This is a genomic window from Bacillus sp. EB106-07-01-XG149 (assembly GCF_058791555.1).
On record NZ_JBYTDP010000002.1, the window covers coordinates 960,951 to 1,018,621 of the forward strand.

General features: G+C 38.2%; 61 protein-coding genes, 1 pseudogene and 1 other annotated feature (1 of these 63 only partly in view). Of the genes and pseudogenes, 17 read left to right on the top strand and 45 right to left on the bottom strand.

Annotation, left to right across the window (positions count from 1 at the left end):
- The 8 genes and pseudogenes from AC3WTA_RS11125 to AC3WTA_RS11160 all read right to left on the bottom strand — a co-directional run.
- Positions 1–2,232 (bottom strand): annotated as a pseudogene (locus AC3WTA_RS11125) (DNA translocase FtsK); the annotation flags it as partial.
- 155 nt (positions 2,233–2,387) lie between these two features.
- Positions 2,388–3,344, bottom strand: a complete 957-nt coding sequence (locus AC3WTA_RS11130; RefSeq protein ID WP_000874061.1) for an N-acetylmuramoyl-L-alanine amidase — start codon at positions 3,342–3,344, stop codon at positions 2,388–2,390.
- A gap of 40 nt (positions 3,345–3,384) precedes the next feature.
- Positions 3,385–3,729, bottom strand: coding sequence for a hypothetical protein (locus tag AC3WTA_RS11135; protein WP_000813286.1), 345 nt, complete (start codon positions 3,727–3,729; stop codon positions 3,385–3,387).
- Between the two features lie 194 nt (positions 3,730–3,923).
- On the bottom strand, positions 3,924–4,538 hold the full coding sequence (ytpR, locus tag AC3WTA_RS11140) for a YtpR family tRNA-binding protein (RefSeq protein WP_001006767.1): 615 nt from the start codon (positions 4,536–4,538) through the stop codon (positions 3,924–3,926).
- Positions 4,535–5,347 carry a DUF1444 domain-containing protein gene (locus tag AC3WTA_RS11145; RefSeq protein WP_000784602.1) on the bottom strand — a complete coding sequence of 271 codons (813 nt, stop codon included), beginning with the start codon at positions 5,345–5,347 and terminating at the stop codon, positions 4,535–4,537. Before AC3WTA_RS11145 ends, ytpR begins: the two co-directional genes overlap by 4 nt.
- Before the next feature lie 78 nt (positions 5,348–5,425).
- Positions 5,426–5,740 carry a thioredoxin family protein gene (locus tag AC3WTA_RS11150; protein WP_000838193.1) on the bottom strand — a complete coding sequence of 105 codons (315 nt, stop codon included), beginning with the start codon at positions 5,738–5,740 and terminating at the stop codon, positions 5,426–5,428.
- 83 nt (positions 5,741–5,823) lie between these two features.
- Positions 5,824–6,333 carry a DUF84 family protein gene (locus AC3WTA_RS11155; protein ID WP_000869956.1) on the bottom strand — a complete coding sequence of 170 codons (510 nt, stop codon included), beginning with the start codon at positions 6,331–6,333 and terminating at the stop codon, positions 5,824–5,826.
- Positions 6,334–6,465: 132 nt separating this feature from the next.
- On the bottom strand, positions 6,466–7,539 hold the full coding sequence (locus tag AC3WTA_RS11160) for a M42 family metallopeptidase (protein ID WP_002096267.1): 1,074 nt from the start codon (positions 7,537–7,539) through the stop codon (positions 6,466–6,468).
- A 148-nt stretch (positions 7,540–7,687) separates the two neighbouring features.
- Here AC3WTA_RS11160 and AC3WTA_RS11165 point away from each other — a divergent pair, with 148 nt between their 5' ends.
- Positions 7,688–7,999 carry a PepSY domain-containing protein gene (locus tag AC3WTA_RS11165; protein ID WP_000118541.1) on the top strand — a complete coding sequence of 104 codons (312 nt, stop codon included), beginning with the start codon at positions 7,688–7,690 and terminating at the stop codon, positions 7,997–7,999.
- A 142-nt stretch (positions 8,000–8,141) separates the two neighbouring features.
- On the opposite strand, the gene AC3WTA_RS11170 is transcribed toward AC3WTA_RS11165, so the two are convergent.
- Together AC3WTA_RS11170 and trmB are read right to left on the bottom strand one after the other, a co-directional pair.
- Entirely contained in the window at positions 8,142–8,996 is an 855-nt protein-coding gene (locus AC3WTA_RS11170) for a YtnP family quorum-quenching lactonase (RefSeq protein ID WP_000436842.1), read from the bottom strand.
- A 69-nt stretch (positions 8,997–9,065) separates the two neighbouring features.
- Complete coding sequence (trmB, locus tag AC3WTA_RS11175) at positions 9,066–9,719, bottom strand: tRNA (guanosine(46)-N7)-methyltransferase TrmB (protein ID WP_001239384.1); 654 nt, start codon at positions 9,717–9,719, stop codon at positions 9,066–9,068.
- Positions 9,720–9,947: 228 nt separating this feature from the next.
- On the opposite strand from trmB, the gene AC3WTA_RS11180 reads away from it, so the two are divergent.
- Positions 9,948–10,226 carry a YtzH-like family protein gene (locus AC3WTA_RS11180; RefSeq protein ID WP_001122237.1) on the top strand — a complete coding sequence of 93 codons (279 nt, stop codon included), beginning with the start codon at positions 9,948–9,950 and terminating at the stop codon, positions 10,224–10,226.
- 3 nt (positions 10,227–10,229) lie between these two features.
- Here the strand turns inward: AC3WTA_RS11180 and AC3WTA_RS11185 are convergent, their stop codons facing one another.
- The 4 genes from AC3WTA_RS11185 to pepV all read right to left on the bottom strand — a co-directional run bounded on the left by AC3WTA_RS11185 (position 10,230) and on the right by pepV (position 15,590).
- Positions 10,230–11,027: a phosphotransferase family protein gene (locus AC3WTA_RS11185; RefSeq protein ID WP_002096266.1), complete on the bottom strand. Its 798-nt coding sequence runs from the start codon at positions 11,025–11,027 to the stop codon at positions 10,230–10,232.
- Between the two features lie 227 nt (positions 11,028–11,254).
- Positions 11,255–13,396, bottom strand: a complete 2,142-nt coding sequence (gene pulA / locus AC3WTA_RS11190) for a type I pullulanase (RefSeq protein WP_000921765.1) — start codon at positions 13,394–13,396, stop codon at positions 11,255–11,257.
- 138 nt (positions 13,397–13,534) lie between these two features.
- Positions 13,535–14,080 carry an RNA 2',3'-cyclic phosphodiesterase gene (gene thpR, locus AC3WTA_RS11195; protein ID WP_000418979.1) on the bottom strand — a complete coding sequence of 182 codons (546 nt, stop codon included), beginning with the start codon at positions 14,078–14,080 and terminating at the stop codon, positions 13,535–13,537.
- A 103-nt stretch (positions 14,081–14,183) separates the two neighbouring features.
- Positions 14,184–15,590, bottom strand: a complete 1,407-nt coding sequence (gene pepV, locus AC3WTA_RS11200) for a dipeptidase PepV (RefSeq protein ID WP_001274256.1) — start codon at positions 15,588–15,590, stop codon at positions 14,184–14,186.
- 357 nt (positions 15,591–15,947) lie between these two features.
- Between pepV and AC3WTA_RS11205 the strand changes: the two genes are divergently transcribed.
- Positions 15,948–16,169: a DeoR family transcriptional regulator gene (locus AC3WTA_RS11205; RefSeq protein WP_000805512.1), complete on the top strand. Its 222-nt coding sequence runs from the start codon at positions 15,948–15,950 to the stop codon at positions 16,167–16,169.
- 81 nt (positions 16,170–16,250) lie between these two features.
- On the opposite strand, the gene AC3WTA_RS11210 is transcribed toward AC3WTA_RS11205, so the two are convergent.
- On the bottom strand, positions 16,251–16,979 hold the full coding sequence (locus AC3WTA_RS11210; protein WP_001234941.1) for a pseudouridine synthase: 729 nt from the start codon (positions 16,977–16,979) through the stop codon (positions 16,251–16,253).
- Between the two features lie 41 nt (positions 16,980–17,020).
- Positions 17,021–18,673, bottom strand: coding sequence for a putative polysaccharide biosynthesis protein (locus AC3WTA_RS11215; RefSeq protein ID WP_001284032.1), 1,653 nt, complete (start codon positions 18,671–18,673; stop codon positions 17,021–17,023).
- Positions 18,674–19,118: 445 nt separating this feature from the next.
- Between AC3WTA_RS11215 and AC3WTA_RS11220 the strand changes: the two genes are divergently transcribed.
- Together AC3WTA_RS11220 and AC3WTA_RS11225 are read left to right on the top strand one after the other, a co-directional pair.
- A complete protein-coding gene (locus tag AC3WTA_RS11220; protein WP_000558876.1) occupies positions 19,119–20,390 on the top strand; it encodes a BaiN/RdsA family NAD(P)/FAD-dependent oxidoreductase in 1,272 nt (423 codons plus the stop codon).
- 174 nt (positions 20,391–20,564) lie between these two features.
- On the top strand, positions 20,565–22,004 hold the full coding sequence (locus tag AC3WTA_RS11225) for an MDR family MFS transporter (RefSeq protein ID WP_001228002.1): 1,440 nt from the start codon (positions 20,565–20,567) through the stop codon (positions 22,002–22,004).
- A 32-nt stretch (positions 22,005–22,036) separates the two neighbouring features.
- On the opposite strand, the gene AC3WTA_RS11230 is transcribed toward AC3WTA_RS11225, so the two are convergent.
- Positions 22,037–22,360 (bottom strand): ArsR/SmtB family transcription factor, encoded by a 324-nt coding sequence (locus tag AC3WTA_RS11230; RefSeq protein ID WP_000098837.1) that lies wholly within the window; start codon positions 22,358–22,360, stop codon positions 22,037–22,039.
- Positions 22,361–22,792 (bottom strand): SRPBCC family protein, encoded by a 432-nt coding sequence (locus AC3WTA_RS11235; RefSeq protein WP_000437776.1) that lies wholly within the window; start codon positions 22,790–22,792, stop codon positions 22,361–22,363.
- Between the two features lie 424 nt (positions 22,793–23,216).
- Between AC3WTA_RS11235 and AC3WTA_RS11240 the strand changes: the two genes are divergently transcribed.
- The gene (locus tag AC3WTA_RS11240) at positions 23,217–23,444 is read left to right on the top strand and encodes a DUF3973 domain-containing protein (RefSeq protein ID WP_000498994.1); all 228 of its coding nucleotides are present in this window, start codon (positions 23,217–23,219) and stop codon (positions 23,442–23,444) included.
- A gap of 34 nt (positions 23,445–23,478) precedes the next feature.
- Here AC3WTA_RS11240 and AC3WTA_RS11245 read toward each other — a convergent pair whose 3' ends face one another.
- Positions 23,479–23,661 carry a sporulation protein Cse60 gene (locus tag AC3WTA_RS11245; protein ID WP_000621751.1) on the bottom strand — a complete coding sequence of 61 codons (183 nt, stop codon included), beginning with the start codon at positions 23,659–23,661 and terminating at the stop codon, positions 23,479–23,481.
- Between the two features lies 1 nt (position 23,662).
- Complete coding sequence (locus AC3WTA_RS11250) at positions 23,663–23,899, bottom strand: DUF2553 family protein (protein ID WP_000533808.1); 237 nt, start codon at positions 23,897–23,899, stop codon at positions 23,663–23,665.
- Positions 23,900–24,153: 254 nt separating this feature from the next.
- Here AC3WTA_RS11250 and AC3WTA_RS11255 point away from each other — a divergent pair, with 254 nt between their 5' ends.
- Entirely contained in the window at positions 24,154–24,648 is a 495-nt protein-coding gene (locus AC3WTA_RS11255; RefSeq protein WP_000451449.1) for a CarD family transcriptional regulator, read from the top strand.
- 73 nt (positions 24,649–24,721) lie between these two features.
- Here AC3WTA_RS11255 and AC3WTA_RS11260 read toward each other — a convergent pair whose 3' ends face one another.
- From AC3WTA_RS11260 to moeA, 7 genes are all read right to left on the bottom strand, one after another.
- Entirely contained in the window at positions 24,722–25,507 is a 786-nt protein-coding gene (locus tag AC3WTA_RS11260) for a glucose 1-dehydrogenase (RefSeq protein WP_492332880.1), read from the bottom strand.
- A gap of 13 nt (positions 25,508–25,520) precedes the next feature.
- Positions 25,521–26,378 carry a glucose uptake protein GlcU gene (gene glcU, locus AC3WTA_RS11265; RefSeq protein ID WP_000353539.1) on the bottom strand — a complete coding sequence of 286 codons (858 nt, stop codon included), beginning with the start codon at positions 26,376–26,378 and terminating at the stop codon, positions 25,521–25,523.
- A gap of 36 nt (positions 26,379–26,414) precedes the next feature.
- Entirely contained in the window at positions 26,415–26,834 is a 420-nt protein-coding gene (locus AC3WTA_RS11270; protein WP_000717673.1) for a DUF3888 domain-containing protein, read from the bottom strand.
- A 93-nt stretch (positions 26,835–26,927) separates the two neighbouring features.
- A complete protein-coding gene (gene moaD, locus AC3WTA_RS11275) occupies positions 26,928–27,161 on the bottom strand; it encodes a molybdopterin converting factor subunit 1 (protein ID WP_000621775.1) in 234 nt (77 codons plus the stop codon).
- Positions 27,162–27,163: 2 nt separating this feature from the next.
- Positions 27,164–27,628 carry a molybdopterin synthase catalytic subunit MoaE gene (gene moaE, locus AC3WTA_RS11280; protein ID WP_000185929.1) on the bottom strand — a complete coding sequence of 155 codons (465 nt, stop codon included), beginning with the start codon at positions 27,626–27,628 and terminating at the stop codon, positions 27,164–27,166.
- Positions 27,625–28,140: a molybdopterin-guanine dinucleotide biosynthesis protein B gene (gene mobB / locus AC3WTA_RS11285; RefSeq protein ID WP_000513641.1), complete on the bottom strand. Its 516-nt coding sequence runs from the start codon at positions 28,138–28,140 to the stop codon at positions 27,625–27,627. The genes moaE and mobB overlap by 4 nt, the downstream gene beginning before the upstream one ends.
- On the bottom strand, positions 28,110–29,399 hold the full coding sequence (gene moeA / locus AC3WTA_RS11290; protein WP_000229687.1) for a molybdopterin molybdotransferase MoeA: 1,290 nt from the start codon (positions 29,397–29,399) through the stop codon (positions 28,110–28,112). Before moeA ends, mobB begins: the two co-directional genes overlap by 31 nt.
- Positions 29,400–29,482: 83 nt before the next feature.
- Here moeA and moaC point away from each other — a divergent pair, with 83 nt between their 5' ends.
- A complete protein-coding gene (gene moaC, locus AC3WTA_RS11295) occupies positions 29,483–29,968 on the top strand; it encodes a cyclic pyranopterin monophosphate synthase MoaC (protein WP_000094144.1) in 486 nt (161 codons plus the stop codon).
- A gap of 37 nt (positions 29,969–30,005) precedes the next feature.
- Here the strand turns inward: moaC and AC3WTA_RS11300 are convergent, their stop codons facing one another.
- From AC3WTA_RS11300 to AC3WTA_RS11325, 6 genes are all read right to left on the bottom strand, one after another.
- On the bottom strand, positions 30,006–31,019 hold the full coding sequence (locus AC3WTA_RS11300) for a molybdopterin-synthase adenylyltransferase MoeB (RefSeq protein WP_001158093.1): 1,014 nt from the start codon (positions 31,017–31,019) through the stop codon (positions 30,006–30,008).
- 12 nt (positions 31,020–31,031) lie between these two features.
- Positions 31,032–32,045: a GTP 3',8-cyclase MoaA gene (moaA, locus tag AC3WTA_RS11305; protein WP_001157143.1), complete on the bottom strand. Its 1,014-nt coding sequence runs from the start codon at positions 32,043–32,045 to the stop codon at positions 31,032–31,034.
- A 327-nt stretch (positions 32,046–32,372) separates the two neighbouring features.
- On the bottom strand, positions 32,373–35,156 hold the full coding sequence (locus AC3WTA_RS11310; protein ID WP_492332881.1) for a BclA-related collagen-like exosporium protein: 2,784 nt from the start codon (positions 35,154–35,156) through the stop codon (positions 32,373–32,375).
- 118 nt (positions 35,157–35,274) lie between these two features.
- On the bottom strand, positions 35,275–35,598 hold the full coding sequence (locus tag AC3WTA_RS11315) for a hypothetical protein (RefSeq protein WP_001110861.1): 324 nt from the start codon (positions 35,596–35,598) through the stop codon (positions 35,275–35,277).
- 20 nt (positions 35,599–35,618) lie between these two features.
- Entirely contained in the window at positions 35,619–35,843 is a 225-nt protein-coding gene (locus tag AC3WTA_RS11320) for a spore germination protein (RefSeq protein WP_000512461.1), read from the bottom strand.
- Positions 35,844–35,920: 77 nt separating this feature from the next.
- Positions 35,921–36,226 carry a rhodanese-like domain-containing protein gene (locus AC3WTA_RS11325; RefSeq protein WP_000141210.1) on the bottom strand — a complete coding sequence of 102 codons (306 nt, stop codon included), beginning with the start codon at positions 36,224–36,226 and terminating at the stop codon, positions 35,921–35,923.
- Between the two features lie 199 nt (positions 36,227–36,425).
- Between AC3WTA_RS11325 and AC3WTA_RS11330 the strand changes: the two genes are divergently transcribed.
- Positions 36,426–36,608, top strand: coding sequence for a hypothetical protein (locus AC3WTA_RS11330; protein WP_000171896.1), 183 nt, complete (start codon positions 36,426–36,428; stop codon positions 36,606–36,608).
- Positions 36,609–36,657: 49 nt separating this feature from the next.
- Here AC3WTA_RS11330 and AC3WTA_RS11335 read toward each other — a convergent pair whose 3' ends face one another.
- Entirely contained in the window at positions 36,658–37,782 is a 1,125-nt protein-coding gene (locus AC3WTA_RS11335) for a homoserine O-acetyltransferase family protein (RefSeq protein ID WP_001160995.1), read from the bottom strand.
- 152 nt (positions 37,783–37,934) lie between these two features.
- Here AC3WTA_RS11335 and AC3WTA_RS11340 point away from each other — a divergent pair, with 152 nt between their 5' ends.
- The 5 genes from AC3WTA_RS11340 (at position 37,935) to AC3WTA_RS11360 (ending at position 43,076) form a co-directional block, all read left to right on the top strand.
- On the top strand, positions 37,935–40,022 hold the full coding sequence (locus AC3WTA_RS11340; RefSeq protein WP_081339433.1) for a spore germination protein: 2,088 nt from the start codon (positions 37,935–37,937) through the stop codon (positions 40,020–40,022).
- Positions 40,023–40,038: 16 nt separating this feature from the next.
- Positions 40,039–41,133, top strand: a complete 1,095-nt coding sequence (locus AC3WTA_RS11345; protein ID WP_000084571.1) for a spore germination protein — start codon at positions 40,039–40,041, stop codon at positions 41,131–41,133.
- Positions 41,109–42,188, top strand: a complete 1,080-nt coding sequence (locus AC3WTA_RS11350) for a Ger(x)C family spore germination protein (RefSeq protein ID WP_000416066.1) — start codon at positions 41,109–41,111, stop codon at positions 42,186–42,188. The genes AC3WTA_RS11345 and AC3WTA_RS11350 overlap by 25 nt, the downstream gene beginning before the upstream one ends.
- 90 nt (positions 42,189–42,278) lie before the next feature.
- Complete coding sequence (locus AC3WTA_RS11355) at positions 42,279–42,464, top strand: hypothetical protein (RefSeq protein WP_000038782.1); 186 nt, start codon at positions 42,279–42,281, stop codon at positions 42,462–42,464.
- A 189-nt stretch (positions 42,465–42,653) separates the two neighbouring features.
- Entirely contained in the window at positions 42,654–43,076 is a 423-nt protein-coding gene (locus tag AC3WTA_RS11360) for a pyrophosphohydrolase domain-containing protein (RefSeq protein ID WP_000180553.1), read from the top strand.
- Positions 43,077–43,120: 44 nt separating this feature from the next.
- Here AC3WTA_RS11360 and AC3WTA_RS11365 read toward each other — a convergent pair whose 3' ends face one another.
- Entirely contained in the window at positions 43,121–44,041 is a 921-nt protein-coding gene (locus tag AC3WTA_RS11365; protein WP_098098273.1) for a hypothetical protein, read from the bottom strand.
- 149 nt (positions 44,042–44,190) lie between these two features.
- Here AC3WTA_RS11365 and AC3WTA_RS11370 point away from each other — a divergent pair, with 149 nt between their 5' ends.
- Positions 44,191–44,619 carry a GNAT family N-acetyltransferase gene (locus AC3WTA_RS11370; RefSeq protein ID WP_000800321.1) on the top strand — a complete coding sequence of 143 codons (429 nt, stop codon included), beginning with the start codon at positions 44,191–44,193 and terminating at the stop codon, positions 44,617–44,619.
- Positions 44,620–44,646: 27 nt separating this feature from the next.
- On the opposite strand, the gene leuS is transcribed toward AC3WTA_RS11370, so the two are convergent.
- The 10 genes from leuS to AC3WTA_RS11420 all read right to left on the bottom strand — a co-directional run bounded on the left by leuS (position 44,647) and on the right by AC3WTA_RS11420 (position 56,118).
- Positions 44,647–47,055 (bottom strand): leucine--tRNA ligase, encoded by a 2,409-nt coding sequence (gene leuS, locus AC3WTA_RS11375; protein WP_000009481.1) that lies wholly within the window; start codon positions 47,053–47,055, stop codon positions 44,647–44,649.
- A 65-nt stretch (positions 47,056–47,120) separates the two neighbouring features.
- Positions 47,121–47,340: a binding site (T-box leader), on the bottom strand.
- Between the two features lie 188 nt (positions 47,341–47,528).
- Positions 47,529–48,722, bottom strand: a complete 1,194-nt coding sequence (locus tag AC3WTA_RS11380; protein ID WP_001137571.1) for an MDR family MFS transporter — start codon at positions 48,720–48,722, stop codon at positions 47,529–47,531.
- 258 nt (positions 48,723–48,980) lie between these two features.
- On the bottom strand, positions 48,981–50,204 hold the full coding sequence (locus tag AC3WTA_RS11385; RefSeq protein ID WP_000380164.1) for a cation:proton antiporter: 1,224 nt from the start codon (positions 50,202–50,204) through the stop codon (positions 48,981–48,983).
- 3 nt (positions 50,205–50,207) lie between these two features.
- On the bottom strand, positions 50,208–50,705 hold the full coding sequence (locus AC3WTA_RS11390; RefSeq protein ID WP_001026048.1) for a cation:proton antiporter regulatory subunit: 498 nt from the start codon (positions 50,703–50,705) through the stop codon (positions 50,208–50,210).
- Between the two features lie 34 nt (positions 50,706–50,739).
- Positions 50,740–51,306, bottom strand: a complete 567-nt coding sequence (locus tag AC3WTA_RS11395) for a tyrosine-type recombinase/integrase (protein ID WP_492332882.1) — start codon at positions 51,304–51,306, stop codon at positions 50,740–50,742.
- A gap of 345 nt (positions 51,307–51,651) precedes the next feature.
- Entirely contained in the window at positions 51,652–53,511 is a 1,860-nt protein-coding gene (locus AC3WTA_RS11400; RefSeq protein ID WP_000897807.1) for an FtsX-like permease family protein, read from the bottom strand.
- A 16-nt stretch (positions 53,512–53,527) separates the two neighbouring features.
- Positions 53,528–54,289: an ABC transporter ATP-binding protein gene (locus AC3WTA_RS11405; RefSeq protein WP_000165857.1), complete on the bottom strand. Its 762-nt coding sequence runs from the start codon at positions 54,287–54,289 to the stop codon at positions 53,528–53,530.
- A gap of 241 nt (positions 54,290–54,530) precedes the next feature.
- Positions 54,531–55,553: a DUF418 domain-containing protein gene (locus AC3WTA_RS11410; protein WP_000527740.1), complete on the bottom strand. Its 1,023-nt coding sequence runs from the start codon at positions 55,551–55,553 to the stop codon at positions 54,531–54,533.
- A 136-nt stretch (positions 55,554–55,689) separates the two neighbouring features.
- Positions 55,690–55,839: a hypothetical protein gene (locus AC3WTA_RS11415; protein ID WP_001129345.1), complete on the bottom strand. Its 150-nt coding sequence runs from the start codon at positions 55,837–55,839 to the stop codon at positions 55,690–55,692.
- A gap of 15 nt (positions 55,840–55,854) precedes the next feature.
- Positions 55,855–56,118: a YtzC family protein gene (locus tag AC3WTA_RS11420; protein ID WP_000840869.1), complete on the bottom strand. Its 264-nt coding sequence runs from the start codon at positions 56,116–56,118 to the stop codon at positions 55,855–55,857.
- Between the two features lie 111 nt (positions 56,119–56,229).
- On the opposite strand from AC3WTA_RS11420, the gene mnmL reads away from it, so the two are divergent.
- Positions 56,230–57,189 carry a tRNA modification radical SAM protein MnmL/YtqA gene (gene mnmL / locus AC3WTA_RS11425; RefSeq protein ID WP_000868026.1) on the top strand — a complete coding sequence of 320 codons (960 nt, stop codon included), beginning with the start codon at positions 56,230–56,232 and terminating at the stop codon, positions 57,187–57,189.
- Positions 57,186–57,671: the 5' portion of a tRNA 5-(aminomethyl)-2-thiouridylate-methyltransferase MnmM gene (mnmM, locus tag AC3WTA_RS11430; protein ID WP_000764504.1), read on the top strand. The gene runs 87 nt beyond the window's last position; 486 of the gene's 573 nt are visible here — the first part of the coding sequence; it begins with the start codon at positions 57,186–57,188; its stop codon lies beyond the right edge, outside the window. The genes mnmL and mnmM overlap by 4 nt, the downstream gene beginning before the upstream one ends.

A 57,671-nucleotide genomic window follows, 5' to 3' on the forward strand; every position in this document is an offset into this window, starting at 1 on the left:
TACTTGCTGCATTGGTTTCTCTTCTACTCGTGATTCCACCACTACTTGTTGCATTGGTTTCTCTTCCACTTGTGGTTCTACCACTACTTGCTGCATTGGTTTCTCTTCTACTCGTGATTCCACCACTACTTGCTGCATTGGTTTCTCTTCCACTTGTGGTTCCACTACCACTTGCTGCATTGGTTTCTCTTCCACTCGTGATTCCACCACTACTTGCTGCATTGGTTTCTCTTCCACTTGTGGGTCCACTGCCACTTGTTGCACTGGTGCTTCTTCTACTTGTTGTACAGGCTTATTCTCTACTCGTTCGCTCATAGAAGATTGCATTGCATTTACTCTAGCCGCATGTCTTTCCATTAATCGCGTTCTGTCTTGTTTCAACATAACAACATTAAATGGTACATGACGCTTTTTCTCACGTTTTGGTTCTTCTTTTTGTACAATTGGTTGTTCTTCCGCAATCGGTGCTTCTTCTACAACTGACTGCTCTTCCGCAATCGGTGCTTCTTCTACAACTCGTTGTTCTTCTGCAATCGGTGCTTCTTCTACAACTTGTTGTTCTTCTGCAATTAAAACATTAGCAAAGCTTTGAACATCTTTCTTCGCTTGTTCTTCAGCCTCTGCAACATGTATGAATTCATTCGTTTGTTCAATTGCTTCATTTAAAACCATTTCTTGCTGTGTTTCCTCAAGTGCTACAGGTTCTGCTTCTTCTGGCGCTTCCGTTTCCGTAATTACTTCCACTTCTTCTGACTCTTCCGCTTCTGCTTCCGCAATTACTTCCACTTCTTCTGACTCTTCTGTTTCCGCAATTACTTCCGTTTCTTCTGGCGCTTCTGTTTCCGCAATTACTTCCACTTCTTCTAGCTCTTCTGCTTCTACAATTACTTCCACTTCTTCTAGCTCTTCTGCTTCTGCAATTACTTCCACTTCTTTTAGCTCTTCTGCTTCTGCAATTACTTCTACTTCTTCTGACTCTTCCGCTTCTGCAATTACTTCCACTTCTTCTAGCTCTTCTGCTTCTGCAATTACTTCCACTTCTTCTGGCGCTTCTGTTTCTGCAATTACTTCCACTTCTTCTGACTCTTCCGCTTCTGCAATTACTTCTACTTCTTCTGGCGCTTCTGCTTCCGCAATTACTTCCACTTCTTCTGACTCTTCCGCTTCTGCAATTACTTCTACTTCTTCTGGTATTTCCACGATGATTGTTTCTTCAAGTTTTTCTTCTGCTTTGACAATCACTGATTCTTCCGGTGCTTGTTTTTCTACTTCAATAGTAGGTTGTTCTATTTCTGTATTACGTTTAGTTTCTTCTGATAATATTGTATCCTCGTGCTCTACTTTAGAATCTACTAATTCCGTTTGTAGAATGTTTTGGGCCACTACATCACTTTCTTGCTTAGCATCTTCCATACGCTCAGCAATTGTTTGATGAGGTACTTCACCCGCTGGAACTGCCTGCTGTGCACTAATTTCTTGAACCACTTCTTTTTCTTCTACTATAGGCTCTTGGCTTTCAATTTCATAACCGTTTTTCTCTAGCCATCGATCGACAACTGACTTTTCTTCCTTTTTATTTTGTTGATCTCGCTGATCAATGCCTTCATGACTGGAAGAATTCGTTGCTTGTCCTTCTGAGAAATCAGATAATGTATATCCTTTTTTCTCTAACCATGCATCAACGACTGATTTGCCCTCTACAGATATTTCAAGATCTTCTCTTTCCTTTTTTTCCTCCTGCTTTTCTACCTTTTTCTCTACAGAAGGACGATTATATCCGTAAATTGGCGAGATCATTTCTGTTGGACGAAATGGTCTACGGTTACTTTCTTGCGAAGGTGCAGATGCTTTCTTTACGACAGGCTCTCTCTCCGGTTCATATTGTACTTCCGGCTCTTCATATGTAGAAACTACCTTTTCCACATACTGTCGTCTACTTCTTTCCACTTTGACCCCTCTTTGAGTAGGCTGATTTTCATATGTTACAACTTGAACAGGTTGTTCTTCAAAATGCCCTGTTGCTATAACATCCTCTTCATCGAACCCATTATCCGGTACTAATGGAAAACGGCATTTACCTGCATTCCGACTTGCCATTTGTGCTTCTCTTGCTTCAGTGTAGTGGTTTACACGAGGGATCTTCGGCTGACTTTCGATTTGCTTTGGTACTTCTTTATTTATCGCTGTTTGTTCTTCCTCTTTGTTAAACAGCTTTTTCATCCAATCTAACATGCTTACCACTCTTTCTACTAAATAGTAACATCCTTTATTGTATCAGCATTCGGCGAAAAGTGCAGGTAAAATTAAGCATGTCATATTTATCCATAACATTCTAATTTACGAGTCTTTTCATATGGAAAAACGCAGCCTTCCATGTAAGACTGCGTTTAAGCTTTACTCTTCCGATACTCATCTACACTATCCGTTACACTTTGCAATAAAGAATTTACATACTGTGGGTCAGATAATTTTTTATCTTCTTCAGGATTTGACATAAACCCAAGTTCTAATAGTACACCAGGTACTTTGGCCCAATTAAATCCAGAAAGATCCTCCCTGAATTTAATTCCATTTACTTTCACTTGCTGATTCTCTCTCATTTTATTTACAATCGTTTGAGAGATTTGAAGACTTTCAGCATAAATCTCTTTCGTATATGGACTTCCTTCTGCCGGCGTTAATACAGCAAATCCACTTTGATTCGAATTTTCAGAACCATCTGCATGAAGACGCAAAAACAAATTCGCCTTATGGTCATTCGCAAATGTTGCGCGTTCTTTATTACTTATATCCACATTTTGTGACGTTCTCGTCATTAATACTTGTATTCCCTTTGCTTCTAACTTTTCTTTTAATACGAAAGCCATTTCTAATACAAGAACAGCCTCTCTTTTTTTCGTCACAACACCAGTTGTACCATCTGTCACTTTATATTTTTGCGTCGTTGCTCCTGGCCCAATCGGTTCTAAATTTAAATTCGCTTTTTGTTGATGCCCTGGATCAATAACAACAAGAAACTTTCCTTGTTTTTCATTACTCTCTACTTTTTGTTCATTATTTTGCAGCGGTTGCTCTGTTGGCTGCACTGGCGTAGCTTCCTCTTTCTTTTCCTCGGCTGGCACTTCCTCCTGCTTATGCTCCACTTGCTCATTTGTTTGAACTGCTTGTGGTTCTTCTTTCTTTTCTTGTTCTTCTTGCTGCTTTTCTACCGGTGCGTCTTCCTTGTTATCTTTGTTTGTTTCCTTCATAGAAGATGTTACTTCTTTTTTCGGCTCTTCTTGCGAACAGCCTCCCATATATATTCCAATGAATGCAATCATGCTCATTATTTTTATATACTTCATGTTTTTCTCCCGTCACTTTGCACCGGTCTCAAAGTTTTTCTTATAATTGTTTTATAATCTCATCCATATTCCCAATATGAACGGGTTGCCACGCTTCTGTACCACGCTCTGCAGTATAAACTAGATAAGCATCATCAGCCACATTTACGAAAACTGGATCCCCCATATCTGTTTCATATCCAATAACAATCCATTCTTCTTGCCATTTACCACTGTCTTCACTTATTAATGAGTTTTTATGTTTATCATATCGGTAACCGATTTGTCCTTTTTCTAATTCATTTTCGCTAAACACATATATTTCATAAGAACCTAGTTCGATATCTTGCTGTTTTGAAGTTTCAATTCGTTTCAGAAGTTCCGCGATTTTTAGTTGTTGTTTCATACGTATATCCCCTTCTATTTTTCTAAATTTTAACTAGTTTGTTTATAAAATACAATATAGTTTTTGAGAAAAAAGGTGACATCCTTATAATATGAACGATTTTTTGAATATATCTGTCACAACTCGCAATATATCAACGATTCAACAGAAAAGAGAGGCTGTCCAAAAGGACAACCTCTCTTTTCTTACATCAATTAAAATTTGAACTCTTGTCCAACTTCAAAGCTATCTTCTAATACTAGAATACCTTTTTCTTGTGGAGCATCTGGAAGCTCTAATTCACGTGCTGAGCAAATCATTCCAGAAGAAGGAACACCGCGAAGTTCAGCTGGTTTAATTAGCATACCGCTTGGCATTACAGCGCCAATTTTTGCAACGACAACTTTTTGTCCTGCATCAACGTTCGGTGCGCCACATACGATTTGTAATGTTTCTGTACCGATTTCTACTTTACAAATGTTTAACTTATCAGCATTTGGATGCTTCTCTTTTTCAGCTACATAGCCTACAACAAATTTTGGAGAAAGATCTGCTTCTACTGTTTCTTCAAAGCCGTTCTTCGCTAAAATTCCGTTGATTTTTTCTACAAATTCTTTCGTTAATGTTAGGTTACCTGTTTCTTTTACTTCTAAGTAAGAAGACGCATTAAAGATGTTGAATCCTGCTGTTACATTGCTTTCACGATCGTATACGCGCGCAACATCTCCTTTGCGATCAAAAGTACGGTTCTCTAAAGTAATATCTTGTAAGGCAACAATTAGAGTGTCACCAATTCCTTCAAGGTTGTAAAAAACGTTCACTTCGTTCATCCTTTCTCTTTTCCATCTGTCTTCTTCCGATTCTTCGCTAAAATAAAGATTGGTTCAAAGTCCCCATCTTCATAGACGAATGAAAGTGATGTAATCGGAACATGCCCTTCGGCAAAAAATTTCATTGTCATTTGTGCAATAATATCATAACCGATTTCGTTGACGATATCAGCAATAATTAATACATCTTGGTGAGGAACAGCAACAACCATGTCACCAGAAATCTTTTCACGCATCGATTGTAGTAACGATTCGTTTAAAATACGTGTCGCATCATACCCATCGTTTGTGTTTAAAAAGTAGAATGTATTCCCTGCTACTGTTTCTTGTTTAAATTCATAACCTAATGAGCGAGCGTTGAATAATGCCATTTCACGCACTTGTTGCTCTGTAAGTTCTAATTTTTGTAATAGACGCTCATCAATGAGTCGATACGTTTTATTCGAATCTAATGCGTAGTAAATACGTGTTTCCGCCGTATGATCCGTCATAATAAACGGATTTCCTTCTTCTGCTTGTTTCGGGAAAGAAGTAGAGCGAATAACAGGTAAAATTTTCGCTGCGCTATTTTCTTCTTTATGCATCGCAATTAACGCTTCTTGTACGTAATAAGCAACCTCTTCAATTGCTTTTTCTTTATTCACTTCCCATTTTGCCACAACTCCTGGAAGCGATACGTTAATACCCTTTTTCGAGTCTTTTTGTTCTATGCGTAGAACTTCTTTCTCGCTATCATACTGAAAGTCCCATTCTGGGCGAGATAATTTCTTCATTAACTCGTCTTTCATCTTTTTACTTGTCATCTTCATCTCTTTTTCCTCCCTTCCAAAAAAATAACCTCCCCCGCGAAGGTAGAGGTTGTTTTACAATTCAATTGGCAAATTGCCTTATTTTAAACCTTCAATAAACTCTTCGATTTGTTCTTGTGTTTTACGATCTTTGTTTACATAGCGACCTGTTTCTTCACCCTTATTGTACGCTACAAAGCTCGGAATGCCAAATACGTCTAATTTTACGCATAGATCAATAAACTCATCACGATCTACATAGTAAAATGAGAAATCACTATATTTCTCTTCTACTTCTGGCATAAACGGGTCTACAAAACGGCAGTCTGGGCACCATTCCGCTGAGAACATAAAGACTACATTCTCTTCATTTTTCAATTGTTGGAATTGCTCCATGCTTTCTAATGATTTCATCTATATTTCCTCCTCTAACGAGTGCTTTTTTTCATGTTATAATCTTTCTTTTATACTACCATACATCGCGCATGGTGCAAGGTTTATGCTTGCTTTTCATCATACTTATATTGCCCAACAAGTAACTTAACAACGTGTACAAATAATTCCGTGCGGTCGACGTAATCATCTGTAAAGATACCGATCGCACCTTCGTGACTACGAATATCTTTTCTCTGTACAAACTCTTCCATCACTTCACTTAACTCCTTGCCATCTTCAAGAGGTGCTAAAAAATCATCTGGTAACGTAATACGTGCACCGCCTGCAACGAATGTTTTACCGGCACTTGTTGCTAGCGCGCCCCAGTTACACATAAATAAACCGTGCTCCGTTTTCATTACGCCGCCTTCTAATCCAATACCAATTTGAGCTTCTCCTTCTTGTAGCGCTCGCTTCGCTCTATTAACCGCTCCTTGCATCGTCTCTTCATCTGAAAACGGCTGGTTTGCTACTCCTGAAGGAACAGAAAGAGATGTAATTGTAGCATCTTTCCAAACCTTCTCCACAGCACCAACTTTCGTTTTATTCTTCGATCCAACTACTACTTTCATTTCTTTCACCTCTATATACATTCATCATCTTACCTTAATCAAATTACTCTTTATACATGGGAGCACGGCCACCACTCATCGATAGGGTATCTCTCCCACCTAAAAAAAGAAAGGCTCTTCAGCCCTTCTTCTCTATGCGTTATTCTTAATTGTCTCTAACGTCGTTTTATCCGTTGCTCTTACAAGCTTCGTAATGAGTTCTTTTGCTGCCGCATAATCATCAACATGTAAAATAGAAGCATGTGTATGAATGTAACGTGCGCAAACACCAATTACTGCTGATGGGATACCTGAGTTACTTGTATGTACACGGCCCGCATCTGTACCACCTTGTGAAATAAAGTATTGGTACGGAATGTTGTGTGTTTCTGCTGTATCTAAAATGAATTCGCGCATTCCTCTATGCGTTACCATTGTACGATCATAAATACGAAGAAGAGCACCTTTTCCTAATTGACCGAACTGCGTTTTATCACCAGATGCATCGTTTGCTGGACTTGCATCAAGCGCATAGAAAATGTCTGGTTGAATCATATTTGCAGCAGTTTGTGCACCGCGAAGACCAACTTCTTCTTGTACAGTCGCACCAGAGTATAATGTGTTTGGTAATGTTTCGTCTTTTAATTCTTTTAATAATTCGATTGCAAGGCCACATCCGTAACGGTTGTCCCAAGCTTTCGCCATAATTTTCTTTTCGTTTGCCATCGGTGTAAACGGACAGATTGGCACGATTTGTTGTCCTGGTTTTACACCAATCTCAATCGCATCTTCGTAGCTATCTGCACCTATATCAATTAACATATTTTTTATATCCATCGGTTTTGCACGTTGCGCGTCACTTAATAAATGAGGAGGAATAGAACCAACAACCCCAATAACAGGACCATTCTTCGTCATAACTTGTACACGTTGCGCTAATAACACTTGACTCCACCAGCCGCCTAACGTTTGAAAACGAATCATACCGTTTTTCGTAATTTGCGTAACCATGAAACCTACTTCATCCATATGACCTGCTACAAGAACACGTGGGCCAGTTTCGTCCCCTTTTTTCAGACCAAATACGCTACCTAAACCGTCTTGCACAATTTCATCCGCATATTTGCTTAATTCTTGCTTCATAAAACGGCGTACATCATGTTCGAAACCTGATGCACCTTGTAATTCTGTTAACGTACGAAATAATTGTAATGTCTCTTTATTCACGAAGTCCCCTTCTTTCAAACCTTAGTAGAATACCTCTTTTATTGTAACGAAATTTTCGAAATGTTTCTAGTTTCTTCTTTTTTAACTGTATTTGCTTTATAATTATTATTGGTACACTATTTTTATTTTATAGAATTGAGGTGAATATATGAGCTGGAAAGGTTTAGTAGCAGGTCTTGGCGTTGGGTTCGCAGCTGGTTATCTTGTTGCAAACAAAGTACAAGAACAATCCCATATTTCTTCAGAAAAAGCATTGAAAATGGTGAAACAAGCATTAAGTCATAAAGGTGAAATTACTGGCTCTTGGGTACATATGGTTCCAGAGACATTTGAAAAATATGATGTCGCATACGAAGTTTATCGTGGCGGTCTTACAACAATGTTAGATGATATACAAGAACGATTTGAATTTTTAGTTGATGCTAAAACAGGTACTGTTTTAGAGGTTATAGCAGCATAAAAAGGAGGGTTCCCATTAGGTGAACCTCTTATTTTTTAATTGCGGATATTGATTAAATTTATATCAGCGATTTTTCGAATATATCGACTTACCAACAAAAGCCAACAACGGAAAAGGAGGCTGCTGGAACAACCTCCTCTTTTTATGCTTCTATACTCGTTTTCCGCTCTATCTTTTCTACAATATGTCCTTCCTCATTCCATTTTACTGCACGGTAATATGCGTCATGATAAAACGTAAACCAAGCATCGTTTTCAGCGCCGTACTTCATCCACTTTTGCTTATTTTCAATCGACGTCATCGGATAATCGTCGTAGGCCATCACCCATAGTACATTTTGATGTGCGTGCGTCGGCAATAGGTCTGCTAAATGAAGCATCGTTTCACCTTTGCTTTCTAAAGCAATAACTGCATGTCCATCACTATGACCACCTGTATGCGCCATTTTTATTTCATCCGTAATTTCTATTTCTTGCTGGAATGTAACAACTTGATCTACAATCGGCTCCCAATTTTCCTTCCAATATGTATTGCGCGACCTGATATTTGGGTTCCTCATTTCATTCCATTCTGTTTCGCTTACGTAAACTTTCGCATTCGGAAACGATGGTACAAGGTGATCACCTTCCCATTTCGTTAAACCAGATGCATGATCAAAATGCAGGTGTGTCATTAAGACGTACTGAATATCTTCAGGTTTTAAATCTAGTTTTTCTAATGATTTATAAACCGCTGACTCTTCTGTTACACCTTGATTTCGCTTCATCTTCTCATTCAATTTACCGTTTCCTATTCCGGAATCAATGAGCATATTACCGTCTTTCGTTTGCAAAAGTAACGGATCTGTTCGTAAATAAATATGATTTGTATCATTATGTTTATATTTACGTGACCAAAGTACTTTCGGTACAACACCAAACATTGCTCCTCCATCTAAATGTGTGTTCCCGCCTTTTAGCCACGTCACTTTTATATCTCCAATTTGTAACTGTTCCATTTTTCATCCCCCTTTCCTTTCAATATTAACATAAAATTCCGATTATTTTAGTTACAAAAAACCTATGCATTACTGCATAGGCTCTGTGCGATATTTTGCTTCAACTCGGTAAATACGATGACCTTTACTTGAGAATTTCTCTTCGTATTCTGTCATAATGTTTCCTTCATAATCACTATTATGAAGATCTAGGCTCAGGTAAGTTAATAACATACCATACTCAGCCATACTCATTAGAGAGTATTCAAATAAACCTTGATTATCTGTTTTGAAATGAATTTCTCCGCCTTCTACTAACACTTCTTCATAATTGCGTAAAAATGTTTTATATGTTAAACGACGCTTCGTATGACGATTCTTCGGCCATGGATCTGAGAAGTTTAAATAAACGCGGTCAATCTCACCTTTTGCAAAGAAAACTGTTAAATCTTCAGCATCTTTATTAATTAACTTTAAGTTCGGTACTTCTTCTTCAATTAATTTATCAAGTGCATCTACAACAACACTTGTGAATTTTTCAATTCCAATATAATTAATATGTGGGTTTGCTTTTGCCATATCATACATAAAGCGGCCACGACCTGTACCTACTTCAATATGAATTGGTTGTTCATTTCCAAATACTTCTTTCCAGTTACCAGCGCGCTCCTCTGGGTTTCCGATTACGATATGTGAATACTCATTAATTCGATCCATTGCATATGGTTTATGTCTTAAACGCATAGATGTTTCCCTCTCTTTACATAGCTATTTTAAAGGAATAATTCCTTCTCTCTGTTTTAATCAATCTCCCAAACAAAAAACCAAGTACGTACGAGCACTCGGTCCGTTTCTTTCAAGTATAAGATGTACCATTTTGATAAAAACTACATACAGCATTAAACATTCCATGACGAAACAGCTTTTTCTCGTACATTTGAAGAGAAAAACAATCGAAAGGATGATCCGTTCATGCCAATTAATCAACAACATCAATTAGAAGTGCTGAAAGATATTTTAGTCAATCATCAAAGTGATTGTTGCGGGACAGTTTCTGAATGCGAGCAATTAGAGCGTCTCATTCAATCGTTACTCGCAAACGATAGTATAAGTAGTGACGCTAAAACAATGCTAAACGATGTATATTCTTATAGTCAATCGGGTAAATCTTCCTCTAATTTGGACAACCACATTTCCAATAATCAAGAACAACTTACTCAGTGGATTGCTGGAATGGACAATTTTTCTTAAGTATTACTCTGAAGCAAGTAGTTGCTGTAAATATTGATGCCAATATTCAGCTTCTGCTTGCTGTTTTTTTGTTGTGTGCCATTGCATAGACAAAATCGTTTGTGCTATTACATACCATCTCATACGCCTAAGCAGCGATTCATCCATTTCAATATCATAATATTCGAGCCACTCGCTCCATTCATGGCGCGGAATGTACCAATATAATAACATACCGAGGTCTAGAGCTGGGTCAGCAATTACGGCTCCATCCCAATCAATTAAAAACAACTCATCTTCATCCGACAATAGCCAGTTGTTATGGTTCACATCACAATGGCATACAACGAATTCATTGTATTCAATATCTTTTAATGAATCCATTAAATATTGAAGGCCTTGCTGAATTGTTTCATCATCCCTTATATCTCCTCTTAAAACAAGTTGCAGTTGTTGTAATAACTCTTGTGCGTGAAGCGGCTGCTTCCCAAGTCTTTGAATCATCTGTACAAGTGCTTTAGAGGAGTGTATTTTCTTCAAAAGTTTCGCAACACGTTCTAGTTTCATATCCTCTGGCTCTAGCTTCTGTCCCGGAAGCCATTTTTGAGCAGAAATTACATCACCGTTCGTTACCCTTCTTGTCCAAAGTAATTTTGGAACAATTCCTTCTGCTGACAATACCGCTAAAAAGGGCGATGTATTCCGCTTTAAAAATAACTTCTGTTGTCCGTTTTGCGCAATATACGCATCGCCCGTTACTCCACCAGCCGGTACAAGACTCCACTCTTTTCCTAATAATTGTTCCAACCATTCCATATTCATTACCCGTTAACAAATCCTTATCTTTTATAGTTATGAAAAGAAAAACCGCAACATTTCTACACATGTTGTGGATTCATATATTTTACTGTAAATGAAAAGAAAACTTGGCATAAGCCAAAAACTCTCTATTTTATTTTACAAAACCAGTCATAGAATGACAACTTATCAAAATCGTCACCTTTGTCAATTCTACATTTATTACATTCTCATCGTCAAGTAGCGATTTGTCACATTATCGTCAATATATACGTGCTAATCGGAGCGAGCCTAAGTTCCTTTCCTCTAAATGAAGAAATTGGCTCTATTTTCGCTTGCTTTTCGTTTACTAACACATGCCACGTTTCTTCTTTCGGAAGTTGCACTGTTTTAGCTTCTAAACCACTATTAAATAAAACTATAATCTCTTTCCACGGTCCAAATGATTCTGCATGCTCTAGGTGATATGCAAGTACTTCTGGAGATGTTTGCAAAAAAGTCATGTGTTTTTTTATAAGGTCTGCGTTTTGTAATCGGAATGCCCTGTGCTCTTTGCGAATCGCAATTAAACCTTTTATATAGTTAACGGTCTCTATCTCTTCCTCTTTTTGATCCCAATCTAATTGATTAATTTCATCATTTGCATTATAACTATTTTCATTTCCTTGCTTCGTACGATAAAACTCTTGCCCAGCATGTAAAAAAGGAATGCCTTGCGAAAGAATCACCATTGCGCTCGCTAGAAGGTGACGTTTTTTCAAAATCTCTTCTGGCTCTTCATTACTCCGCATTAGTTTATCCCACATCGTCATATTGTCATGACATTCTACATAGTTAATGCTTTGCACAGGCTCTAGAAACAGACCTGTTTCTTTCATACTCAAAAGACTTCCCGATGCTATATACTGCAAATGATTACAGTCTACATGCCCACCAAATGCAAAACCACGCTTATTTATATGAAAGGTACTCCCTTTTATCCCATCACGAAATTGATCATTAAATTGCGCAATATGCGGCATTTTCTTTGCATTATTTAACGTTGCTTTTTCTTCGGCAGGAAGTGGTGTTTGTAGCTCCCACCCTTCTCCTAATAACAATGCATCTCGCTTTATGTTTCGCACTTCTTTTTCTATTATATTCATTGTATCAACATCTAAAATTCCCATTAAGTCGAATCGGAATCCATCAACATTGTATTCAGTAAGCCAATATAAAATAGACTCTACAATAAATTTCCTCATCATTTTCCGTTCAGATGCTATATCATTTCCGACTCCCGTCCCATTAGAAGGCATACCATCTTCACCATGACGAAAATAATATCCTGGGACAAGCTTTTCAAATGATGATAGCTCTCTTTCATACACATGATTATATACAACATCTATAATTACCCTAATGCCGTGCTCATGAAATGTTTCAATCAGTTGCTTACACTCTACTATCCTGTTATACGGGTCAGAAGGGTTTGTAGCATAATATCCCGTTGGCGCATTGTAATATAATGGATTGTAACCCCAATTATATGCAGAGGAAGGATTCGCCTCATCTACACCACCGAAACAATATAAAGGCAATAATTCAACATGTGTAACACCCAAATCTTTTATATAGGACAAGCCTGTTAACGTCCCATTTCTCCCTGTTGTTCCTTCTTCCATTAACCCCTTATATGTTCCTTTTTTACTCACTCCGCTGCCCTGATGAATAGTAGCATCACGAATATGCAGTTCATACAATATGACATCTGTCATTGCCTGTAATGGTGGTAATTGCTCTCGTTTCGTTACATTTGTCTTTTCCAAATCGATAACAACGCCGTACTTCCCATTTACAGTCACTGATTTTGCGTAAGGATCCACCGCTTCATTCCATATTAAATTAATACAAACAAGAAATGTATACTTTGCTCCGGCTAAATCGCCTTGTAATGTATGAGTCCAAACCCCATTTTCTCCTCTATGCATTTCATTATCGGTATATTCTTTATCACTTTTATAAATCCTTACTTTCGCAAGCCTCGCAGTTGGAGCCCATACTTTAAATGTCGTTGCTTCTTTTTGATACACGGCTCCTAAATCTGTACCTTCGTAATAATACTTTTCATCGAAAATCGCTGTTCTTATGACAGCACCTATTTGTAAATCTGTTTCTTCATTCCGTTCATCTCGTACTGTATAATACTTCCCCACATCTAGCGGCTCTTCTATAAAGCACTCATACTTCGTTGCATCCGGAAGCGCAATTGTATGAGAAATCGGTAAATCTTTCACGTTACTTCCTTCTTGCAAACGAAATGTCCGGCTTGTTCCATACGCATGTGGGAGCAAAATTGTAATTTTATTCATTTCATCTAAATAGGCATCAAATGGACGTTTTACTTTCAACATAAAAAAATCACCATCATTCTTAAAGTTAAAATGAAACGAGCTGCAAATGATAAGGCTTTTCTTATCAGCAAAGCTCTATACAGTAACACATTATTCTCTATAGTATATTCACCTGTATAAAAAACGTTTTCATACATTCTATTTTTGTAATTTTATTTCAGCAATCGCTTTATACTTTGGTGTCTCCTTCACGTGAGATTCGTATAAAGTAATTGTATCTGCTTGAAATGATATTTCAGGCACTTCCTTTATATGTTCTAAATCAAACTTCTCTTCTCCTACCCATTTACGAGCAACAGTAATATGCGGATGATACGGGCGCATTTCTAAAGAAAATCCATTTTCTTCACACATAGCGTGCACTTGCTTTTGTAACTGGAACAAATCGTGATTCTCACTTACCTTCGACCAAAAAATACGCGGCCTATCTTCCATACCGAACGTTGAAAATCCTTGTAATGTGAACGATAGTTCTTTCGTTTCTGTAAGTGTTTGTAATCCATTCTGTATTCCTTCTAATTGTTCCTTTGTCGCACTACCTAAAAATGAAAGGGTAATATGGTAGTCTTCTTTATGTACCCATGAACGAAATGGTAATTCCTCCTGCATTTCCTTTTTATAGTTAGACAGCACTTCTTTTATATGATTCGGTAACGTAATCGCGATAAAATAATGCAGCTCCATTTACATCTTCTCCTTCTTTCTATTGTTGCTTTTCTTTCTTATCTCATTCAGGTAAAAAGAAGCCGCTCTCCAAAATAGAGAGCGGTCATTATTTATATATCCATTACTTCGCTAATTCATGAATTGCTTGCGCGTAAATTGCTGTTGCTTTTAATAAGTCTTCAATTTCAATGTACTCGTCTTTTTGATGCGCAAGTTCTTCTTTTCCAGGGAACAACGGACCAAACGCAACGCCAGCTTTCAATGAACGAGCGTAAGTACCGCCGCCGATTGCTAATAGCTCTGCTTTTTCACCTGTTTGTTCTTCATATACGCGTTGCAACGTACGAATTAACACGTGGTCTTTATCAACGTGATGCGGGCGAGAGTTCGAATAGTCTGCTACCGCAAATCCATGAGTACCAACATACCCTTTTAACTTCGTGATCATTTCTTCAAAGTTAGTCGTAACTGGATAACGTACATTTAATCCTAAATTACCACCATTCTCTTTCGTATAAGAAAGGCGACCAACATTCACTGTTAACGGACCGCTAATATCGTCTTTATAAGAAATACCAGCTTTCTCTCCTAAAATATCTCCTGTAAATGTTTCTGTTACAAACGATGCAAACGAAGCCCCTTTTCCATCAAGAGCAACTGTAGTTAAGAAGTTTGCCAGTAATAAACCTGCATTCTCACCCTTCTCTGGAGTAGATCCGTGAGCTGAAATCCCTTTAATTTGCAACGTCACCGTATTACCTTCTACAATTGCTTCACCTATTTTTTTAGCAGTTTGTAAATACTCTTCATATGCTACTGTAAGTGCATTTACATCTTCTCCTGTAATAATCGCTTCTGCAAAATCAGGAACCATATTTAAACGGCGACCTGATTCAAATGAAACAAGTTCATATGTACCTTTCTTCTTTTCACTACCACTTTGCACAACTTGTATATCAGAAATTCCTTTTTCTGCATTAATAATTGGAAAATCTGCGTCTGGCGCAAAACCGATTGTTGGCATTTCTTCGTTTTTAAAGTAGTAATCTACACATTTCCAATTGCTTTCCTCATCTGTTCCTAAAATCATGCGAACGCGTTTTGAAAGAGGTAAACCTAATTCTTTCACAATTTTCATCGCATAATAAGCTGCCATCGTTGGGCCTTTATCGTCAATTGCACCACGTGCAAAAATCTTTCCATCGCGAATATCTGCACTATATGCCGGAGTCGTCCAGCCATCTCCTTCTGGTACAACATCAACGTGACAAAGAATACCTACTAACTCTTCTCCTTGTCCCATTTCAAGATGACCTGCATACCCTTCTAAATTTCTAGAAGCAAAACCTTCAGTTTCTCCTTTATGTAACATGAAAGATAAAGCTTTTTCTACACCTTCACCGAATGGTGCGCCCTCTTTCGCTGATTCTTCTTCCCATACACTTTTAATTTGTAAAAATTGTTGTGTATCACGAATTAAATCATCTTTTCGTTTCGCAACTTCTTCTGTCCAATTAATTGCTGACATCACGCATCCATCCTTCACTATATTGTTTCTTTCATCATAACAAACCGAAATCTCTTATGCCACATACGAAAACCAAATACCGAACAATTGTAATTTTTCAGATATTTCTTATTAATTTTTCTTTTATTTTTCTAAAAAAATTTGCAGGAATTTGGCGTTTTACGTAGAATTTTATGTGTTAGTTGACTGACCATATATAAAATGTCAACTACCAATATTTTTCTATATGAATATTTGTTAAACTTTTGTAAAATTTAAGTAGATTAAAGCATGAATTTTATCATGTAGAGTACAATGGTAGTAACGACCTTCTTTCCTGAATGGGGTCAAAAAAACTAGTAGAGGAGTGGTTTTCTCTTGAAACCTACAACTACTCGTATGCTAACACGCATTAAATCAATTTATATGTACATCAATGAAAACGGAACGGTAACGACGAAAGACCTTGTAGATGAGTTCGGGATCACACCGCGAACGATACAACGTGATCTAAATGTGTTGCAGTTTAATGAACTCGTGTATAGCCCTTGCCGCGGTAAGTGGACAACAACAGGAAAGAAAGTGAGAATGACCTCATAATGAAAAAATAATTGTATGTAAATAAATACATACCCCTTTCTAACTCATTAGAAAGGGGTCTTTTCTGCGCCAAAAACAGCACTATTTCTCAGTATCTACTTGATATGTTTTTAACATTTCTACTTCTTCATCTGATAGCTCTCGGTATTGTCCAAGTTCTAGCTCTTCATCTAATACTAATGGTCCCATCTCTGTTCTCTTTAGGTAGACTACTTTTTTCCCTACCGCTTCAAACATACGCTTCACTTGATGGAACTTTCCTTCTGTAATTACAAGCTCGATTTCAGAAATCGCATCACTTTTTAATATTGTAAGTGCACCTGGCTTTGTTTCATAGCCATCATCTAAAATAACACCTTTAGCAAACTCTTTTACATCCTCTTCTGTTACTACTCCTGCAACGTGTGCATAATATTTTTTCGGCACATGCTTTTTCGGAGATAACAACTGATGTGATAACTTCCCGTCATTTGTTATCAATAAGAAACCTTCCGTATCAATATCAAGTCGTCCAACTGGGAACGGATCAAAGATTGCATCTTCTAACTCTAATAAATCTATTACCGTTTCATGATTATCATCTTCTGTCGCTGAAATAACGCCTTGTGGTTTATGCAACATTAAATAAACAAACTCTTTATATTCCACAACTTCTCCGTGAATCATAACTTCTTGCTCTTCTACATTTACATGAACCTTCGCATCTTTCACTGGCGTTCCATCAATTTTCACAACGCCGTCTTTCAATAATTTCTTTACTTCTTTTCTACTTCCATATCCCATATTCGCTAATAATTTATCTAATCTCACGTTTTTCACCTTCTTTGTTTATCATAGAAAAGGGGACGTAATTACGCCCCTTTTGATTTCAACTTTATTTTGAATCTATTGCCAAGTTTACGTTGGATTTTCTCTAATGCTTCTCCGCCAAATACTCTTTCAAGTACTCCTGTGCGAATTGCTAACAATCCGTACACAAGACCACCAATACCTGCACAAACCACAACTGTAATAAGAGCACCCATTCGGCCATCAGGCGAAATCATGAAGGACAGAATCCATTGTGATAACTTTACAGCAATGACCATTATAAGTGTTAATATTGCAATTTGGAATGTTCTCTTATATACAACACCAAATGAATAGTGTACATGTTTTTTGATTTGTCTATTCGTATACCATACGGAAGCTAAGAAGCCGACTGCAGTAGCTAAAATCGCTCCAACTGTACCGAAATAACGGATAAAGATTACGTTACATACGAATTTCAAAATAACACCCATAATAAGCGCGACAATCGCATGTTTTTGTTGATTGATTCCTTGCAGAATTGCTGCTGTTACTGTAAATAAAGCGAATAACAATGCAACTGGTGCATACCACATTAATACTTGTCCACCTAATGGATCTGAGTCATAGAACGCAGTATAAATTGGATATGCAAGTGTTGAAATACCGACAACTGCTGGCAATGTTAAGAACATATTTGCCTGGAATGTTTGTGTAATTTGTAACTTTAAATAGCGGTATTGTTTTTCAGTAAATGATTTTGTAATCGCTGGTACAAGCGTTAAACTAAACGCTGTTGCAAGCGATACAGGAATCATAATTAATTTATGCGTCCACATTGTGAAAATACCAAGCGCTCGTTCTGCGATATCACCTTGGCCAATCGCCTGCATAATTGAGTTAAATGTCAATGTATCAATTTGTTGATATAAAGGAATTGTTAACCCAATTACAACGTAAGGAATCGCATATGCAAATAATTCTTTAAATAATTGAACGGTACTCACTGTCGATTCTGGTACAGTTTGTTCAATTAAATATTGATCCAAATGTTTTTTACGTTTTAACCAGTACCAAATGAGTACACCGAGTGCTCCAACTGCTGAAACGAACGCAGCAAATGTCGCTACCCCAACTGCTGTTGCAACTGTACCGCCAAGTACTTTAATAACGATAAAACTACCAGCTAATAAAAAGACGATACGAATAATTTGTTCAATAATTTGCGAAACAGTAGTCGGTCCCATCGATTGGTGACCTTGGAAATAACCACGAATTAAACTCGCTGCTGGTACAACAATAAGTGCAAAACTTACAAGACGAATAATCGTCGTAACTTCTTCTACATTACTGTGTATACTTTGTTTACCAAGCATTGCTTCTGCAAACAGTGGCGCTGTCATGTATAGAACTAGGAACGAAAGAACTCCTGTTACTATCATCATAACCATTCCCGAGCGGAACATTCTCCGGCTCGTTTTATAATCGCCAAGCGCATTATATTTGGAAACAAATTTGGAAACAGCAAGCGGCACCCCTGCCGTTGCAATACTTAAAAAGATCGTATATGGAATGTATCCATATGTATAGAGCGTTCCGCCTTCTGTACCTACTAATGCATGAAACGGAAAGACGTAAATCATGCCTAAGAACTTTACTAAAAATGTCCCTAACGTAACAATAAGCGTTCCGCGCAGAAATTTCGAATCGGACATACAAAAATCCTCCTACATCTACATAAAGTGAAACTTTAATCAGTGTGGGTGTTCTTCCCCACTGATTATTAGTTGAACCAATCGGGCCTTTACGGGCAGTTACTCTCCCACCTACGTCTTTGTCCTAAGCAAACTTTAAGGTGGGAGTCTTACTGCCCGTTAATGCGGGGTAAAGTGAAACTATAATTTGCAGGGAAGGTGTTCACTCCCTACTCTTTATTAGTTGAACTATTCGAGCATTTACGGGCTACCAAATTTCCTTTTTATTTCTCTTACATCTTAAGGTTTTAGTCTTCTTGCCCACAAATAGCAGGATAGTGCTGAACTCTAACTTTTGTATTGTACCACAATTCTATCCTTAAGCAGTACTTCACTCTATTTTTCTTTTAAGGGAAAACATGCTATTCTTTTAGGCAGGAAATGTAGAAAATGAGGTCGATATATTATGCATTATGATGTTATTGTCATCGGCGGCGGGCCTTCTGGGCTAATGGCTGCAATCGGTGCTGCAGAAGAAGGCGCAAGTGTCTTACTTCTTGATAAAGGAAATAAACTAGGGCGTAAACTTGCGATTTCTGGCGGTGGTCGTTGTAACGTAACGAACCGTCTACCACTTGATGAGATCGTTAAACATATACCAGGAAATGGCCGCTTCTTATACAGCGCTTTTTCTATTTTCAATAATGAAGATATTATTACATTCTTCGAAAAGCTTGGCGTACAACTAAAAGAAGAAGATCATGGTCGCATGTTCCCTGTATCAAATAAAGCACAATCAGTAGTAGACGCACTTTTAACACGATTAAAAGACTTAGGTGTAAAAATCCGTACAAATACACCTGTTGAAACGATTGAATATGAGAACGGTCAAACGAAAGCAGTCGTACTGCAAACTGGTGAAGTGTTAGAAACGAATCACGTCGTTATCGCTGTTGGTGGAAAATCTGTTCCTCAAACTGGTTCTACTGGAGATGGATATGCTTGGGCTGAAAAGGCTGGACATACTATTACAGAATTATTCCCAACAGAAGTACCAATCCTTTCAAACGAACCATTTATTCGTGACCGCTCCTTACAAGGTCTTGCTTTACGCGATGTAAACTTAAGCGTATTAAACCCGAAAGGAAAAGCTATCATTTCTCACAAAATGGACATGCTCTTCACTCATTTCGGCCTATCTGGTCCTGCCGCTCTTCGTTGTAGCCAATTCGTCGTGAAAGCACTGAAAAAGTTTAAAACGAATACGATTCAAATGAGTATCGATGCATTGCCAGAAGAAAATAGTGAACAACTATTCCAGCGCATGCTGAAACAAATGAAAGAAGATCCGAAAAAAGGAATTAAAAATGTATTAAAAGGTTATGTTCCTGAACGTTACTTCCTATTCTTATTAGAAAAGAATGAAATTGATGGCAGCGAACAAGCTGGACAAGTTTCTCACGAGAAGATTCGTGCACTTGTGAAAGACTTTAAAGAATTTACTGTAAATGTAAATGGTACGCAGTCAATTGAAAAAGCATTCGTTACTGGCGGCGGTGTATCCGTGAAAGAAATTAACCCGAAAGAAATGTCTTCTAAATTCACGAACGGCGTATATTTCTGCGGAGAAGTTCTTGATATTCACGGTTATACTGGCGGCTATAACATTACATCTGCTCTCGTTACTGGTCGAATTGCCGGGACAACAGCTGGAGAAAACGCGAAAATGCAATATTAAAAAAGAAACAGGGCTTCCTGTTTCTTTTTTTATATGTACATGAAATTATATCGGCGATTCCACGACAAATATCCCCTCCTCCTAACTTCCCATTGCTTTTTTGTTGCTTTATATACCTTAGTACCTTTATATTTTATATTGTTGAATATTTGAAAAAGGGTAAGGGGAAAAAATATGAGAAAAAAAGTCATGATGTCTTTAATGCTAATGACGTTTCTTTCTGCGGTAGAAGGAACGATTGTTAGTACAGCGATCCCTCGTATAACGAGTGATTTGTCAGGCGTCGAACTTGTTAGTTGGGTATATGCAATTTATATGCTTGCAACAGCTGTTTCGACTCCAATATACGGAAAGTTAGCTGATCTATTCGGCCGTAAAAAAGTTTTACTCATCGGAGCTACAATCTTCTTAATCGGTTCTGCGCTTTGCGGAGTCGTTACATCAATGGAACAATTAATCTTCTTCCGTGCTCTTCAAGGTATAGGTGCTGGTGCTGTTATGCCGATCACAATGACGATTATTGGAGACTTATATAGCGAAGCGAGAGACCGCGCGAAAGCACAAGGTTGGATGAGTGCCGTTTGGGGTGTATCGGGTGTTATCGGACCGTTAGTAGGTGGATTTTTAGTCGATTCCCTATCTTGGCGTTATATTTTCTTCTTAAACGTTCCATTCGGAATTATCGCTTGCTTAATGATTGCAATTTACTACAAAGAATCTATTAAGCCCGCTAAACACCATATCGACTATCTTGGTGCAACAGTCTTCTCATTAAGTACGATCGCTCTACTATATGCATTATTAACAGGTAGCAGTAAGCAAAACTGGGGAGACATAACAATTATCGGCCTATTAATCTTCGCCGTCGTTTCATTCATTATTTTCTTATTTATCGAGAAAAAATCTCCGGAACCATTAATTCCGCTAGCACTTTTCTCTAACCGTACATTATCTACGATAAACATATTAACGCTCATTGCTGGCGCAATGATCATTAGTATTACAATGTACCTTCCAATTTGGAGCCAAGGTGTATTAGGAAAAAATGCAACTGAAGCTGGACTTATTTTAATGCCAATCCCTGTTATGTGGACATTTGGCGCTATTTTCTCTGGTAACTTAGTAGGAAAATTAAAAACGAAACAAATCATTTTACTTGGAGCTAGCATTTTATCAGTGGCTACGTTCTTATTATTTACATTATCAACAAATTCACCATCGTTCCTTATTTATGTAGCAGTCGGATTATTCGGCTTAGGAATGGGGCTTGTGACACCAATTTATATGGTAACAATTCAAGCAGCCGTACCAGCTCATACACGCGGAACAGCCGTTGGTTTAAACACATTTATTAATACATTTAGCCAAACGTTAGGTGCTGCAATCTTTGGCACAATCTTTAATACGATGATTCATGCACGCGGTATTCAAAACCTTGATCTTGTATCTGGTGGCGGACACGAAGGAACTACAGCAAACGTAGTAACCGAATCGCAAGAGGCATTAGCATCAAGTGTACACGTCATTTATATGAGTACTTTCGTATTAGCAGTATTTACACTAATTATCGCTTGGATTTTATTGAAACCAGCTACACAAACAAGTGAGCAATAATAAAGAGGATGACCATCTCGGTCATCCTCTTTTTACTCTTCATTCTCCACAATATGTTTCAGCATAGATAATTTATTATCCCAAAAACGTTCATAATATGAGAGCCACTGTTGTAATTCCTCTAATGGTTCTGGATGCAAACGATATATCTTCTCTCTTCCGCTTTTTCTTCCGCTTACTAAATTCGCTTCCGAAAGAATATGAAGGTGCTTTACAACCGCAGTACGACTCATGGGAAAATGATCCGTTATTTTGGAAATCGGTAACTCTTTATCACTTAATAACCGTATTACTTCTCGGCGGGTTGGATCAGCAATTGCTTGAAATACATCATATTTCGCTGCCGATGAGGACACTTAGCCTTCAACAACCTTTTTCAGTTTTTCATTTACAATCGCTACCCATCCCCCGCTCATTCTATCGCGAATAATAGAACTCTTCGCATTCGCTTTCGGAAGAATTTCATCAGGATGTTTCCAGCCGCCGTGAATTAACGTAAATTCTGTTTTATTATCTCCTAGGTCTTTCAGATTAAATGAAACGACCCAGCCATCTGTATCCCATGAGAAAGATAGATGGTTTGGTTCATCAATTTCTAACACTTTACATGGTGATGGTCCAAATGGTGATTGCACATGAAATTCATGTCCTACCTCTAATACAAAATCATTTGGCATAAACCATGACGCAATCCCTTCTGCAGTTGATACTACATTCCATACTTTTTGAATAGACGCGTTAAAAACGATTGTTTGTTTAATATCAGTTAATGTATTTTGTTGTTCCATTTTCATTCTCCTTTATTCGGCATTAAAATATAACACCTTTTGGTTACATTCAGATGATATAACACCTTTTGGTTTCATGTCAACGCTAATTCTTTTTTACTGTTGAGAAATTCTCAACATTTTTTCAACAGGACAAACACCCTCTGAGCATTTCCTCATAATATACTCACAAAGGCAACAAAAAATAAAAACTTCTCTCAATATGAAACTCCATCATTCATCTTGAAAGAAATGCCTTACGTGTATCTTGCGTATTTCGTCTCTCCTCCTTCCCTCAGGGACACTACGCGAGATATGAAAAATCAGAAGGAATATGTCCACCATTTGAGTAGGTAGTTATTTCTCTTCTCCTCAACATTTCCTTAGGAGCGAAATGACTACCCCCTCACTTTTTTCAAACAAAAATAAAAAGGGGATGAAAGCTATGTTCTATTGCATTAATTGCTCTGACATTCACCATGAAAAACATCCGAATGATAAAGTATTCAAAAACGGTTTTTATATCGATCCATTTTTAGGTGATCGTTATCACCTTGGTATGTGTACAGATGCCCAAAACCATGAAACAGGGGCGCCTCTTTTAGCGACAAAGAAATTAGGCACAACTCAATCTATTATGAACGTATTACCGACACATGTTGTCCCAACATAAAACATAAAAAAGAGCTGGCTCACCCAGCTCTTTTTTATGCTTTATAAACAATCATTGCTGAAAAACAATAAATTTGGTTTTCGTCATCGTTAATAGAAACACCGACTTGGTACTTAATATCTACAAAGTTACTATCATCAATCTTTTTCAAGAAAACATTTACAGCGTCTTCTAAGTCTTTTTCGTGACTTTCATCAAACACTTTCACACGAATCATGTTAACACCATCCTAGATCGCAGCCCTCCGCCGCTTGATTATTGCCACGGTGCGTATCTATGATGCGATAAAATTTTCCGTCTTCATATATATATCCGTCTTCTAACACATATTGTTTACCTTCAGTATAGACATAAAACTTACCTATCATAAATTTACTTGTATATAATTCCAAATAATCCGGTCTAAATTTAGCTACAACTTTATTTGTAATATCAATTCTTATTGTGCGCCCCACCTTCTCTCCCTCCTCTACAAAGAACGGATTTAGGTATATTGTATTAGCGATTTTACATTTTATGCTTAAAAATAAGTGGATATGCCTTCTTTCTTCGCCTGTACTATTTTTCAAAAAGATCATTAATAAATAAGAGCAAAAAAATATATAAAAAAAAGAGTTTTTACTTATTGACTATAATATCAACATTATGGTATTATATAAAATTTGACATTTTTACTCATATGTGCTATCATTAAAAGTGGTTACCACATATGGAGGTGGATGATTTGTTTCAAATTGGCGATAAAATCGTTTATCCAATGAACGGCGCAGGAGTCATCGAAGCCATTGAAGAGAAAGAAATATTAGGAACAACACGTCAATATTGTGTGATACGTATTATTAGTAAAGACATGCAAATAATGCTTCCTATGGATCAATTACAAAAATCAGGTATTCGTTATATCGTAGATAAAGGTACGTTAGATGGTATACTTCTTGAATTTCAAAACGGGGAATCAGACACATCACTTTCCTGGAAACAAAGATATACAATGAATATGGAAAAAATGAAAAACGGCAATCTGCAAGATAGCGCAGAAGTTGTTCGCGATTTACTTCGCCGTAATAAAGAGAGAGCATTAAATGCGAGCGAAAAACAAATGCTAGATAATGCACGCAAAATGATGATTAGCGAAGTTGCACTTGTACAAAATGTTTCTGAACATCAAGCAACAGAATTTCTTCAAGATACAATTAATCATTAAATTTAAAATAGCCGACCGCTATTTTTTTTTGCAGAAAAAAGGACAAAGAGATAAAACTCTTTGTCCTTTTTTATTATCCTCGCCCTGCTTGAAACGACGGGTATAAAGTCATTCCACCATCTGCAAATAACGTAATTCCAGTTACGTAACTCGCTTCTGAGGAAGCAAGCCAAGTTGCGACTGCTGCAATTTCTTCCGGTTTTCCAATGTAGCCCATCGGTATCATACTTTCTACGTCAGCACGTTTTTTAGGATCAGCAAACTTTCCGGCATTAATTGGCGTATTTATTGCACCTGGACCAATATTATTTACTCGAATACCTTTTGGTGCATATTCTAACGCTAACGTTTCTGTCATTAGTTTAATACCGCCCTTACTCGCCGCATAGTGCACAAATAGTGGCCACGGAATTTTCTCATGAACACTCGACATATTAATGACAGAACCTTTAATATCATGTTCTACAAAATATTTAATCGCTTCACGGCTTCCTAAAAAAGCTCCTGTTAAATTTGTATTGATTACTTTATTCCAATCCTCTAACGGCATTTCATGCGACGGGACCGCGTTTTCTATCCCTGCATTATTAATCATAACGTCAAGCGTACCAAACTCTTTCACAGCAGATTGAATGAGGTTCACGACATCAGATTCAACTGTCACATCCCCTTTTACAGCAATCGCTTCTCCACCTACTTTTTTAATTTCTTCTAATACATCATGCGCTTCTGACTCTCGTGAGCGATAGTTAATCACTACTTTTGCTTTTTCCTTAGCAAACCGTACTCCCATCGCTCTTCCAAGACCAGTTGCTGATCCTGTAATAACGACAACTTTTCCTGCTAAATCACTATACATTTCAATACCCCCTTTAACTTTTTGCAACACCTAACATTATTCCGGCTGCGATAATAAAAACGATACCGACGACAATACCCGTTAATTGGCGTTTCGTTTTTCTTTCACCCAATATAAGAATCCCGCCAAGCGTTGAAATAATAATTCCCATTTGTGATAGTGAAAAACTTGTTGCCACTCCAACACGCGGCTGCGAAATGAATAAAAACATATTACCAGCTGCCCAAATTAATCCTGGAATAATATTTCGTATTGCATATTTATTAAATGGATGATGTTTAAACGTAAGCAAAATGCCCCCTAACACCATACCAACTGCTTGTGGCAATAAAGCTGACCAACCATCTACGTTAAATAGTCTAATCACTACTACGTAAACTAAATAACCGACTGTTGAAATCAATAAAATGATAATGCCCCTTTTAAAGTTCCCTGCCTGCTCTGCACTCTTTTCTTCTTCACTTTGAAGTGATGTTAAAATAACACCGATAATAATACAAACGAGAGCCAAAACGCCAAGGACGACTGATATAGTCGTGGACCACTCATGAAATACGATGACTCCAAATAAAGTCGTCGCAACTAATTGCAATCCTGTTGAAATGGGCATCGTTCTCGAAACACCCATTAAATCAATACTTTTTAATTGATTTGCCTGACCAAGTGCCCAAAATAAACCTGACACAATTCCAACTCCGATAATAGTAGGAGTCAATACGGGCTTCATAAAAATATAAACAACAATTGAGAAAATAAGTGCACCAAACGTTGTACCGAGCGTTTGACTATACGGTCCTCCGCCCAGTTTCACGTTAAATAGCACAATACTTCCCCAAAATAGAGCCGGTAAAATCGCTAAAAGTATGTCCATCGCTCATTACCTTTCTTTACTAAATTTCATAGGTGATCACTCTGAATCATTAGAGTGATCTTTTATCTTTTCTTTTTCCCGTTCACAAACTTTTTCTGTAATAGCACCAGAAACATTCTTTTCTCGCTCCACCTTCTTTATTTTTACGTGATCTAAATGATCTTCCAAAATAAGTGTAACTTTATCATTCGGCGGATTATGTGCACCTTGGAACGTAAGAAATTGTAGCGTAATTTCAAATCTAGGAACGAACTCACCGTTCTTGCCGAGACGCTTTATATTTATAACGGAAGCACATTCATATTGATCTTCTGTCACTTGTCTAATAACTGAATAGTACCTATTTGATAATGCACTCTCTAACAGCTGCTCCCTCGATTCTTTCGCCAAAGAATCACTTGGGGAAGAGAAGAAGACCGAACATATCATTGTAATAACTACACATATTTTTTTCATAATACCCTCCTTGTTCTATAAATTAGTGTTCGCAAAACTGCCATAAAAAAACGACTTCCCCTGTGTAGGAAAGTCGTTTTAATAAATCCAATATTAACCACCGCTCACTGGTGGGATTAGTGCAACAACATCACCATCTCGGATCGTGTCATCTTCATTTGCGTATTCTTCATTAATCGCAACCATAGTTGATGCTGTCACTGGTACATTATATTCTTTAGCAACAACATCTTTTAACTCTGCAACCGTAATATTTTCTTTCTCTATTTGTAATTCACTTGTTCCTGCTTCTTCTTGCAAGTGCGCAAATAACAATACTCGAATCATACTTATAGCTCCTTCCCAGGCTCTCCCGCCGGATATGGTGTTTTTTCTAATTGATCACCAATCCATGAGTCTCCATCTTCCCAAAACTCCTTTTTCCAAATCGGAACAATTTGTTTTATGCGTTCCATAATGTATTCATTCGCCTCATAGGCTGCTTTACGGTGCGGCGTTGAAACAGCAACAACAACCGCGATATCAGAAATTTGCAGTGTACCGATGCGATGTGTAATCGCAACGTGTGTACCTGGCCACTTCTCTTTCACTTCTGAGCCAATTTTCTCTAGCATCTTTTCTGCCATCGTTTTATAAGCGACATATTCTAAGTATAATGTACGACGCCCTTTCGTAAACTCCCTAACCGTTCCAATAAATGTTGTAACAGCACCGCATTCGCGGCGAATAACCTTCTTCGCTACCTCTTCAATCGAGATTTCTGTATCAATTACTTCATAATACGTATTTGTCATTTCGTACTCCTTACCGTTTGTATAAACCAGTCTATATACAACTCTTCTTCTGTTATATGAAATACTTTATATTCTTCTCGTAAGTTTGCGGGAGCATCATGCCACGTAATAACGGCTACTATATTTTCTACTTTATGTAAAAGTTCAACGTCTTCCGCAGAACGAAGTAACACTACTTTCGGATAGCTCTCTTTTTTATAGCCCTCTATTAAAATTGTATCCACTTCAAAAAACTCATATAAGCGAATAATTTCTTGCAAGGACCATTCCTCTCTTAATGACGACAGTGAAAGTAATCCAGCGCCTTCTACACTACTGACAACAGCACCAGCCTTTCGGTGCCTTTCACTATCTTTTTGCGCTACTTCTGGAAAACCTCCGTGCCCGTGATGCTTAATTGTAGCAACTTTCATTTTTCGTTCAGCTAATGCGTACACAATTTTCTCAACGAGCGTTGTTTTTCCGCTATTTTGATACCCTACTATTTGTAAGATTGAAGGGGCTTTGCCCATGGCCACTCACATCCCTCGGCGTGCTCTAACAACAATACAGATACTTTCATCCCTGCTTCAAATCCTCTCGTTCCTCCAGGCAACACAATAAAAGCATTCGCTTCGGCAAGTGAAGAGACCGCACTCGATTTATCTAAGCCGACCGGCATCGTTTGTAATGCTCCGTCCACGATTGTCACCTTTGCTCTTACAAAGCGAGTAAACGGATTTGGCTTCGGAAAATCCGCTTGCAAAATAGCATCTGCTCTATATACGTGGGGTTCTTTCGCATACAAATATGTTTTTATAACCGGATGCACAAATAGCTCAAAACCTACGTAGCAAGCTGACGGATTTCCTGATAAACCGAAAAGTAACTTTCCATCAACTTCAGCTACTGTCGTTACACTTCCTGGTCTCATCGCTATTTTATTAAAGAGTACATTCGCCTGTAGTCTTTCATAAATAGCTGGCAAGTAGTCATAATCTCCTACCGACACACCGCCTGTCGTAATTAAAATATCAACCTCATCCATCGCCGATTGAACAGCTGCAAAACATGCATCTAACTCGTCGGCAAGTTGGCCATAATAACGAACTTTCCCTCCGGCTTTCATAATTTGAGCTGCAATCATATACGAGTTACTATTTCTAATTTTCCCCGGCTGTAACGACTCGTGTACTTCTAACAATTCACTTCCTGTCGTCACAATACCAACAACAGGCTGTTTTACAACTTTCACAGTACTATATCCAAACGTCGCTAATAAGGCGGCAACACCTGGATTGATTGCAACGCCTTTCTTAACGAGAACTTGATTTCGTTTTATATCTTCGCCTTTAAATGACACATTGTCACCACTATTAAAAGGACGCTTTACCTTCATATATGTTTTTCCGTTCTTCTCAAAACCTTCCGTCAGCTCTAGCATTACGACTGCATTACACCCCTCTGGAATAGCTGCTCCCGTCATAATACGAACCGCTTTAAAAGGCCCTACTTCATCTAAAAAAACAAATCCCGCCCCGATTTCCCCTATTACTTCAAATTCAACTGAATTCTCTTGATTCGCTTCTTTCGTATCTTCTGCTCGAATTGCGAAACCATCGTAAGGAGAACGATCAAAATGAGGAACGTCATGATCAGAGACAACATCCTCCCCAAGAATTCTCCCGTAACTTTCCGTAATAGAAACCTCTTCTACTTCACCATTCTTCGCATATTCCATTACTCTCTCTACTGCCTCAGCAACTTGAATTGGAATTCGTTTTTCTACCATCGTTTCTCACCTCATATTTGCAATTTTTTTTATCTCGATTAAACTTTATATATTAAATAGAAATTACTTCAAGGAGGAATTCCATGTCTTCATTCACACACTTTAATGACCAAGGACGCGCGAAGATGGTTGATATAAGTGACAAAAAAGCAACCGTTCGAACAGCAATTGCGTGCTCTAGCATTGTCGTTACAAAAGAAATTTACGATAAAATCTCTCACAATGAAATTGGGAAAGGTGACGTACTAGCAGTTGCACAAATCGCAGGTATTATGGCTGCGAAACGCACTTCTGATATTATCCCAATGTGCCATCCTTTATTATTAAAAGGTGTTGACGTTTCTTTCGATTGGAAACAATCCGAAGAACAATATCGATTACTTATTGAAGTAAAAGTTAAAACAGAAGGTAGCACCGGTGTTGAAATGGAAGCTTTAACAGCTGCTTCCGCTACAGCTCTTACTGTGTACGATATGTGCAAAGCTGTTGATAAAGGTATGATTATTGGCGAAACGTACTTATTTGAAAAAACAGGTGGAAAAAGTGGAGATTATACGAGAAAGTCTTAATCTTCTCTCCGTTGAACCTAAAGGGCTTCCTTTAGGTTCAACCTATATATCTTGCATATAAACGTTTTGCTACATTTATATCATTCGTCCCATGAATAAAGGCCCTGCCATCTGTAAATAAAACAAAACGAAATTCCTCTATCGGAAATGATAATAAATACGGAGTAGCTTTTACATCCACACTTCTTTGTAAGCGCTTTTTAATTTCTTCTAAATTAAATTCATTCCGCACACCTGGACGGATTTGTACTGTATTTCGGCCACATAACACTTCTGTTTTCGTTTGTGCTTCAAATGTTAAACTCGGATATGTACGTAATCTTCCACAAGATAAACATGTGTCTTTTTTCTGCCTATTCACTTTAAATGCCATCTGTTGATTGTTCCAAAGATCAAACGATAACATCGTTTCGCGAAGCGCCCCATAGTCTTCTACTAATATTTTCAGCGCTTCCGTTATTTGATGTGCAACTACTAATTGCACGGCCGGCTGTATAATACCCGCCGTATCACATGTTGCCCCGCTCGCTGGATGTTCCATTAAACAGCGGAAACACGGTGTTTTTCCTGGTAAAATTGTATACGTTACTCCGTAGCTTCCGACACAACCACCATATATCCACGGAATATTATACTTTTGTGAAACATCATTAATAAGAAGACGCGTTTCAAAATTATCTGTCGCATCTAATATTAAATCTACATCATTCACTAGCTCTTCCATTTCTTGCACTGTTACATCAGTCACAACCTGATTTATTTTCACCTCAGAATTAATCGCTTGTAAATGCTCTGCCGCTGCTACCGCCTTTGGTTTGTATTGCTTTGCATCTTCTTCTGTATATAATTGTTGTCTTTGTAAATTACTCCATTCTACATAATCACGATCCGCAATTGTTATTTTGCCAACACCTGCTCTAACAATTGCTTCTGCATTCGCTGCACCGAGAGCACCAGCGCCGATAATAAGCACATGCTTCTCTCTAATTTTTCTCTGTCCTTCTTCTCCAACACCAGAAAATAATATTTGTCTTGAATATCGCTCCTGCATACGATAGCCCCCTTATCCTCCTATATAAGACATTTCAATTTTCGGACGATTCTTTGCACTTTCTTCTGTCCGTTCATCCGAATACCTGTCTTTTCTATTCATCCATACATTTTGTATAACGCTTACTAACTCATCATCTGAAAGATTTCCTCTAAGAAGTTCCCTTACATCCAATCCTTCTGTCGCAAATAAGCAAGTATAAAACTTTCCATCTGCCGAAATTCTTGCTCTCGTACAAGAGGAACAAAATGACTCTGAAACGGAAGTAATAAAACCGACTTCGACATTTGTTCCAACGTAACGATATCGCTTCGCAACTTCACCGAAATAATGCGCTTCAGCTGGCTCAAGTGGATACACGCTATGAATCATCTCAATTAACTCTCGCTTTGTAACGACTTGATCAAAGTTCCATCCATTTGTACTACCAACATCCATAAACTCAATAAACCTAAGTGTGATTCCTTGCTCTTTAAAATAAGTAGCCATCGGAAGTACTTGATGGTCATTCATCCCTTTTTTCACAACCATATTTACCTTTACATCAAGCCCGGCCTCTTTTGCAGCCATAATTCCCTTTATAACAGGTTTCGTATTGATATTCCGGCCATTAATGTCCTTAAATACATCGTCATCTATTGCATCCAAACTAACATTTACTCTATGTAATCCAGCTTCTTTTAATGCTTTTGCTTGTTTCGTTAAATGAATTGCATTCGTCGTTAACCCTATATCTACTAACCCTTCAATTTTCACGAGACGTGCAATAAGTTTTGTTAAATCTTTACGCAGCAGTGGCTCGCCACCAGTAAGTCTAATTTTTCGTACACCGATGCTAACAAATAGTTTTGCCAAACGTTCAATTTCATCAAACGTCAGTAAAAACTCATCTTTCAAAAAAGCATAATCTGGCCCAAAAACTTCCGCTGGCATACAATATGTACATCTAAAATTGCAACGATCTATGACAGATATACGCAAATCTTGAAGTGGGCGTCCAAAAAAATCTGTAACCATCTCCTGCATCGCCACCCTCCCTTTCTGCCAAATTTCTCTCTTTTCATTCTATTATAATATATTTTCGAACTGCGATGTTTTTGCTCAAGTGAATAAAGTGAAACTTTCCTAACCAATTAGACTACCTACAAATAACGAGATAAAGTGAAACTTTAATCAGTGGGGGTTTTGTTCATCCCCACTGATTATTAGCCTTCACCAATCGGGCTTTTACCGGCAGTTGATCCCCCACCTAACTTCTTTACTTCCGCTGAATTTTGAGGTGGTGGGCTTACTGCCCGGCAAATAGCGGGATAAAAAACCTTGAAGCATAAAAGCCCCAAGGTTTTCTTCTTATTAACTTAATCTAATAATAGTTAAAGTAGCTCCTGGTGTTGTCGTAGATAATGTAGCTATTGCAAGTAATCCAAATAACTGCAGACTAATAGCAGCTCCAGCAGGCAAATTAGCAATGATTGTCGCATTAAACGAACCTGTAGCTACTGCTGGTGAATTAACGGTTCCTGCAAGTTGAACCCCATTTACAGTTATACGTGAACTTACGAGTAAAGCTGCCGTTATATTAATTGTATAAGCTATATAATAATTCCCTGCATTCGCAACTGTGAATACAGTATTCGTACCATTAACAGTGATTCCTGGTCCAATATTTTGATTGTTCGGTAACGGTACATTCGTACCACCTAATAAAACGGAAATAGCGGTTCCTGATGTATTATTCGCAAATGCATACGTTGCAGTTGTACTAACTCCGGTCACACCCGTTGCCCCAGTGGCCCCGGTTGCTCCAGCTCCAGTTGGGCCTGTTGGACCTTGGATTCCTTGGGGGCCTTGAATTCCTTGGGGGCCTGTCGCTCCGGTTGCTCCTGTGGATCCCGTCAGGCCTTGTGAACCTTGAATTCCTTGGGGACCTTGTGCTCCGGTTGCCCCAGTGGCCCCTGTTGGGCCTTGTGGACCTTGCAATCCTTGCACACCTTGTGGACCGGTTGGACCTATGTCGCCTTGAACACCTTGAATTCCTGTTGGGCCTTGCGGACCGGTCGGACCCTGCACTCCCTGTATCCCTTGAATTCCCTGTGGACCTTGTGCTCCGGTTGCTCCTGTCACACCTTGGATTCCTTGGGGGCCTTGATCTCCTTGAATTCCTTGTGGACCGGTTGGACCTTGGATTCCTTGCAATCCTTGAATTCCTTGGGGACCTTGATCTCCGGTTGCTCCCGTTACTCCTTGTATCCCTTGGGGACCTTGAACACCTTGCGGACCGGTTGGACCTATTTCTCCTTGTACACCTTGAATTCCTTGGGGTCCCTGTAAGCCCGTCACACCAGTTGCTCCTGTTTCTCCTGTCGCTCCTGTCACTCCAGTTGAGCCTGTCGCCCCGGTATCTCCAGTTGCTCCAGTCACACCGGTTGCTCCTGTCGGTCCAGGTGGTCCACCGGATGGACCTGTCACTCCAGTCGGACCTGATGGCCCCGTTGGACCACTCGGTCCTGCTGGTCCTCCAGAAGGACCAGTTACACCTGTTGGACCAGTTACTCCAGTTGGGCCTGTAGTTCCTTCCCCTGTAGCACCAGTTACGCCCGTATCTCCTGTTGCTCCCGTCGGACCTTGAATTCCCTGTATTCCTTGTGGACCTTGCACTCCTTGAACACCCGTTGCCCCTTGAATTCCTTGTACTCCTTGAACTCCTTGTGGTCCCATCGGACCTGTTGGGCCAATCGCTCCTTGAGCACCTTGAACACCTTGCGGGCCCTCTGGACCTGTTGCACCTATATTCCCTTGTACACCTTGAATTCCAGTTGCTCCTTGCGCTCCTGTTGCTCCTGTTACACCTTGAATCCCTTGTATTCCCTGTATTCCTTGTGGGCCTTCTGGACCTGTCGCTCCTACTGGCCCTTGAATTCCTTGGATTCCTTGTGGGCCCTCTGGACCTGTTGCTCCAACTGGTCCTGGCACCCCTTGTATTCCTTGCGGACCCTGAAGTCCTTCTGGCCCTTCCGGACCTGTTGGTCCTATCTCACCCATAGGACCTTGTATCCCTTGAACTCCTTGTGGTCCCGTTGCTCCTGATGGACCCGGTACTCCTTGAATTCCTTGTGGACCTTGATCTCCGGTTGCTCCTGTTACACCTTGAGGCCCTATAGCCCCCTGTATACCTTGCGGACCTTGATCACCAGTTGCTCCTGTTATCCCTTGAATTCCCTGAACACCTTGGATTCCTTGTTCACCAGTTACTCCCGTCGGACCCGGAATACCTTGAATACCTTGCGGACCTTCTGGACCTGTTGGTCCAATTGGCCCTTGAACCCCTTGTATTCCTTGCAATCCCTGTGCTCCTGTTTCTCCTGTACTTCCGGTCGGTCCTGTATTTCCCGTTACTCCAGTTACACCTGTACTTCCTGTTACCCCTGTATTTCCCGTTGCTCCCGTCGCACCTGTACTTCCACTCGGTCCACCTCCTGGACCTGTCGCACCAGTTGCCCCCGTCGGACCTGGTGGACCTCCAGATGGACCCGTTATCCCTGTTGGACCTGTTATTCCAGTTGGGCCTGTAACCCCTTGACCAGTTGCTCCTGTTGTCCCCGCACTTCCACTCGGTCCTTGTGGGCCTTGTATCCCTTGAGGTCCTTGTATACCTTGTGAACCAGTTGCTCCTGGTACCCCTTGAACTCCTTGCATTCCTTGAGGTCCCTCAGGTCCAGTAGCCCCAATCGGACCTTGTAACCCTTGTATCCCCTGTATACCTTGTGCCCCAGTCGCTCCGGTTGGACCAATCGGACCTTGTAACCCTTGCACTCCTTCTGGTCCTGTCGCTCCTGTAGCGCCCTGTGGTCCCCTCAATCCTTGCGGCCCCTGCTGTCCTTCTGGTCCCGTTGCACCTATTGGTCCAACTGGTCCTTGTATCCCTTGCACACCTTGAGGTCCTGTGGGAACCATCTCTCCCATTGGACCTTGTAATCCTCTTGGTCCTTGTGGGCCTGTTGGACCTTGGGGACCTGTTGGGCCAGTAATCCCAATGCCAGTAAATCCCGTTGGAACGGGTGGAAAGGTAGGCCCAATAAGATTTGGTGAAATTCTGAAATTAGAGTTTAATGAATGTTTTTTATCGCGCTCTCTCACACTTTCACCACCTGCACACCATCTTTTTTATATTAAACAAACCTCTTCTTAATATGTATTTACAAAAACAAACTCAAAGACTATTTTTATTTGAAATAATAAAAACTCCCTTAAATCCTTAAGGGAGTCCAGCAGTTGAATCCAAATTATCTGTATTTGGGACGGCTTGTGCTATACCCGATACATTTGTACCTTGCCCCATATTTGTTCCTGTTACAGTACCAGCAGGAGTTCCTCGTGTATATGTTGTCGTCACAGAATCACCTGGCTGTAAGCAAAGCTTCGTCTCCGTCCCTATTACTGTAACAACATCAATCCAAGTACATCCCATTGAGCCACTATACGATTTCGTAGCAGTAAAGGACGTATCACTCAAATTATCACCAGTAAATATATTCCCAGTGTTATTCACAATAACAAATTCTTTTATATGAGCAGGCATAATTACACTCTACCTTTCCTCTATGAACCTAATGTACGTGTACTCGTTGCTAATGGCGGGAGAAATACTGATGTTCGAATCACCGCTTCTGGCTGCCTTTTCCCATTTAAAAAAATAGCCGCACTCGATCCTCCAGCACCTGCATATATTTTTGCTACAGCTAAAGGTGAGATATCATAACAGTCACCAACATTAACAGCCCCTGTATTATTAATAATTTTTACTTTCCGCAAGTTAATCCCCATTTACCTATCCCCCTTTTGTACACTGTATGCAAAAGAAAAAAACTTGAAACAAACACGTTTCAAGTTTTTTAAACTACTTATTTCGTTTCACCTTCATATTGAAGCATACCGCCAACCATGTTCATTGTTTTAAATCCTTGCTCATTTAAATAATGACATACATTTTCACTGCGCATTCCCGAACGACAAATAAAGATATATTCATTCTCTTTATCAAAGAAATCTACTTTATTTGGGATATCGCCCATTTTAATATGTACAGCTTCTGGAATTTTCCCTGCTGCTACTTCTTCATCTTCCCTTACATCTACTAAAAATAACGTTTCTCCATTTTCTAAACGCTCTTGCACTTCTTCTGTAGTAATTGTTTTAACTTCTGTCATATGTCGTTCCTCCTTATATACAATAAAACCTTTAGTCTCTTCCTTAAACAACCATGTCTAATCAATTTTAGCATGCGAAAGAAAGAACGCAAAGAATGGAAAATTTATTTCTCAATTTCCCGGCAAAACTTATTCTTTACAAACATAACTCGTGCATTGTATCCTCAATATACTTGTTTTATGAAAGGAGCCAATGAAAATGACACTTTTTCTTTTCATTACGGGCATCATTTTCTTAATCGCCGCAATTATTGCACTTAGTATGAAAAATAATAAAAAGATAAAATCACCACAAGAAATGTCATTCTTATTTCTATTACTTAGTATCGCGTTCTTCGGTATAGCAATTGCCACATATATTTTCCGTCTACAAATCATGTAAAAAAAGGTGCCTACTACATACATTGCACCTTTTTCACATCATTTATTTTCTACACAAAGCTAGATACTTTCCGGTTTAAAAATTCATAAACTTTCTTTTCAAATAAATGAATATCAAATGCTCCCGCCATATGCCCATTTATACTTTCTATCTCATACACTTCCGCATACTTCCCTTGTTTTTGCAAAATGTCTACCATTTTATAATTATAACGTGACGGCTGAAGCAAATCTTGTTTGCACGGAATCATAAGTACATTTGCTTCTATGTTAGACAGTGCCTCTTCTAAAGACGAAAATCCATGCGCAATATCATGTAATAAAACTGCTTTCGCAGTGTATATCCACGAATTTGCATCTACTAACTCTATACTTCTATATGTCACTTTATTTATTTCTTTCTCAAATGATGTTAATATCGAAAACTTTTCATAAGGTTCTACTTCTATACTATTACGAGGGAATGTTGTTTCATAAAAATGCTCATCAAATGCGTTCATAAACATCATTCTATTTGCTAAATGAAGTCCCTTCATTGGCTGCTCTTCTCCATATTTTCCGCCCTTCCAACTTGGATCCAGTTGAATAGCCTCAATTGCATTTTGTGCTACATTTACCGACGTAATAATTGGATTTTGCGGGTTCGTAATAACACCAATCATCCGCTCTACCATATGAGGATAATGAACAGCCCATTGCTGCGCAATCATCCCGCCAGCTGACGGTCCCATTACAGCGTGTAGCCTTGCGATTCCCATATCTTTTATTAACTCATATTGCATACGAGCTACATCGAGAAATGTAAAAACTGGAAAATCCATAGCATATTCTTCCCCAGTTTCTGCATTAATCGATTTCGGTCCTGTTGTAATCACATATGGATTTTTCACCTGCACATTACAAAGATTATCAGTGCATATAACAAAATATTTATTTGTATCAATTGCTTTTCCTGGCCCAATTAAACCATCCCACCAACCAGACTCCTCATCATGTGCTGTATATTTCCCTGCCGCGTGACTCGTTGCACTAAAATAATGGCATACCAAAATCGCATTTGACCTTTCTCTATTTAAAGTACCATACGTCTCATACCCCATTTGAACAGGAATTCCCCTACCATTTTCAAACATAAACTCTCTTAAAACAAACTTTTCCTTTTTTACAAATTGCACAGACTCGCCCTCTTCCCGTCATAGTATGAACTGCTTCCTAAAGGATTTTTTCTATACAAACCAATCTCCTCCTTCTTTTCATAAATAAATGAATAATATACAAAATTAGCCACAAAATAGCACTATATTACACAATCAAAGAGGGAATACATATGATTTGGAATTGGCTACGTAAGAAAAAAAAATCAAATACGACAGAGAAAAACGAAACAGATAATTCAGGGCAACAGCCTAACAACAATCAAGAGGATGATAACAAAGAACAGACTAGAAGTATGAAACATAATAAAGATAGCAATGACGAGCAAAAAAAAGAAAAAAACAAGGATTCGGCTCAAGATAAACAGCAATACTCTAAGCAAAACGACTCAGATGAGAATCAACAACAAAATTCTAAACAAGACAACTCGGATCAGAATCAACAACAACACTCTAAACAAAACGACTCGAATCAAAATCAACAACAACATTCTAAACAAAACGACTCGAATCAGAATCAACAACAACACTCTAAACAAAACGACTCGAATCAGAATCAACAACAACACTCTAAACAAAACAACTCGAATCAGAATCAACAACAACATTCTAAACAAAACGACTCGAATCAGAATCAACAACAACACTCTAAACAAAACGACTCGAATCAGAATCAGCAACAAAATTCTAAACAAGGTAACTCGAATCAGAATCAACAACAAAATTCTAAACAAGGTAACTCGGATCAAGATCAGCAGCAAAGCTCTGGAAATAATAGTATTTATGATTTTACGAAACCAGAAAAAGACCGTATTCATTCTCTACAAGATTTAATAGGGAAGCTCAAAAAGTCTAGTGATTTTGTTAATTATCACACATCTGATGATGAAACGATGCCTTATTGGATTTCTTACTATCGTCCTTCACTTGATGGAGAGAAATTACAGAAATATTTAATGCCTATTCTGTTAGAACGACCTTGTACTTCATTAGAAGAGCTAAAAGAACATATTCCGATGAGTGGTATTACAATTACGAATGACTTACAAAAAATTGAGGACATGGTTTTAAAGGGACATGCGATTATTCAATTGAATCAGCAAGATCAAAAGTGCATGCTTGCAAACATTGCAATTGATACTTACCGGGCACCAAGCCCTCCATTAAATGAATCAACAGTTATCGGTCCACAAGAAGGCTTTGTAGAAGCTATTGATACGAATATTAATTTAGTACGAAAACGCCTTCCTGTTTTAGATTTACAAACAAAAGAAATGATTGTCGGCGAATTTTCCAAAACGAAAGTTGTCATGATGTATTTAGACAACCTCGCTGAAAAAGATAATGTAGATTTTCTCGAGGAGTCATTACGTGCTCTTGAATATGATCAAATTAATGATAGTGCTTATATACAAGAATTAATGGGTGAAAAGTCGATTTTCCCTCTCTATATCAATACAGAACGTACTGATAGAGTTACAAAAGCACTAATTGATGGAAAAATCGCTATTTTTGTGGATGGTTCTCCAAGTGTTCTACTAACACCTGTATCCTATTTTGATTTTTTCATTTCACCAGAAGACTATAACGTCTCTTGGCTATACGCTACATTTTCACGCATTTTACGTCTTATCGCTGTTCTATTTTCGATCTGTGCTACACCGTTATACGTTGCAGTTTTAAATTATCATTATGAGCTCATTCCAAGTGATTTACTTGAAACTTTGATTTTATCAAGGGCACAAGTACCATTCCCACCTTTAATTGAGGCACTCTTTTTAGAACTTGCAATCGACTTACTGAGAGAAGCTGGCGCGAGGTTGCCGATGAAAGTTGGTCAAACGCTCGGTATTGTAGGCGGTATCGTAATCGGACAGGCATCTGTACAAGCTGGTTTAACGAGTAACATTTTATTAATTATCGTTGCATTATCAGCACTCGCTTCCTTTATTACACCTATTTATAAAATGGGTAATGCCGTTCGATTACTACGTTTCCCATTTCTAGCATTCGCAGAAATAGGAGGACTCTTCGGCATCTCTCTTGGATTTATCTTTTTATTTACCCATCTATTTAGACTTACTTCTTTACGTAAGCCGTACGCTTTGTTTTATCCGACAAGACAACAATCCGTTAAAGATTCTTGGATTCGTTTCCCATTAACAATGATCGATACAAGAGATGTACAAGCAAGACCACAACATGTAAAAAAAGCAGCGAAAGGAATTTCAACAAAACATAGATCGGATTTTGATGATTAAGGAATGAGGTGCATTGATGAGTCAAGTTCAAGAAAAATATCAAATATCTCCTGTCTTTGTTTTCTTCTTAATTCACAGTGCACAGTTTGGTGCTGGTGTTCTCGGGTTCGCTCGAATTATTGCAAAAGCTGCTGGATACGACGGCTGGATGGGGGTTCTCCTCACAGGGATCATTATTCATATTATCATCTGGATGATGTATTATTCATTAAAAACTGTAGAAGGAAACTTAATTGATTTACACAAACAACTTTTTGGAAAATGGATCGGAAATGGTATTAATATCATTTTTATGGCTTATTTTTTCATTGTAAGCATTTCTGTTGTTAGAACATATGTCGAAATTATTCAAGTATGGATGTTTCCTAGTGCATCCACCTGGATGCTCACATTCTTTTTATGTTTAATAAGTTATTACATTATTTCATCAGGCTTCCGTGTCATTGCAGGAATTTGTGTTATTTCTGTTGGTGGAACCTTAGGTTATCTTTTTCTAAGTCTTTTCATTTTGAAATTCTCACATTGGGATAATTTACTTCCAATATTTTCACATTCTTTTACAGATATTTTGAAAGCAGCTCAACTATCTATTTATAGTATGACAGGATTTGAAATTTTCCTTATGATTTATCCATTTGTTAAAGAGCCAGAGAAATCCCATAAATTTGCGCAATATGGGGCATTATTTTCCAATATTTTATATTTATTTAGTACCATTCTCGCTTTTACATTCTTTAGCGAAAAACAATTACTCAAAACTATTTGGTCTCAGCTGTCCATGACACAAGTTATTAAGCTTCCTTTTATAGAGCGACTTGAGTATATCGCTATTTCCGGTTATGCTCTCGTTATTATTACCAGCTTTATCCTACCTTTATGGGCTGCAACTAGAGGAACGCATGAAATCTTTCGTGTGAAGCAACGAGGTATTTTGATCGCATTTATGCTTATCACTTTAGTTGTTTCACAACTTTTAACGAACAGGCATGATATTAATGATTTTATTAGCAATGTATCTAAAGTTAGTTTTTGGCTTATATATGTATACATCCCAATTCTATTTATTATTGTGTGGGTGAAAAGAAAATGGAAAAAACCAAAAGAAAATTAATAATTCTTGCTTGCATCAGTATCTTCAGTCTAACTGGTTGCTTACAAAAAAATATTATTGATGACGTTCAGCTCATTCAAGGAACTGCCTTCGATACAGCAAAAGATAATAAAGTAAAAGTTACATTCGTTTGCCCCATACAAAAAAAGGGAAATAAAGTTCAAGTCTATGAAGGAACAGGAAACGCAGTAAAACAAGTAAAGGCAGATACCTCTTTAGAATCTTCGCAACCGTTCGCAAGCGGTCAAATGCGTGTTGCCTTATTCACAACAAAGATTGCTAAAAAAGGATTATCAACTTCCTTTGATACATTGATTCGTGATGTGAATATTGGTAACTCACTGTATGTTGGACTATTAGAAGGCAGTGGTACTGAACTATTTAAAGGAAAATATAGTACATCTTACAATGTTGCGATTTATATAAAAAAAATGTTAGAACATAATATGGACACTGGGCCTTTGCCAACTGACAATTTATATTTAGGCGCCTTCAGGTACTACCGTGAAGGACAAGATTCCTATATGCCTATCCTAAAAAAACATGGAGATAAAATAAAGATTACTGGTATCGGTCTCTTGAAAAAGGATAAGTTAGTCGGCACAATTAAGTACCACGATATGTTTGTTTTCAAAGGACTGCTAGAAAAGCACCGTCTAGATTCACATGAATTTAAAACCAATCCTGGCTATGCAATGATTAATAACATCCGTTCCGTTCCTACCTACGAAGTAACTATAAAAAATGGAAAACCTTCTTTCTATATTCATGTAAAAATGGAAGCTCGTATTCAAGAATTATCTCGAAAATTCAACTTAGAAAATAAAAAGAACACGCAAAAAATAGCGAAAGCGGTTGAGAAACAGTTAGATGCAAAAGCTACAAAACTAATTAAACAGTTTAAATCCTTAAATGTTGACCCTCTTGGACTTGGAGCAAAATATAGACAACATTATCGTCCATTTAAATTAGAAGAGTGGCGAAAAATGTACAAAGATGTGCCAATTAAAGTAAAATACACCGTTAATATTACAAATTCTGGTGTAATCGAATGAGAAATGATTGAACTCCTCTCTCCAGCATGATACAACGGATAGAGGAGTTTTTATTTTAGATAGAGAGAGAAGATATTTATGGGGGAGCTTATGTCTAAAAAATTAGTAAAGCCTATTTTAAATGGTATTTTATTTCTCGGCGTCTTTTTATTTGCTCATACATACTTAAAAAATGTTTCCTTCACACGTTATTTACTTGTCGTTATACCAATGTTGCTCGTTGGTATGTTTGGCATCGACCTTATTTTATCCATTTTAATAAAAGAAGAAAAATAACGAGCAGGGCCGTCCCAAAAGTATTGCGGGATGGCTTTCTTTTTTTAACAGGTTTTGTCATTAAGTCGATATAATCTTTCACTATCGCTATCTTAACTAAAAGATGAAACTTTTGAACAGTCCCTTTTCATTTCATAATCACCCTATGTTACAATGAGATTCGGACAAAGTGAGAAAGGATGAAACAACATGACAAACGAAAAAGGTTTAGATAAAGGATACGAACTTGTTGCGAAAATGCATGAAGTATTCGGGCATCCTGTGACAAATACACCAACAAAACTAGCAGAAGAGCGCACAAAAATTCGTGCTAGCTTTATGCAAGAAGAGCTAGAAGAATTTCTAGAAGCAACGACTGTTGAAGATCAATACGATGCACTTATTGACCTTATTTACTTTGCATTCGGAACGTTTGCAGAAATGGGCGTACGTCCAGATAAAGGATTCGAAATTGTAAATAACGCAAACATGGCAAAATTATTCCCTGATGGGAAACCTCGATTCCGCGAAGGCGATGGCAAAATTCTAAAACCAGAAGGCTGGCAAGCACCAGAGCCACAACTTCGTGCTGAAATCGAACGTCAGCGCCAAGAAGCTGAAAAAAACTGCTAGGATTTCCTAGCAGTTTTTTATTATGTCTTTTTTTATGCAATTCATTAATGACCCACGTGTCCCGCGTGTCCTGCTGCTCCACTAATGCTAGCTGCTCCTGCCGCTGCCCCTGCTGCCCCTGCTCCAATTCCACCTGCCCAAGGAGAAGATTGTTGCTGTTGTTGATATTGCTGATATTGTTGGTGTTGCTGGTGTTGTTGCCCCTGCTGACCATGGTGGCTCTGTTGACCTTGTTGGCCTTGATGGTGATGATGACCATGGTGGCCGTGTTGGCCTTGGTGGTGATGATGACCATGGTGACCGTGCTGGCCTTGATGCGTTTGATAAAGAACAGCTTGCGGATGAATGTGGTGTTGACCGTGGTGATGTACTTGTTGTTGGTGATGACCATGGTGGCCGTGTTGGCCTTGGTGGTGATGATGACCATGATGACCTTGTTGGCCTTGGTGATGATGACCATGGTGACCGTGCTGGCCTTGATGGTGGTGATGACCTTGATGACCTTGATGACCTTGGTGATGATGGTGTACATGATGGCCATGTTGTCCCTGGTGATGATGATGTACATGATGACCGTGAACACCTTGCGGATACCCACCTATTCCTCCAGCTACAACACCTACTCCCGGTACCGGAAATCCTGTCTGTACTCCTCCAATGAAAGAAGGAAATGTAGTTGGTGCTCCTACTGGAATTCCTGTCTGTACGCCAGCTACTGATGTTGGAAATCCTCCTGTTACTGTAGGCATTCCAGCCCCTGATGTCGAAAACCCTCCCATTAATGTAGGCATTCCAGTTTGCATGCCAGCTACCGATGTTGGAAATCCTCCTGCTGCTCCACCCATCCAGCTCGGAATTCCACCGTACCCTTGTTGGTCAGCTCCTCCCATTAACATCATTTGTTCATAACTACCCGATCCACCTCCGAAGAAGCCATGTGGTGCATTATTGTCCATCCCTTTCATTCCTTTCACCTCTTCTACTCAATTTAGCCTACCTTTTTTATCATATTTCCTATAGAAGAATAGGTGTTTGTCTTTATTGGAATTCCGCTCCTTTTTCTTCATTCATGATAAAATTAATTAACTGAATATTTTTCTAGGAGGTGTTTCTATTGAAAAACGTAACAAAGGCTTCTATCAATGATTTAGATGCAATCTTACATATTGATATTGATGTAATCGGAGACGATAGTAGACGAGATTATATTAAACACACTATTGATAAGGGCAGATGCATCATTGTAAAAGAAAACAATTCTATTTTGGGTTTTCTAACATATGATACAAATTTCTTTGGTTGTACTTTCCTCTCATTAATCATTGTTTCGCCAGCCAAAAGAAGGCGAGGCTATGCAAGCTCGCTAATCGCATATATGTTAAGTCATTCTCCTACTCAAAAAATCTTTTCTTCAACGAACAAATCGAATAAAAGTATGCAGAAAGTATTTAACGCGAACGGTTTTATACGCAGTGGAATGATTGAAAACTTAGATGAAGGTGATCCTGAGATTATTTTTCACACAAAAAAGCTCAGAGTATAAATACTCTGAGCTTTTATTTAGAATGAATTAGTTTGCAACAACGTTAACAAGTTTTCCAGGAACTACAATTACTTTACGAACTGTTTTTCCTTCGATTTGGTCTTGAATTGCTTCAAGTGCAAGTTGTTCCATTTCTTCTTTTGATGCGTCTTTACTCATTGTTAGTTTTGCGCGAACTTTGCCCATAACTTGAACAACGATTTCAACTTCATCTTCTACAAGTTTAGACTCATCAAATGTTGGCCAGCTTGCATATGTGATTGTTTCATTGTAACCAAGTTTGCTCCATAGTTCTTCCCCGATGTGAGGTGCAACTGGTGCAATCATTTTTACGAAACCTTCTACATATTCTTTCGAAAGTGTTTCAGCTTTGTATGCATCGTTGATGAATACCATCATTTGAGAAATCGCTGTGTTGAAACGAAGCTCTGCATAGTCTTCTGTTACTTTCTTCACTGTTTGGTGGTAAGCTTTTTCAAGCTCTTTATTTGGTGCATCAGTAATTTTCTCACTTAATTCACCGTTATCTTGAATGAATAGGCGCCATACACGGTCTAGGAAACGACGAGCTCCATCAAGACCATTTTCAGACCAAGCGATTGAAGCATCTAATGGTCCCATGAACATTTCATATAGACGAAGTGTATCTGCACCGTGGCTTGCTACGATATCATCAGGGTTTACAACGTTACCTTTTGATTTACTCATTTTCTCGTTGTTTTCACCTAGAATCATACCTTGGTTGAATAATTGTTGGAACGGCTCTTTCGTTGGAACTACACCGATATCATATAATACTTTATGCCAGAAACGAGCATATAGTAAGTGAAGTACAGCGTGCTCTGCTCCGCCGATATAAATATCAACTGGAAGCCATTGTTTTACTTTTTCAGGATCTACAAGTGCTTCGCTATTGTTTGGATCGATGTAACGTAGGTAATACCAGCAGCTACCAGCCCATTGTGGCATTGTATTCGTTTCACGACGACCTTTTTTACCAGTTTCAGGATCAACAACGTTTACCCACTCTTCAATGTTAGCAAGTGGTGATTCACCTGTACCTGAAGGACGGATGTTTTCTGTTTTCGGAAGAACTAATGGTAATTCTTCTTCTTTCACAGCTGTCATTGTGCCATCTTCCCAGTGGATTACTGGAATTGGCTCACCCCAGTAACGTTGACGGCTAAATAACCAGTCACGTAGACGGTACGTTACTTTTTGATTTCCTGCGCTTGTTACTTCAAGCCACTCGATCATTTTTGCGATTGCTTCTTCTTTATTTAAACCATCAAGGAATGCTGAGTTTACGTGTGCACCATCACCTGTGTACACTTCTTTCGTAATATCTCCGCCTTTTACAACTTCCTTCATTGGAAGATTGAATACTGATGCGAATTCATAGTCACGCTCATCGTGAGCTGGAACTGCCATTACAGCACCTGTTCCGTAAGTTGCAAGAACATAATCAGCAATCCAGATTGGTAATTTCTCACCATTTACTGGGTTAACTGCGTAAGCACCAGTGAATACACCAGTTTTCTCTTTCGCAAGTTCTGTACGCTCTAAATCGCTCTTCATTTTAACAGAGTTAATGTAAGCTTCTACAGCTTCTTTTTGATCTGCTGTTGTAATTTCTGCAACAAGTGCATGTTCCGGAGCAAGTACACAATATGTTGCACCAAATAGTGTATCAGGACGCGTTGTGAAAACTGTGAATTTCTCGTCTGTACCATCGATGTTGAAGTGTACTTCTGCACCTTCAGAACGACCAATCCAGTTACGTTGCATATCTTTTAAGCTTTCTGGCCAATCAAGCTCATCTAGATCTTCTAATAGACGATCTCCATAAGCTGTAATTTTTAACATCCACTGTCTCATCGGACGACGCTCAACTGGATGTCCACCGCGCTCACTCTTACCGTCAATGATTTCTTCATTTGCAAGTACTGTACCAAGTGCTGGGCACCAGTTTACAGGTACTTCATCAACGTAAGCTAAGCCTTTTTCAAATAGTTTTAGGAAGATCCATTGTGTCCACTTGTAGTAGTTTGGATCTGTTGTATTTACTTCACGATCCCAATCGTAAGAGAAGCCTAATGCTTTAATTTGATTACGGAACGTATTAATATTAAGCTCTGTAAATTCTGCCGGGCTGTTTCCAGTATCAAGTGCATATTGCTCTGCTGGAAGACCAAATGCATCCCATCCCATTGGATGAAGAACGTTATATCCTTGCATACGCTTCATACGAGATAAAATATCTGTCGCTGTATAACCTTCTGGATGTCCTACGTGTAGACCTGCACCTGATGGATATGGGAACATATCTAGTGCATAAAATTTTGGTTTTTCTGTCTCATCTGGCGTACGGAATGTTTTATTCTCTTCCCAGTACCCTTGCCACTTTTTCTCAATATTTTGATGATTAAAGCTCATGAGATACCCTCCTTGAAATTCTATTTATTTTCACCGCCCAAAATACAAAAAACCTCTCATCCCTAGAAAGGGACGAGAGGTTATAGATTCCCGCGGTACCACCCTAAATTAATGTACAAATATACATTCGCTTAGATCCGTAACGTGGATTAACGGCAATTGCTACTGTTAGTTTCACAACTGCAACTCAAAGGCGAGTTCATAACGAAACGTGGATTGACTTGCACCGACCGTCAACTCTCTAAACCAGCTTCTATTACTACTACTCCTTCTCACTGTTATTACAAATATAAGTTAATGTGAACTACCCACCACTTCGTATCTCTAAAGAGCTTACTTAAAGCTAAGGCTTCTCGGTTAATCGTTACTCTTACTAACTAACGAATTCGTCTTAGGACAGCCGAGCTATCTCCCTTGTTCAAAAGGTTGTTTTATTTAAATATATTCTAAAACATGTTACATGTTCCGTCAAACTAAACTGCAATTTTTTCTTCAACTGTTTCTTCTACTTTTACTCGTTTATCATACATGCTCGTTGCAATAATCGCTACTACAAGCATTACCATGATTGCTATAAACAATACTTCCATATTGTATAAATCAACAATTGCTCCGCCAACGACCGGTCCGAACATTTTCCCTACAGTCGCTGCGCTATTTACAACCCCTTGATAAAACCCTAACTTATCTTTTGGTGCAAGTATATTTGCAATGGTCGGAACTGCTGGCCATACGAATAACTCACCGATTGTTAACGTCACCATCGCAACGAGGAACATCGTAAATTGCTGCGCTTGACTTAACACAATAAATGACGCCGCAAAAATGACGATTCCTATCATAATTTGTTGTTTTAAAGAACGCTTCATCCAGCGAATTAACATACTAACAAGTGGCTGCGCACAAACAATCATCGCTCCGTTTATCGTCCATAATAAACTATAATGGCGGAGGCTAATATCTAATTCCCGCATATGAGTCGCAATCGCCCCTTGCCACTGTACATATGTAACCCAGCATAAAGCATATGCTACACATACGATAAGAAGTGCTTTGAATCCTGGTGTAAGTGTCCAGCCTTTTTTCGTTTCGACTTCTTTTTGCACTCCTGGCTCTTTCTTGTCTTCCATACCACGGAATCCAATAAAAGCAATTAAGAAGAAAACAAAGTACAAAACAAAATTGGCTAAGAAAATATAATCAAAACGGTAAGATGCAACTAAACCACCGCACGCTGTTCCGATCGCAATACCAACGTTTTGCCCAACATACATCGCATTAAATGCTCGTCTTCCGCCCTCTGGCCAAACCGTACCGACCATCGCATACATCGATGGGAAGACCATTCCAGAACCAAAGCCGATTAATGCTAACCACACAACATATAACGGCCAACCGTGGAAGAACACAAGACCTAAAATCGATACGAGTGTAATGACAATCCCTACTAAAGTTGATTTGTAACCGCCCCATTTATCAAACAAAACACCGCCGAGCAAGTTTCCGATTACACCAGTAAGCGAGTTGATCATTAATACCATTCCGGCCACAGATAAAGATTTTCCTAGGTGATCATGCAAATAAATTGTATTAAAAGGCCATAAAAAAGAAGCACCCGTGACATTAATAATCATCCCAGCTACTAATAGCCATACTTTCCTTGGCATAGTCTCCCCTCCTATTCTATTTTTTCGTTCATCTATAACAGTAAAATTGTAGTCGTTTTTAAATAGGAAGGCAACTGATTAATAGTTGATGAAATTCAGATAATGGTTTTTCGGTAAATGAAATTATATGGATTGCTACTTAAAAATATATCAGCGATTTTCTAATTATATCGACTTACCGACGAAAAACGACATCAACAACAATATATAAAAAAAAGGGAGACTGCATGAAATTCATGCAGTCTCCCTTTTTTTATACTATCCAACTTCTTTTTCTCGCTTCGCACGTTCTTTCGCACTCCATTTAAATATTTTATCTAGTAGAGAGTATATTCTCCCAGACTCCTTCGTTAATAACGGTCCTAACGATGCTAATATTAAAACGTACAGTGCAGAGAACGGTTTAATCGTTGCCATTAAACCACCCGCGATGCCAATATTGGCTACAATAATGGAGAACTCTCCGCGTGATACGAGGGTTAAACCGATATTCGTAGAAGCCTTATGCGATAACCCGGCTTTACGTCCCGCCATCATTCCAGCTGTAAAATTACCGATGAGCGTAATGAAAACTGCTCCTAATGCCAACCACACTGCTCCTCCAAGTGAAAACGGATCTATACTTAAACCGAAACTGAAAAAGAATATGGCTCCAAAGAAGTCACGAAATGGAACGACGAGATGCTCAATCCGATCACTATGCTCTGTTTCAGAAAAGACGAGTCCTAACAATAATGCTCCAATTGCCTCAGCAACATGAATCGTTTCTGAAAATCCTGCTACAAAGAATAAAATAGCGAATATTACGATAATAAAAATTTCGTTTGACGAAATATCTAATACTTTATTTAAAAACGGCGTAGCTTTTCTAGCGATTACAAAGAATAGTAGCATATACCCTACCGCGATTAACACCGATGTAAGAGCACCTACAAATGATGTTGCACCACCGAGTACTAACCCTGAAACGACTGATAAATATACAGCTAAAAAGATATCATCAAACATAATGATTCCTAATATTAATTCAGTCTCTTTATTACCAGATCTTCTTAAATCAACAATTACTTTTGCAACAATTGCACTCGATGAAATTGTAATGATTCCAGCAATAATTAATGTTTCTAATAAGGGGAATCCCATAACATATCCATAAAGTAAACCTAATATGAAATTAAGCGATATATGAACACTACCCCCAAAAGCAATCGACTTTCCTGATTTAATTAATTTTTTTATTGAGAATTCTAAACCTAAGTAGAATAAGAGGAATATGACGCCAACACGGCCGAGGAAGGAAATAACTTCTCCGCTTTCAATAAACCTTAAATCGATAAGTCCTAAATCTGGGGCATGAGGCCCCACTAACATACCGAGTATAATGAGAAACGGAATAATCGAGAACTTTAACTTCGCAGCGAGGATAGCTGCAAAAGCTACTAATACTAACGCAGTTCCAACTTCAAAGATTAAAGTATCCATCGATTAGGAATCACCTCCTGCTGAAAGCAATTCATTAATAATTCTTTTCACTTCATGTCTTTCACCCGATAATACGAGCATATCGCCAGCTTCAATAATAGAGTCTGGACCTGGATTAAAGAATTTCTTCATATTCTTTTTCAAAATAGCAATAATCGTTACGTTATATGTTTTTCTGACATGTAAGCTACCAATTGTTTGTTGTACTACTGGTGCATTATTCTCCACCTTAAACCATTCAATTGATAATCCTTCAAAAGCCATCTCAATTGTGTCTAGCGCTTGCGGCCTATATACCATTCCGCCTAATATAGCCGCAATTTGTCTCGCTTCAGAATCACGAAGAGAAATGCTTGAAATACTCTCATCGTGATCCGCATCAAAATGATACATTTCTCTTCGACCATCATCATGAATAACGATAACCATTTTTTCATTACCTTTTGTTATCACTTCGAATTTACATCCAATGCCCGGTAGTTCACTCTCTCTAATATTCATATTTTCCGCCTCCTAAAGTTTTTAGTTACGGCTTTTACAAATCTACATCAATCTCTGTTTTAAACTTCTCATCTTTTGCGATTCCTAAATACTTGAGCGTCTCTGATGGAGTTGCGTGATGAAAATGCTTTTGCAATAGCGCAATCGCTATTCCTCTTTTGTACGCATGAAATCCAAATGTTTTTCGCATTGAATTCGTTCCAATCTTTCCAACAATCCCAACCGCTTCAGCTGCGCTATGGATAACACGATACGCTTGTTGGCGCGAGATTGAATTTGTCGTTTTATTAGATTGAAATACGTAGTTTTCTCTTTGAGTATCAATAGATTGTACGTACTCTAAAAGCGCTTCTTTTACTTTTGTATTTAAATAAATATCTTGTTTAAATTTTTCATCTTTTACAGGAAGAGAATAAAACTCTTTAACAGTTCCATCTTCATTTAATACCTCTTCAAATTTCATACTAAGTAGCTCCGTAATCTTTAATCCAGTGTTGATCCCAATAACAAATAAAAGATAATCTCGCTGCGAGTGCTCTTTTAAATACTTTTTCATATCCTCAATTTGGCTTATATCTTTTAATGCCTCTACAACTTCCATACATGTATCTCCTCATCTTATGAACGGTAATTTTCTCATTATCCTGTCCATTTTACCTTATCATGCTATGAGATTTCCATGTATTATCCATTATTTTCACAATATACTCTTACGACAATTTTTCATTTAGAAATTTATGATTGTACAAATACGGTGTGGGTAGAAAAAATAGGGGGGTACAAATTCAGCTTCTTCCTATAGATCGGATTCCTCCTTTCACTTTTCGGTTGCTGATACTCACATACTATGTTACTTATTTATATTATATTATATATTTCAGTAACATTAAAGTGTTTTTTTCTGAAAATACAAAAAGCCGAGCACTTTCACTCGACTTTTTCCCTATTAATCTTCTTTTGGAAGAACAATTCCTTTATACAATTGAACTGTAATGAAGTAATAAATCGCATAAATAACTACAAAAATTACGATTGGTACCCAAATACGGAAGTACGGATCAACTAGAATAAATCCGAAAATATTCATACCAACTAATACGTGAGCGATACCTAGAATTGCTGGGAATAAGAATACTAAGAATAGCTCTTTATAAATCGATTTCGTTAATAACTCACGGCGCACACCGATTTTACGAAGCATTTGATAACGCGTAATATCTTTTGATGCACCAGAAAGAATTTTAAACATTAAACAACTTGCCATCATTGCTAAGAATGCAATACCAAGGAAGAACCCCATAAATACTGTTCCACTCGCAATCCCATAGAACATATCGTAAGTTTGATATTTACTGCTCATTCTTTCAGCTGTTACATTTTTATATTTATCTAGCTGCAACTCGTCAAGTTTTTTCCATTCTTTTGTATATGTTAAAAAGTCTTCTGTTTTTCCGATAAATGCTATACCTTCTTTACCATTTATCCCATCGTACATTTTTTGATCTACAATTTTAATTGCATGATCTTCGCTTATATAATAGGGATGAATTGTACTAAAAGCATCTACCCATTCTACTGAAAGCTCTTTAGTATTCGCATCTTTTTCATTCATTTCTCTAGAAACTGCACCTACTGGTAGTTCCGCTGAAACGTTCTTTGTATTCACTAAATCCTTCATCGACTTCATATTCGCCATATCTTTTATTAAAGGACGATTTTTCTCTAAATCTTCTTTTACGTAATAAACATATTTATCATCAACTTTGTAACGATATTCATTTTTCTCTTTAAATGTAATACCATCTAAAATTTTCTTTTCTTCAGCTGTTGGATTATGAACTACTGAATCATATATTACTAAACCATCAACCATTTTTATAACGTTATTTTTAAACGCCATACCACCTGAAATCGCACCAGCTCCAAGCGCTACTAACATCGCTACTGTCGCGAGTACTTTCGTTAAACTATTAATGCGGAAATTTAATTGAGCAAATGTAAAAGCGTTAAGCCCTTTTTCACTACGCTTTTTATTACTTTTTAACTTTTTAATAATAACTGGAAGAAGTGATCCAAATAGCATGTAAGTACCAGTTGTTGTTGTAATTAATGCAATAAGGATTCCCATTTCTCTTAGTTTTTCCATATAAATCATTGATGCATAGCCAATTCCTAATAAAATAACAGCAAGGATTGCAACGACACCTGTCATTTTTCCTTTTACTGCAACACGCTCTGTTTGTGCATCTGCATGTACAAGTTGCAGTACAGAAATACGTGATAACTTAATACTGTTCATAATTGCTGATAATACAAATAGTGCGAAGAAGAAAATGCAAGTAACAGTCATAGATGGTAGATAAAATGCTTTATATCCTTCACCAGCGAATTCCAATTGTTTCATTAATAATTGACCGATACCTTCTGCAAGTCCTACACCAACTGTAATACCAATTGCAAGAGACGCAGCACCTAATACAATCGTTTCAATAAACATAAGCAATGTAACTTTATGTTTTTTTGCTCCTAACATCATATACATACCAAACTCTTTTTGACGAAGAGATAATAAGAAAGAGTTCGCATATAAAATATAGAAGAACGTTATAATGGCTAGTAAAAATGAACCTGCTTGGAATACGAATCCAATTGATTGAATAACTGAGTTAGATTCGATAAACGTTTTATTCAGCGCTAACGTTTGGAACATATAAAAAATTGAGATAGACATGACAAGACCAACAAGTAAGACGATATAATCTTTCAGCTTACTTTTCAGCCCCGACATGGAAAGTTTAAATAACATACTGGAACCTCCTTTCTTACGCTTTTTGTGTACCTAAATCTGCAAGTACATCTAAAATTTCTTTGTAGAACTCTTCACGCGTACCACCGCGATGAATTTCTTTATACAGTTCACCGTCTTGAATGAACAAAATACGCTGACAGTAACTTGCACTATACGGATCATGCGTAACCATCATAATCGATACGCTTTGATCTTTATTTAAGTTTGTCATCGCATCAAGTAAGCTCGTTGCATTTTTAGAATCAAGAGCTCCTGTTGGCTCGTCCCCTAAAATAATTGCTGGCTCATGCACAAGCGCGCGCGCTGCTGCTGAACGCTGCTTTTGTCCACCAGATACTTCAGATGGATACTTTTGAAGAATTTCTGTAATCCCTAGCATATTCGCTACTTTCTCTACTTTCGGTCCAATATTACGTGATGAAACACCTTGAAGGGAAAGCGGAAGTGCGATGTTTTCATAAATAGATAAGTTCTCTAATAAGTTAAAGTCTTGGAAAATGAATCCTAACTTTTGTGAACGGAAATCAGAAAGCTCACCTTGTTTCATTTTCGTAATGTCCGTACCCGCAATTTCAACAACGCCGCCCGTTGCTTTATCAAGCGTTGAAATTACATTTAATAATGTCGTTTTACCAGAACCAGATGGTCCCATAATTCCAACAAATTCACCCTCTTGAATTGAGAATGAAACACCTTTTAATGCGTGTGATTGGTTCTCACCTTTTTTACCGTACACTTTTTGAACGTTTTTCACGTCTACAACTGGTTTCGTCATATATATCCTCCTACGCTTGTTTTTCCATTACCTATTTTGCGCCTTTTGGAAGCGAACTGCTATTTGTTAACATTACAATTACCTTACACTTTTGTAATATAAAAAAGGCGTGCGTGTAAGGTTCGTTTTCTTTTGGATCAACCTCATTGATAAATGAAATTTTATCGGCGATTCTCAAAGGAATATCGACTTATCGAAAAAAGATGACAATAAAAATAGACTGTTCCACAAAAGGAACAGTCTATTTCTTTAAAGGTGTTACCGTCCAGTACGTAATAACACGCCAAATCCATTCTAGAGGACCCATCTTAAAGATTTTCATCCAAATTACGCTAAACACAATTTGAATTGCATAAATTGCGATACACACATATAACGTCTGAATATACGTTAAGTTTTCTGCAAAGTTAAATACACTACCAGCAATTAAAATCATTGCAGTTTGTCCGATATAATTCGTTAAAGCCATACGACCGTAGTATTTCAATGGTGCTAACAATGTTTGAACTGGTTTTAACTGAAGTAATAAAATTAATGCTCCTACATAGAAAGCTGAAATAATTGGTCCAACTGTAACACCAATTTTTAAGAATTGACCTGCAGCTTCCATTGTTCCATCTTCATTCATAATTATCATATTTACAAATGGATTAGCAGGAACATGCCCATATTGATACCATATAGCTACTACACTTAAAACAAACATAATGCCTGTAAAAATAGCGACTTGTTTGATTTTCACTGAAAGATTTTCAAACACTTTATACTGCCCTGCAGCAAGACCTAATAAAATTAAACCTAATGGTAATAATTCCTTAGCTGCCATAATACTAAAAGCTATCGTAAGAATAAGACCAATTACTAAATTCACTTCTTTTTTCGCTTTATAAAACGGTAAAACGACTAATCCACAAATTGCGTATAAGGCTAGTGCTTCTCCAGGCTGAAACATTTGATGAATTAAACCAAAAATAAATAGTGCAACTACGCGGCGTAGAAATAGAACGTACCCATTCTTCCCTTTCGCAATCGCTCTTGTAATGAAGATGTAGAATCCTACTCCAAATAAGAATGAGAAAATCGAGAAGAAACGACCTTCCACAAATAAGTATAGAAACCTTTGATAACTAGCATCTACTGTATTAGGATCTGGCACTTTAATATTCAGTAGCGCTAGAATATTTACTAAAATAATCCCCAGTAATGCGAAGCCACGAATGTAATCTAACTCATCAATTCGTTTGTTTGTAATGTTGTTCCCCATAAAGCAACTCCTTGTCCAAAATTTAATCCTCCCTTACTCTACTGGAAAAGTAAGCTTACAACTATCAGCAAACCTTACAGAAATCTTACATTATTGTCATATAGCAAAATAAAACCAGGTCATATTGCGACCTGGTTTACTCTGATTGTTTTGATCTTTGAGGTTGTCCTTTTTTACTATTACGCTGCTTCACTTGCACAACCGGATCAAGCTCATTTGAAAACTCAGCGTTATGTCCATTTTGCGTTTTTTGCTCTGGGTTATTTTGATCTGAACGTTTCGCCATTACATTCACTCCTTATTAGTGCGGTGTAATAATCATTTGATGTTGCAGTTGGCGAATTGCCATGCGTGCTCTATTTAACTGCTCACGTTGCTCATCATTCGCATGTTGCTGCATCGTTTGTAAATCGTTATATGCTTGTTCTAATTGTAACTGTGCATCTGAATACTCCATCGTATTATAATGCTCTTGTCTCATACCTTGATCTAATTGTTCTTTCGCATATTCCACCGCTTGCTCTGCTTGTGTAATATACGATTCAAGTGATTGACGCTCTGCCATAATTGTCCCTCCTTGCTTCAATTCCCCTTTAGTGTGTCCCTTCCATCTGAACCTTATGAGTATGTTATAATGGATTTTGTTTCATTTTGACTCGTCTTAGGAGGGAAAGTAATGAAGGTTCAAAACCCTTTTCCATATACAAACGACAATAAACGTTATCATACATGGAATTACCATTTACGAAATGAATTTGGTGAAAAAATCTTTAAAGTTTCATTAGATGCTGGCTTCGATTGCCCGAACCGTGACGGTACAGTTGCTTATGGCGGTTGTACATTTTGCAGCGCTGCTGGATCTGGTGACTTCGCTGGCGATCGCCGCGATGATGTTATAACGCAATATCATGAAATGAAAGAGAAAATGCGCTCAAAGTGGAAAGATGGCAAATGTATCGCTTATTTCCAAGCATACACAAATACACACGCACCACTTGAAGTGTTAAAAGAAAAATTCGAACCGCTTCTAGCAGAAAAAGACGTTGTCGGTCTTTCTATTGCGACTCGTCCAGATTGTTTACCTGACGATGTCGTTGAATATTTAGCGGCCTTAAATAAACGCACGTATCTTTGGGTTGAACTTGGACTACAAACCGTTCATGAACGCACTGCAAACCTTATTAATCGCGCTCATGACTACCCATCTTACGTGGAAGGCGTAAATAAATTACGTAAGCACGGCATTAGAGTTTGCTCTCATATTATTAACGGTCTTCCCCTTGAAGATTACGACATGATGATGGAAACAGCTCGTGAAGTAGCGAAGCTTGATGTACAAGGAATTAAAATTCATTTACTTCATTTATTAAAAGGAACGCCAATGGTGAAGCAATATGAAAAAGGACAACTAGAATTCCTTTCTCTTGAGGATTACGTAAGTCTCGTTGTTGACCAACTTGAAATGATTCCAGAAGACGTAATTGTGCACCGCATCACAGGTGACGGCCCACCTGATTTAATGATTGGTCCCATGTGGAGCTTAAATAAATGGGAAGTATTAAATTCCATCGATGCAGAATTTGTACGCCGCGGAAGCTGGCAAGGAAAATATGCAAATGAGGAGAAACAAAAATGAAATTAGAACGTGTATTACCGTTTGCTCGCACACTCTTGCAAACGACTGTTAAAGAAGGCGATTACGCTGTAGATGCAACACTTGGAAATGGTCATGATACTTGCTTCCTAGCTGAAATTGTTGGAGATAACGGAAAAGTATTTGGATTTGATATTCAAAAAGAAGCAATTGAAAGTTCTACTATCCGTCTAAAAGAAAAAAAACTTTTCGAGCGTACTGTTTTAGTTCACGATAGTCACGATACACTTGCATCCATATTGCCAGAAGATGCGAAAGGAAAAGTAACAGGCGCAATCTTCAACTTAGGTTACCTTCCAGGTGGAGACAAACACATCGTTACAAAGCCGAACTCAACAATCTCGGCAATTGAACAATTACTAGAAGTAATGGCACCTGAAGGAATCATCGTCCTTGTCATTTACCACGGACACCCAGAAGGACAAGTAGAACGCGACGCTGTTCTCAAATTTGCAGAAGAACTA

What these genes read in the sequence shown, in the direction of transcription:
- AC3WTA_RS11130 (WP_000874061.1), bottom strand. Translation starts at nt 3,344, where the DNA reads ATGAAGTATATAAAAATAATGAGCATGATTGCATTCATTGGAATATAT.
- AC3WTA_RS11135 (WP_000813286.1), bottom strand. Translation starts at nt 3,729, where the DNA reads ATGAAACAACAACTAAAAATCGCGGAACTTCTGAAACGAATTGAAACT.
- ytpR (WP_001006767.1), bottom strand. Translation starts at nt 4,538, where the DNA reads ATGAACGAAGTGAACGTTTTTTACAACCTTGAAGGAATTGGTGACACT.
- AC3WTA_RS11145 (WP_000784602.1), bottom strand. Translation starts at nt 5,347, where the DNA reads ATGAAGATGACAAGTAAAAAGATGAAAGACGAGTTAATGAAGAAATTA.
- AC3WTA_RS11150 (WP_000838193.1), bottom strand. Translation starts at nt 5,740, where the DNA reads ATGAAATCATTAGAAAGCATGGAGCAATTCCAACAATTGAAAAATGAA.
- AC3WTA_RS11155 (WP_000869956.1), bottom strand. Translation starts at nt 6,333, where the DNA reads ATGAAAGTAGTAGTTGGATCGAAGAATAAAACGAAAGTTGGTGCTGTG.
- AC3WTA_RS11165 (WP_000118541.1), top strand. Translation starts at nt 7,688, where the DNA reads ATGAGCTGGAAAGGTTTAGTAGCAGGTCTTGGCGTTGGGTTCGCAGCT.
- AC3WTA_RS11170 (WP_000436842.1), bottom strand. Translation starts at nt 8,996, where the DNA reads ATGGAACAGTTACAAATTGGAGATATAAAAGTGACGTGGCTAAAAGGC.
- trmB (WP_001239384.1), bottom strand. Translation starts at nt 9,719, where the DNA reads ATGCGTTTAAGACATAAACCATATGCAATGGATCGAATTAATGAGTAT.
- AC3WTA_RS11180 (WP_001122237.1), top strand. Translation starts at nt 9,948, where the DNA reads ATGCCAATTAATCAACAACATCAATTAGAAGTGCTGAAAGATATTTTA.
- AC3WTA_RS11185 (WP_002096266.1), bottom strand. Translation starts at nt 11,027, where the DNA reads ATGAATATGGAATGGTTGGAACAATTATTAGGAAAAGAGTGGAGTCTT.
- pulA (WP_000921765.1), bottom strand. Translation starts at nt 13,396, where the DNA reads ATGTTGAAAGTAAAACGTCCATTTGATGCCTATTTAGATGAAATGAAT.
- thpR (WP_000418979.1), bottom strand. Translation starts at nt 14,080, where the DNA reads ATGGAGCTGCATTATTTTATCGCGATTACGTTACCGAATCATATAAAA.
- pepV (WP_001274256.1), bottom strand. Translation starts at nt 15,590, where the DNA reads ATGTCAGCAATTAATTGGACAGAAGAAGTTGCGAAACGAAAAGATGAT.
- AC3WTA_RS11215 (WP_001284032.1), bottom strand. Translation starts at nt 18,673, where the DNA reads ATGTCCGATTCGAAATTTCTGCGCGGAACGCTTATTGTTACGTTAGGG.
- AC3WTA_RS11220 (WP_000558876.1), top strand. Translation starts at nt 19,119, where the DNA reads ATGCATTATGATGTTATTGTCATCGGCGGCGGGCCTTCTGGGCTAATG.
- AC3WTA_RS11225 (WP_001228002.1), top strand. Translation starts at nt 20,565, where the DNA reads ATGAGAAAAAAAGTCATGATGTCTTTAATGCTAATGACGTTTCTTTCT.
- AC3WTA_RS11235 (WP_000437776.1), bottom strand. Translation starts at nt 22,792, where the DNA reads ATGGAACAACAAAATACATTAACTGATATTAAACAAACAATCGTTTTT.
- AC3WTA_RS11240 (WP_000498994.1), top strand. Translation starts at nt 23,217, where the DNA reads ATGTTCTATTGCATTAATTGCTCTGACATTCACCATGAAAAACATCCG.
- AC3WTA_RS11245 (WP_000621751.1), bottom strand. Translation starts at nt 23,661, where the DNA reads ATGATTCGTGTGAAAGTGTTTGATGAAAGTCACGAAAAAGACTTAGAA.
- AC3WTA_RS11255 (WP_000451449.1), top strand. Translation starts at nt 24,154, where the DNA reads ATGGAGGTGGATGATTTGTTTCAAATTGGCGATAAAATCGTTTATCCA.
- AC3WTA_RS11260 (WP_492332880.1), bottom strand. Translation starts at nt 25,507, where the DNA reads ATGTATAGTGATTTAGCAGGAAAAGTTGTCGTTATTACAGGATCAGCA.
- glcU (WP_000353539.1), bottom strand. Translation starts at nt 26,378, where the DNA reads ATGGACATACTTTTAGCGATTTTACCGGCTCTATTTTGGGGAAGTATT.
- AC3WTA_RS11270 (WP_000717673.1), bottom strand. Translation starts at nt 26,834, where the DNA reads ATGAAAAAAATATGTGTAGTTATTACAATGATATGTTCGGTCTTCTTC.
- moaD (WP_000621775.1), bottom strand. Translation starts at nt 27,161, where the DNA reads ATGATTCGAGTATTGTTATTTGCGCACTTGCAAGAAGAAGCAGGAACA.
- moaE (WP_000185929.1), bottom strand. Translation starts at nt 27,628, where the DNA reads ATGACAAATACGTATTATGAAGTAATTGATACAGAAATCTCGATTGAA.
- mobB (WP_000513641.1), bottom strand. Translation starts at nt 28,140, where the DNA reads ATGGGCAAAGCCCCTTCAATCTTACAAATAGTAGGGTATCAAAATAGC.
- moeA (WP_000229687.1), bottom strand. Translation starts at nt 29,399, where the DNA reads ATGGTAGAAAAACGAATTCCAATTCAAGTTGCTGAGGCAGTAGAGAGA.
- moaC (WP_000094144.1), top strand. Translation starts at nt 29,483, where the DNA reads ATGTCTTCATTCACACACTTTAATGACCAAGGACGCGCGAAGATGGTT.
- AC3WTA_RS11300 (WP_001158093.1), bottom strand. Translation starts at nt 31,019, where the DNA reads ATGCAGGAGCGATATTCAAGACAAATATTATTTTCTGGTGTTGGAGAA.
- moaA (WP_001157143.1), bottom strand. Translation starts at nt 32,045, where the DNA reads ATGCAGGAGATGGTTACAGATTTTTTTGGACGCCCACTTCAAGATTTG.
- AC3WTA_RS11315 (WP_001110861.1), bottom strand. Translation starts at nt 35,598, where the DNA reads ATGCCTGCTCATATAAAAGAATTTGTTATTGTGAATAACACTGGGAAT.
- AC3WTA_RS11320 (WP_000512461.1), bottom strand. Translation starts at nt 35,843, where the DNA reads ATGGGGATTAACTTGCGGAAAGTAAAAATTATTAATAATACAGGGGCT.
- AC3WTA_RS11325 (WP_000141210.1), bottom strand. Translation starts at nt 36,226, where the DNA reads ATGACAGAAGTTAAAACAATTACTACAGAAGAAGTGCAAGAGCGTTTA.
- AC3WTA_RS11330 (WP_000171896.1), top strand. Translation starts at nt 36,426, where the DNA reads ATGACACTTTTTCTTTTCATTACGGGCATCATTTTCTTAATCGCCGCA.
- AC3WTA_RS11340 (WP_081339433.1), top strand. Translation starts at nt 37,935, where the DNA reads ATGATTTGGAATTGGCTACGTAAGAAAAAAAAATCAAATACGACAGAG.
- AC3WTA_RS11345 (WP_000084571.1), top strand. Translation starts at nt 40,039, where the DNA reads ATGAGTCAAGTTCAAGAAAAATATCAAATATCTCCTGTCTTTGTTTTC.
- AC3WTA_RS11350 (WP_000416066.1), top strand. Translation starts at nt 41,109, where the DNA reads ATGGAAAAAACCAAAAGAAAATTAATAATTCTTGCTTGCATCAGTATC.
- AC3WTA_RS11355 (WP_000038782.1), top strand. Translation starts at nt 42,279, where the DNA reads ATGTCTAAAAAATTAGTAAAGCCTATTTTAAATGGTATTTTATTTCTC.
- AC3WTA_RS11360 (WP_000180553.1), top strand. Translation starts at nt 42,654, where the DNA reads ATGACAAACGAAAAAGGTTTAGATAAAGGATACGAACTTGTTGCGAAA.
- AC3WTA_RS11365 (WP_098098273.1), bottom strand. Translation starts at nt 44,041, where the DNA reads ATGAAAGGGATGGACAATAATGCACCACATGGCTTCTTCGGAGGTGGA.
- leuS (WP_000009481.1), bottom strand. Translation starts at nt 47,055, where the DNA reads ATGAGCTTTAATCATCAAAATATTGAGAAAAAGTGGCAAGGGTACTGG.
- AC3WTA_RS11380 (WP_001137571.1), bottom strand. Translation starts at nt 48,722, where the DNA reads ATGCCAAGGAAAGTATGGCTATTAGTAGCTGGGATGATTATTAATGTC.
- AC3WTA_RS11385 (WP_000380164.1), bottom strand. Translation starts at nt 50,204, where the DNA reads ATGGATACTTTAATCTTTGAAGTTGGAACTGCGTTAGTATTAGTAGCT.
- AC3WTA_RS11390 (WP_001026048.1), bottom strand. Translation starts at nt 50,705, where the DNA reads ATGAATATTAGAGAGAGTGAACTACCGGGCATTGGATGTAAATTCGAA.
- AC3WTA_RS11395 (WP_492332882.1), bottom strand. Translation starts at nt 51,306, where the DNA reads ATGGAAGTTGTAGAGGCATTAAAAGATATAAGCCAAATTGAGGATATG.
- AC3WTA_RS11400 (WP_000897807.1), bottom strand. Translation starts at nt 53,511, where the DNA reads ATGTTATTTAAACTTTCCATGTCGGGGCTGAAAAGTAAGCTGAAAGAT.
- AC3WTA_RS11405 (WP_000165857.1), bottom strand. Translation starts at nt 54,289, where the DNA reads ATGACGAAACCAGTTGTAGACGTGAAAAACGTTCAAAAAGTGTACGGT.
- AC3WTA_RS11410 (WP_000527740.1), bottom strand. Translation starts at nt 55,553, where the DNA reads ATGGGGAACAACATTACAAACAAACGAATTGATGAGTTAGATTACATT.
- AC3WTA_RS11415 (WP_001129345.1), bottom strand. Translation starts at nt 55,839, where the DNA reads ATGGCGAAACGTTCAGATCAAAATAACCCAGAGCAAAAAACGCAAAAT.
- AC3WTA_RS11420 (WP_000840869.1), bottom strand. Translation starts at nt 56,118, where the DNA reads ATGGCAGAGCGTCAATCACTTGAATCGTATATTACACAAGCAGAGCAA.
- mnmL (WP_000868026.1), top strand. Translation starts at nt 56,230, where the DNA reads ATGAAGGTTCAAAACCCTTTTCCATATACAAACGACAATAAACGTTAT.